The sequence below is a fragment of the Nocardioides pocheonensis genome (genome assembly GCF_003725535.1).
Classification (GTDB): domain Bacteria; phylum Actinomycetota; class Actinomycetes; order Propionibacteriales; family Nocardioidaceae; genus Marmoricola; species Marmoricola pocheonensis.
On sequence record NZ_RJSF01000003.1, the window covers coordinates 1 to 55,453 of the forward strand.

Annotated in this window: 59 protein-coding genes (1 of these 59 cut by a window edge); 33 read left to right on the plus strand and 26 right to left on the minus strand. The window is 71.5% G+C overall.

The window, feature by feature from the left end; all coding sequences use genetic code 11:
* Positions 1–369 precede the first annotated feature (369 nt).
* The 4 genes from EFL26_RS00415 to dtd form a co-directional block, all read right to left on the minus strand.
* Entirely contained in the window at positions 370–1,170 is an 801-nt protein-coding gene (locus EFL26_RS00415; protein ID WP_123220914.1) for an FkbM family methyltransferase, read from the minus strand.
* Complete coding sequence (locus EFL26_RS00420) at positions 1,167–2,495, minus strand: O-antigen ligase family protein (RefSeq protein ID WP_148046583.1); 1,329 nt, start codon at positions 2,493–2,495, stop codon at positions 1,167–1,169. The genes EFL26_RS00415 and EFL26_RS00420 overlap by 4 nt, the downstream gene beginning before the upstream one ends.
* 51 nt (positions 2,496–2,546) lie before the next feature.
* A complete protein-coding gene (locus EFL26_RS00425) occupies positions 2,547–3,914 on the minus strand; it encodes a tyrosine-protein kinase domain-containing protein (protein WP_148046584.1) in 1,368 nt (455 codons plus the stop codon).
* A 152-nt stretch (positions 3,915–4,066) separates the two neighbouring features.
* Positions 4,067–4,501 carry a D-aminoacyl-tRNA deacylase gene (gene dtd, locus EFL26_RS00430; RefSeq protein WP_123220917.1) on the minus strand — a complete coding sequence of 145 codons (435 nt, stop codon included), beginning with the start codon at positions 4,499–4,501 and terminating at the stop codon, positions 4,067–4,069.
* 32 nt (positions 4,502–4,533) lie between these two features.
* Between dtd and EFL26_RS00435 the strand changes: the two genes are divergently transcribed.
* Entirely contained in the window at positions 4,534–5,361 is an 828-nt protein-coding gene (locus tag EFL26_RS00435; protein WP_123220918.1) for a beta-keto acid cleavage family enzyme, read from the plus strand.
* Between the two features lie 28 nt (positions 5,362–5,389).
* Complete coding sequence (locus EFL26_RS00440) at positions 5,390–6,352, plus strand: DUF1707 domain-containing protein (RefSeq protein ID WP_123220919.1); 963 nt, start codon at positions 5,390–5,392, stop codon at positions 6,350–6,352.
* A 7-nt stretch (positions 6,353–6,359) separates the two neighbouring features.
* On the opposite strand, the gene EFL26_RS00445 is transcribed toward EFL26_RS00440, so the two are convergent.
* Positions 6,360–6,719, minus strand: a complete 360-nt coding sequence (locus EFL26_RS00445) for a DsrE family protein (RefSeq protein ID WP_123220920.1) — start codon at positions 6,717–6,719, stop codon at positions 6,360–6,362.
* A gap of 41 nt (positions 6,720–6,760) precedes the next feature.
* Here EFL26_RS00445 and EFL26_RS24865 point away from each other — a divergent pair, with 41 nt between their 5' ends.
* The 9 genes from EFL26_RS24865 to manA all read left to right on the plus strand — a co-directional run bounded on the left by EFL26_RS24865 (position 6,761) and on the right by manA (position 17,075).
* The gene (locus EFL26_RS24865; RefSeq protein ID WP_281273642.1) at positions 6,761–6,892 is read left to right on the plus strand and encodes a hypothetical protein; all 132 of its coding nucleotides are present in this window, start codon (positions 6,761–6,763) and stop codon (positions 6,890–6,892) included.
* Between the two features lies 1 nt (position 6,893).
* Positions 6,894–7,394: a heme-binding beta-barrel domain-containing protein gene (locus EFL26_RS00450; protein ID WP_123220921.1), complete on the plus strand. Its 501-nt coding sequence runs from the start codon at positions 6,894–6,896 to the stop codon at positions 7,392–7,394.
* Between the two features lie 4 nt (positions 7,395–7,398).
* Positions 7,399–7,839: a Fur family transcriptional regulator gene (locus EFL26_RS00455; protein WP_123220922.1), complete on the plus strand. Its 441-nt coding sequence runs from the start codon at positions 7,399–7,401 to the stop codon at positions 7,837–7,839.
* A 155-nt stretch (positions 7,840–7,994) separates the two neighbouring features.
* Positions 7,995–10,037, plus strand: coding sequence for a PKD domain-containing protein (locus tag EFL26_RS00465; RefSeq protein ID WP_183407968.1), 2,043 nt, complete (start codon positions 7,995–7,997; stop codon positions 10,035–10,037).
* 200 nt (positions 10,038–10,237) lie between these two features.
* Positions 10,238–11,197, plus strand: a complete 960-nt coding sequence (gene ygfZ / locus EFL26_RS00470; RefSeq protein WP_123221195.1) for a CAF17-like 4Fe-4S cluster assembly/insertion protein YgfZ — start codon at positions 10,238–10,240, stop codon at positions 11,195–11,197.
* A gap of 389 nt (positions 11,198–11,586) precedes the next feature.
* A complete protein-coding gene (locus tag EFL26_RS00475; RefSeq protein WP_148046585.1) occupies positions 11,587–12,069 on the plus strand; it encodes a hypothetical protein in 483 nt (160 codons plus the stop codon).
* Positions 12,070–12,155: 86 nt separating this feature from the next.
* Entirely contained in the window at positions 12,156–13,376 is a 1,221-nt protein-coding gene (locus EFL26_RS00480; protein ID WP_123220926.1) for an Ig-like domain-containing protein, read from the plus strand.
* A gap of 1 nt (position 13,377) precedes the next feature.
* Positions 13,378–15,762 carry a beta strand repeat-containing protein gene (locus EFL26_RS00485; RefSeq protein ID WP_123220927.1) on the plus strand — a complete coding sequence of 795 codons (2,385 nt, stop codon included), beginning with the start codon at positions 13,378–13,380 and terminating at the stop codon, positions 15,760–15,762.
* Between the two features lie 125 nt (positions 15,763–15,887).
* On the plus strand, positions 15,888–17,075 hold the full coding sequence (gene manA / locus EFL26_RS00490) for a mannose-6-phosphate isomerase, class I (RefSeq protein WP_123220928.1): 1,188 nt from the start codon (positions 15,888–15,890) through the stop codon (positions 17,073–17,075).
* 49 nt (positions 17,076–17,124) lie between these two features.
* Here manA and EFL26_RS00495 read toward each other — a convergent pair whose 3' ends face one another.
* The 5 genes from EFL26_RS00495 to cysC form a co-directional block, all read right to left on the minus strand.
* On the minus strand, positions 17,125–18,402 hold the full coding sequence (locus EFL26_RS00495) for a sulfate adenylyltransferase subunit 1 (protein ID WP_123220929.1): 1,278 nt from the start codon (positions 18,400–18,402) through the stop codon (positions 17,125–17,127).
* On the minus strand, positions 18,402–19,316 hold the full coding sequence (gene cysD, locus EFL26_RS00500) for a sulfate adenylyltransferase subunit CysD (protein ID WP_123220930.1): 915 nt from the start codon (positions 19,314–19,316) through the stop codon (positions 18,402–18,404). Before cysD ends, EFL26_RS00495 begins: the two co-directional genes overlap by 1 nt.
* Positions 19,317–19,427: 111 nt before the next feature.
* Positions 19,428–20,156 carry a histidine phosphatase family protein gene (locus EFL26_RS00505; protein ID WP_123220931.1) on the minus strand — a complete coding sequence of 243 codons (729 nt, stop codon included), beginning with the start codon at positions 20,154–20,156 and terminating at the stop codon, positions 19,428–19,430.
* A gap of 42 nt (positions 20,157–20,198) precedes the next feature.
* Positions 20,199–21,161, minus strand: coding sequence for a sulfite exporter TauE/SafE family protein (locus EFL26_RS00510; protein WP_123220932.1), 963 nt, complete (start codon positions 21,159–21,161; stop codon positions 20,199–20,201).
* Positions 21,161–22,363, minus strand: coding sequence for an adenylyl-sulfate kinase (gene cysC, locus EFL26_RS00515; protein ID WP_123220933.1), 1,203 nt, complete (start codon positions 22,361–22,363; stop codon positions 21,161–21,163). Before cysC ends, EFL26_RS00510 begins: the two co-directional genes overlap by 1 nt.
* Positions 22,364–22,699: 336 nt before the next feature.
* On the opposite strand from cysC, the gene EFL26_RS00520 reads away from it, so the two are divergent.
* Positions 22,700–22,948, plus strand: a complete 249-nt coding sequence (locus tag EFL26_RS00520; RefSeq protein ID WP_123220934.1) for a PspC domain-containing protein — start codon at positions 22,700–22,702, stop codon at positions 22,946–22,948.
* A gap of 108 nt (positions 22,949–23,056) precedes the next feature.
* On the opposite strand, the gene EFL26_RS00525 is transcribed toward EFL26_RS00520, so the two are convergent.
* Entirely contained in the window at positions 23,057–24,013 is a 957-nt protein-coding gene (locus EFL26_RS00525) for an asparaginase (RefSeq protein ID WP_123220935.1), read from the minus strand.
* 153 nt (positions 24,014–24,166) lie between these two features.
* On the opposite strand from EFL26_RS00525, the gene EFL26_RS00530 reads away from it, so the two are divergent.
* The 6 genes from EFL26_RS00530 to rocD all read left to right on the plus strand — a co-directional run bounded on the left by EFL26_RS00530 (position 24,167) and on the right by rocD (position 29,520).
* Entirely contained in the window at positions 24,167–24,649 is a 483-nt protein-coding gene (locus EFL26_RS00530) for a helix-turn-helix domain-containing protein (RefSeq protein ID WP_123220936.1), read from the plus strand.
* A 1-nt stretch (position 24,650) separates the two neighbouring features.
* Entirely contained in the window at positions 24,651–25,220 is a 570-nt protein-coding gene (locus EFL26_RS00535; protein ID WP_123220937.1) for a hypothetical protein, read from the plus strand.
* A 170-nt stretch (positions 25,221–25,390) separates the two neighbouring features.
* Positions 25,391–25,672, plus strand: a complete 282-nt coding sequence (locus tag EFL26_RS00540; RefSeq protein ID WP_245999921.1) for a DUF2516 family protein — start codon at positions 25,391–25,393, stop codon at positions 25,670–25,672.
* A gap of 10 nt (positions 25,673–25,682) precedes the next feature.
* Complete coding sequence (locus EFL26_RS00545; protein ID WP_123220938.1) at positions 25,683–27,167, plus strand: sugar transferase; 1,485 nt, start codon at positions 25,683–25,685, stop codon at positions 27,165–27,167.
* Positions 27,168–27,274: 107 nt separating this feature from the next.
* The gene (locus EFL26_RS00550; protein ID WP_123220939.1) at positions 27,275–28,273 is read left to right on the plus strand and encodes a hypothetical protein; all 999 of its coding nucleotides are present in this window, start codon (positions 27,275–27,277) and stop codon (positions 28,271–28,273) included.
* A gap of 14 nt (positions 28,274–28,287) precedes the next feature.
* On the plus strand, positions 28,288–29,520 hold the full coding sequence (gene rocD, locus EFL26_RS00555; protein ID WP_123220940.1) for an ornithine--oxo-acid transaminase: 1,233 nt from the start codon (positions 28,288–28,290) through the stop codon (positions 29,518–29,520).
* A 16-nt stretch (positions 29,521–29,536) separates the two neighbouring features.
* Here the strand turns inward: rocD and EFL26_RS00560 are convergent, their stop codons facing one another.
* Positions 29,537–30,406, minus strand: coding sequence for an SDR family oxidoreductase (locus tag EFL26_RS00560; RefSeq protein WP_123220941.1), 870 nt, complete (start codon positions 30,404–30,406; stop codon positions 29,537–29,539).
* Between the two features lie 2 nt (positions 30,407–30,408).
* Complete coding sequence (locus EFL26_RS00565) at positions 30,409–30,819, minus strand: nuclear transport factor 2 family protein (protein WP_123220942.1); 411 nt, start codon at positions 30,817–30,819, stop codon at positions 30,409–30,411.
* A 62-nt stretch (positions 30,820–30,881) separates the two neighbouring features.
* Between EFL26_RS00565 and EFL26_RS00570 the strand changes: the two genes are divergently transcribed.
* A complete protein-coding gene (locus EFL26_RS00570; RefSeq protein ID WP_221176783.1) occupies positions 30,882–31,520 on the plus strand; it encodes a TetR/AcrR family transcriptional regulator in 639 nt (212 codons plus the stop codon).
* Between the two features lie 80 nt (positions 31,521–31,600).
* Positions 31,601–32,497 carry a hypothetical protein gene (locus tag EFL26_RS00575; RefSeq protein WP_123220944.1) on the plus strand — a complete coding sequence of 299 codons (897 nt, stop codon included), beginning with the start codon at positions 31,601–31,603 and terminating at the stop codon, positions 32,495–32,497.
* Positions 32,498–32,537: 40 nt separating this feature from the next.
* Here the strand turns inward: EFL26_RS00575 and EFL26_RS23970 are convergent, their stop codons facing one another.
* Positions 32,538–33,017 carry a hypothetical protein gene (locus EFL26_RS23970; protein WP_183407969.1) on the minus strand — a complete coding sequence of 160 codons (480 nt, stop codon included), beginning with the start codon at positions 33,015–33,017 and terminating at the stop codon, positions 32,538–32,540.
* A 132-nt stretch (positions 33,018–33,149) separates the two neighbouring features.
* Here EFL26_RS23970 and EFL26_RS00585 point away from each other — a divergent pair, with 132 nt between their 5' ends.
* Positions 33,150–33,875, plus strand: a complete 726-nt coding sequence (locus tag EFL26_RS00585; protein WP_123220945.1) for an AIM24 family protein — start codon at positions 33,150–33,152, stop codon at positions 33,873–33,875.
* Between the two features lie 17 nt (positions 33,876–33,892).
* On the opposite strand, the gene typA is transcribed toward EFL26_RS00585, so the two are convergent.
* Complete coding sequence (gene typA, locus EFL26_RS00590; RefSeq protein ID WP_123220946.1) at positions 33,893–35,788, minus strand: translational GTPase TypA; 1,896 nt, start codon at positions 35,786–35,788, stop codon at positions 33,893–33,895.
* 105 nt (positions 35,789–35,893) lie between these two features.
* Here typA and EFL26_RS00595 point away from each other — a divergent pair, with 105 nt between their 5' ends.
* Together EFL26_RS00595 and EFL26_RS00600 are read left to right on the plus strand one after the other, a co-directional pair.
* Complete coding sequence (locus EFL26_RS00595; protein WP_183407970.1) at positions 35,894–36,442, plus strand: arsenate reductase/protein-tyrosine-phosphatase family protein; 549 nt, start codon at positions 35,894–35,896, stop codon at positions 36,440–36,442.
* Complete coding sequence (locus tag EFL26_RS00600; protein ID WP_245999922.1) at positions 36,439–37,314, plus strand: N-acetylmuramoyl-L-alanine amidase; 876 nt, start codon at positions 36,439–36,441, stop codon at positions 37,312–37,314. The genes EFL26_RS00595 and EFL26_RS00600 overlap by 4 nt, the downstream gene beginning before the upstream one ends.
* Before the next feature lie 204 nt (positions 37,315–37,518).
* Here the strand turns inward: EFL26_RS00600 and EFL26_RS00605 are convergent, their stop codons facing one another.
* A complete protein-coding gene (locus EFL26_RS00605) occupies positions 37,519–38,280 on the minus strand; it encodes an SDR family oxidoreductase (protein ID WP_245999923.1) in 762 nt (253 codons plus the stop codon).
* A gap of 48 nt (positions 38,281–38,328) precedes the next feature.
* Between EFL26_RS00605 and EFL26_RS00610 the strand changes: the two genes are divergently transcribed.
* From EFL26_RS00610 to EFL26_RS00630, 5 genes are all read left to right on the plus strand, one after another.
* Positions 38,329–38,733 carry a hypothetical protein gene (locus EFL26_RS00610; protein WP_123220948.1) on the plus strand — a complete coding sequence of 135 codons (405 nt, stop codon included), beginning with the start codon at positions 38,329–38,331 and terminating at the stop codon, positions 38,731–38,733.
* Between the two features lie 79 nt (positions 38,734–38,812).
* Positions 38,813–40,117 carry a D-inositol-3-phosphate glycosyltransferase gene (mshA, locus tag EFL26_RS00615; protein WP_425464092.1) on the plus strand — a complete coding sequence of 435 codons (1,305 nt, stop codon included), beginning with the start codon at positions 38,813–38,815 and terminating at the stop codon, positions 40,115–40,117.
* Positions 40,114–40,611 (plus strand): type III secretion system chaperone family protein, encoded by a 498-nt coding sequence (locus tag EFL26_RS00620; RefSeq protein ID WP_123220950.1) that lies wholly within the window; start codon positions 40,114–40,116, stop codon positions 40,609–40,611. Before mshA ends, EFL26_RS00620 begins: the two co-directional genes overlap by 4 nt.
* Before the next feature lie 82 nt (positions 40,612–40,693).
* Entirely contained in the window at positions 40,694–41,632 is a 939-nt protein-coding gene (locus EFL26_RS00625; RefSeq protein ID WP_221176784.1) for a DMT family transporter, read from the plus strand.
* Positions 41,633–41,740: 108 nt separating this feature from the next.
* A complete protein-coding gene (locus EFL26_RS00630) occupies positions 41,741–42,052 on the plus strand; it encodes a hypothetical protein (RefSeq protein ID WP_123220951.1) in 312 nt (103 codons plus the stop codon).
* 23 nt (positions 42,053–42,075) lie between these two features.
* Here the strand turns inward: EFL26_RS00630 and EFL26_RS00635 are convergent, their stop codons facing one another.
* The 3 genes from EFL26_RS00635 to EFL26_RS00645 form a co-directional block, all read right to left on the minus strand.
* Positions 42,076–42,891, minus strand: coding sequence for an NAD-dependent protein deacetylase (locus EFL26_RS00635; protein ID WP_123220952.1), 816 nt, complete (start codon positions 42,889–42,891; stop codon positions 42,076–42,078).
* Positions 42,892–43,178: 287 nt separating this feature from the next.
* A complete protein-coding gene (locus tag EFL26_RS00640; RefSeq protein WP_123220953.1) occupies positions 43,179–43,856 on the minus strand; it encodes a response regulator transcription factor in 678 nt (225 codons plus the stop codon).
* Positions 43,857–43,878: 22 nt separating this feature from the next.
* Complete coding sequence (locus tag EFL26_RS00645; protein ID WP_123220954.1) at positions 43,879–45,015, minus strand: sensor histidine kinase; 1,137 nt, start codon at positions 45,013–45,015, stop codon at positions 43,879–43,881.
* Positions 45,016–45,138: 123 nt separating this feature from the next.
* Here EFL26_RS00645 and phoU point away from each other — a divergent pair, with 123 nt between their 5' ends.
* The gene (phoU, locus tag EFL26_RS00650; RefSeq protein WP_123220955.1) at positions 45,139–45,792 is read left to right on the plus strand and encodes a phosphate signaling complex protein PhoU; all 654 of its coding nucleotides are present in this window, start codon (positions 45,139–45,141) and stop codon (positions 45,790–45,792) included.
* 608 nt (positions 45,793–46,400) lie between these two features.
* Here phoU and EFL26_RS00655 read toward each other — a convergent pair.
* The 4 genes from EFL26_RS00655 to EFL26_RS00670 form a co-directional block, all read right to left on the minus strand.
* The gene (locus tag EFL26_RS00655) at positions 46,401–47,447 is read right to left on the minus strand and encodes a GNAT family N-acetyltransferase (protein WP_123220956.1); all 1,047 of its coding nucleotides are present in this window, start codon (positions 47,445–47,447) and stop codon (positions 46,401–46,403) included.
* Positions 47,448–47,517: 70 nt separating this feature from the next.
* Positions 47,518–48,258, minus strand: a complete 741-nt coding sequence (locus EFL26_RS00660; RefSeq protein WP_123220957.1) for a phosphoglyceromutase — start codon at positions 48,256–48,258, stop codon at positions 47,518–47,520.
* Between the two features lie 13 nt (positions 48,259–48,271).
* A complete protein-coding gene (locus EFL26_RS00665; protein WP_123220958.1) occupies positions 48,272–48,805 on the minus strand; it encodes a hypothetical protein in 534 nt (177 codons plus the stop codon).
* Positions 48,806–48,900: 95 nt separating this feature from the next.
* Positions 48,901–49,626: a UbiA family prenyltransferase gene (locus EFL26_RS00670; RefSeq protein ID WP_123220959.1), complete on the minus strand. Its 726-nt coding sequence runs from the start codon at positions 49,624–49,626 to the stop codon at positions 48,901–48,903.
* A gap of 192 nt (positions 49,627–49,818) precedes the next feature.
* Here EFL26_RS00670 and EFL26_RS00675 point away from each other — a divergent pair, with 192 nt between their 5' ends.
* Entirely contained in the window at positions 49,819–50,304 is a 486-nt protein-coding gene (locus tag EFL26_RS00675; protein WP_123220960.1) for a CarD family transcriptional regulator, read from the plus strand.
* A gap of 71 nt (positions 50,305–50,375) precedes the next feature.
* Positions 50,376–50,942 carry a 2-C-methyl-D-erythritol 4-phosphate cytidylyltransferase gene (locus EFL26_RS00680; RefSeq protein ID WP_245999924.1) on the plus strand — a complete coding sequence of 189 codons (567 nt, stop codon included), beginning with the start codon at positions 50,376–50,378 and terminating at the stop codon, positions 50,940–50,942.
* Here the strand turns inward: EFL26_RS00680 and EFL26_RS00685 are convergent.
* The 3 genes from EFL26_RS00685 to ispF form a co-directional block, all read right to left on the minus strand.
* Positions 50,931–51,629 carry an IspD/TarI family cytidylyltransferase gene (locus tag EFL26_RS00685; protein WP_123220961.1) on the minus strand — a complete coding sequence of 233 codons (699 nt, stop codon included), beginning with the start codon at positions 51,627–51,629 and terminating at the stop codon, positions 50,931–50,933. The genes EFL26_RS00680 and EFL26_RS00685 overlap by 12 nt on opposite strands.
* Positions 51,626–52,495: an alpha/beta fold hydrolase gene (locus tag EFL26_RS00690; RefSeq protein ID WP_123220962.1), complete on the minus strand. Its 870-nt coding sequence runs from the start codon at positions 52,493–52,495 to the stop codon at positions 51,626–51,628. Before EFL26_RS00690 ends, EFL26_RS00685 begins: the two co-directional genes overlap by 4 nt.
* 64 nt (positions 52,496–52,559) lie before the next feature.
* Positions 52,560–53,045: a 2-C-methyl-D-erythritol 2,4-cyclodiphosphate synthase gene (gene ispF, locus EFL26_RS00695; RefSeq protein WP_123220963.1), complete on the minus strand. Its 486-nt coding sequence runs from the start codon at positions 53,043–53,045 to the stop codon at positions 52,560–52,562.
* 102 nt (positions 53,046–53,147) lie between these two features.
* Here ispF and EFL26_RS00700 point away from each other — a divergent pair, with 102 nt between their 5' ends.
* Together EFL26_RS00700 and EFL26_RS00705 are read left to right on the plus strand one after the other, a co-directional pair.
* Positions 53,148–54,698, plus strand: a complete 1,551-nt coding sequence (locus EFL26_RS00700) for a molybdopterin-dependent oxidoreductase (protein ID WP_245999925.1) — start codon at positions 53,148–53,150, stop codon at positions 54,696–54,698.
* A gap of 23 nt (positions 54,699–54,721) precedes the next feature.
* On the plus strand, positions 54,722–55,453 hold the 5' portion of the coding sequence (locus EFL26_RS00705; RefSeq protein ID WP_123220965.1) for an SDR family NAD(P)-dependent oxidoreductase. 42 nt of this gene lie beyond the right edge of the window; 732 of the gene's 774 nt are visible here — the first part of the coding sequence; the start codon lies at positions 54,722–54,724; its stop codon lies off the right edge, out of view.

Here is a 55,453-nt window from a genome sequence, read left to right on the forward strand (position 1 = left end):
CGGCACGGACCGCCACCGGCCGAGAGTGGTTTCGGCAGGCTCAACCCCCGTGGGGCTGGGCTGCCATGCAGCGTGGTTTCGAGGCTCGCTGGCGCTCGCACCTCAACCACCGAGGGACTCGCGCCCGACCGCGAGTCCCAGCCGCGCGTCGTATCCCTTCGTCGCTGCCCGTCCCCCGGCGCCCACCGGCAGCCGAAGACGAGACTCGTCGCGCGCTGTCTCGTCGCTGCCCTTCCGCCGGCACCGACCGCCACCCGACGGAGTGGTTTCGGCAAGCTCAACCAGCGGTGGCTCCTTCCCTGCCAAGCAGCGCGGTTTCGAGGCTCGCTAACGCTCGTACCTCAACCACCAGTGGCAGCAGCCCGACCCTCAGCGCCGTTCGAGCCAGAGGTTGCCCAGGCCCGGCTTCTCGGCGGGCAGGTCGCGGTGCGGGAAGAGGCCGACCGCGGCGAAGAAGGCCTCGAGGTCCTGGCGGGTCCGGCCCGGCACGGGGTGGTACTCCATGACGACCTTCTGCACACCGGCCCACGAGGCCGGCGAGCTGTTGAAGATGGTGTCGTACTCCGCGCCCTCGATGTCGAACTTCACCAGGTCGACGCGTCCGCCCGCCGCTGCGACCGCGGCGTCGAAGGTCGTGCACGGCACGGTCACCTCGCGGCCCGAGCCGGCCGGTGCGGTGAGGCCGTTGTGGCTGCTGGCCGTGCCGCTGTCGACGAGCTGGAAGGTGCCCTCCTCGCCCGAGAGCGCGGTGTTGTGCACGGTGACGCGGCCGTCGAGGTGGTTGGCGGCCACGTTGCGGCTCAGGTACGACGCCGTGGTCGGCGAGGCCTCGTACGTGTGCACCCGCGCGGTCGGGGCTGCGTGCGCCACCGCCAGCGTGAAGCAGCCGATCTGGCCGCCCGCGTCGATCACCACCGGGTCGGCGGGGAGGTCGGCGAGCAGGTAGCCGAGGTCGTAGACGTCGTCGGCGAAGATCTCGTAGACCGGGAAGCGGGCACCGGCGACGTTGGGGCTGGTGATGCTCAACCCGTTGCGCAGCCTGAAGGTGATCTCCGGCGGCGACCAGGGCGCCGCGTTGGTGGCCAGGTCGAACAGCACCCGCACGTGGTTGTCGAAGATCTGGGGGGTCTGACGCACGCGGCGCGAGGCCAGGCCGAGGGAGCGCTTCATCGGGGTCCTCCTAGGTGGTCGGGTGCTGCCCCGACGAGGGTGAGCCGCGGACGCGCGGGCGGCGGTTCCGGCAGAGCGTCGACGGCGGGGCCGGCGCGACGTGACTCCTTCTCGGCGACCACCGCCACGATGCACAGACACATCCCGACCCAGAACGTGCGGTCGTAGAGGCTGGGCGTGGTGGCGCCGAAGACGGCGTACGCGAAGACCGGGTAGCACAGGCGGCGCAGCGGGTGCAGGCTGAACAGCAGCGGCCGGACGAGGGTGTAGAGCACCACGAGGAACGCCACGAACCCGAAGATGCCGACGCCGATCGCCACCTCGAGGTAGTTGTTGTGCACCTCGAGCAGGTCGACGAGGCCGGTACCGGAGAGCGGGTGGTCGGTGAACCGGTGCCAGCCGTAGTTCAAGCCCTGGGTGCGCACGGCGTTCGAGCCGGAGGCCGTGCCGTGCCCGAGCAGACGACCGATCGGTCCCTTGTCCAGCAGCGCGGTGTCGTGGCTGACGTACAGCGCGGCGCCCGCCGCGCCGAGCGCCAGCGCGTACACGCGCAGGGCGGACCGCTCGACCACCGGCATGAGCGCGAGGATCGCGGCGAGGCCGAGGAAGCCGGCGCGGCTGCCGCTGAGGAAGATCGTGTAGACCGAGAGGCCCATCGCGGCCCACACCAGCCACTTGCGCTGCGGGGTGGTCACGGTGGAGATGTGCAGCAGGAGCGCGAAGCACAGCAGTCCGGCCTCGGCGAAGTAGTTCGGGTGGATGGTCATCCCGTAGAAGCGCCCGCCGTACGACGCACCGGTGGCCATGCCGTAGACGAGGCTGAACGCCTGGCCGCCGACGAACAGCCACGCCATCAGCTTGATCTCCGCGGGCGTCGGCCGCCACAGGTGGACGCCGACCAGCAGGAAGAACATGGTCGCCATCCAGAACGCCAGGGCCAGCAGGGCGGCCGCGGTCTGGTCGGAGGCGAACGACCCGATCAGGCCGGTCGCGAAGATGACGCCGCCGGCGAGCACGTACTGCACCGGCAGGTCGAACCGGTTGCGCAGCATGCGCGGCAGGAGCAGCGCGAAGCCGAGCACGAGAGCGAGGTCGGTCGGGGTGATCGCGGAGCCGGCCGGGGCCAGCCGCTTGTACATCGGCGCCGTCGCGAACGCCGCACCCAGCGCGAGGATCCCGACCCGCTCGGGCCCGAGGGCGACGAGGACGATGCACGCCACGATCAGGGCGACGGCGAACAGGGCCCCTTGCATCCCGCCCGTGCTCAGGGCCAGGGCGGCGAGGAGCACGAGCACCGCGCCGGCGTACACGAGAACGCGTGACATCGCGGCCTCAGGACTCCGGGCGGCTGGCCGGCCTCCGCGCCCCCGCGTCGTTCACTTCGCCTTCGCCCGCTTGGGCTCGTAGCTGTACTCGTAGCCGTACCCGTAGGCGTAGCCGTAGGCGCCCTTGCCGCGACGCGGCGCCATGTTGACCGCGACGCCGAACAGGTTCGCGTCGACCTGGTCCAGCCGCAGCCGTGCCTGGCGGAGCTGCTCCTTGGAGGTCTTGCCGTGGCGGACGACCAGGATCGCCCCGTCGACGTCGCGCGCCATGATGGCGGCGTCGGAGACGGGAAGCAGCGGCGGCGCGTCGATGATCACCATGTCGAACATCTGGTTCAGCCGGTCGAACAGCGACTGCGCGGCGTGGGACTGCAGCACCTCGGTCGGGTTCGGCGGGATCGGCCCGCTGGCCAGCAGGTAGATGCCGCTGCCCGCGTGCTTCTGGATGCTCTCCTGCAGCTCGCTGCGGCCGACGAGCACCGTGGTCAGGCCGACGGAGCGCTCGAGGCCGAGCACGCTGGCCACCTTGGGCCGGCGGAGGTCGCCGTCGACGAGCAGCACGCGCTGGCCGGTCTGGGCGAGGGCGATCGCGAGGTTGGTCGCGGTGGAGGTCTTGCCCTCGCCGGGGACGGCGCTGGTGATCACCAGCGAGCGCGGACGGGTGTCGAGGTTGAGGAACTGGAGGTTCGTGCGCAGGAGGCGGAAGGCCTCGACGCGGGGCGCGTGGCTGCCGGCCTCGGTGAGCAGCGGGTGCTTCGGGACGTCGCCGTCGTAGGCGATGCTCGCGAGCACCGGCGCCTCGGCCGCCTGCTCGACGTCCTCGGGAGAGGAGACGGTGTTGTCGAGCAGGTGCCGCAGCAACGCGACACCCAGCCCGACCAGGAGTCCGATCAGTGCGCCGAGCGCGAGGTTGAGCACCGGCTGCGGGCTCACCTGGTTGCCGTTGTACGACGCCGGGTCGACGACCGTCGCCTTGACCGGCGAGGTCTCGATGTCGGAGATGAAGCTGGTCATCACCTCGGACTCGGCCTTCGCGATCTGCTGGGCGACGGCGGGGTCGGGGTCGGTGACCTTGACGACGATGATCACGGTCTCGGTCGCGACGCTCGAGCTGATCTTGCCGGCCAGCTGGTTCGGCGTCAGGTTGAGGTTCAACCGCGAGATGACCTGCTGCATCACCTCGCGGCTGGTCGCCAGCTGTGCGTAGGACTGCACCCGGTTGATGCCGAAGAGGGCGCCCTGCGCGGCTTGGGTGCTGTCACCGGAGGTGTCCACGGAGATGAAGATCCGGGCGTTCGACTCGTACTGCGGCGTCTGCGTGTAGGTGAGCGCGCCGGCACCGGCCAGACCGAGGAGGAAGAACACCACGATGGTCAGCCAACGACGCTGCGCCATGCGCAGCAGTTCCTTGAAATCCACGCTGAACTTTCTGGCTCGGAGCTGGTACCCGTACGACCACCCGGAGTGTAGACGGACCGGCGGGTCTCACCGGCCGGAGTTCCGAACGCGGCTGCCAGTTGAACGATCTGGCGGGCGAAAAGTGACGTGTCGCCCCAAATGGGCCCGTGCCGTCAGGGTTTCGCGGAGTCGAGGACGAGCGTCACCGGACCGTCGTTGACGAGCTCCAGGCTCATCTGCGCCCCGAAGACACCGCGCTGCACGGGCGTGCCGAGACGCTCGAGCTCGGCGCAGAGGGCGTCGTACAGGGGCTCCGAGACAGGCCCGGGCGCGGCGGCCGCCCACGTGGGTCGGCGGCCCTTGCGGGCGTCGCCGTACAGGGTGAACTGGCTGACCACCAGGACGCTCGCGCCGAGCTCGGCGACGGACCGTTCCTCGCGCATGATCCGCAGCTCACGGACCTTGCGCGCGAGCCAGGCGATCTCGTCGGGGCCGTCGTCGTGGGTGATGCCCACCAGGACCACCAGGCCGGGGTCGTCGAGGTGACCGACGACCCGGTCGTCGACCGTGACCGAGGCCCGTGTGACGCGCTGGAGCACCGCTCGCATGGCCCGAGGCTATTCGTGGTTGGCTGTCGCCCATGGGAGACCTGCTGATCACGGTCGCGCCGACGGGAGCGGAGACGACCAAGGACGACTGCCCCCAGCTGCCGACCACGCTGACCGAGCTCGTCGAGACCGCGCAACGCTGCGAGGCGGCGGGCGCCGGGATGATCCACGTGCACATCCGCGACGGCGAGCACCGGCCGACGCTCGACCTCGGCCGGCTCACCGAGACGGTCGCCGCGCTGCGCGAGTCGACCCGCCTGGTGGTCCAGCTCTCGACCGGTGGCTCGGTGCACGACCCGCTCGACGACCGGCTCAAGGTGCTCGACGCCGCGCCGGACTCGTGCAGCCTCACCATGGGCACCACGAACTTCGGTGACGACGTGTTCCTCAACCCGTGGCCGTTCGTGTGCGACCTGTACCAGCTCAGCCAGGAGCGCCAGGTGGTGCCGGAGTTCGAGCTGTTCGACCTCGGGCAGGTGGCGGCGCTCCACCGGCTGCTCCGCCTGCACGGCCTCCCGTACGGCGGCAAGGTGCACGTCGACCTGGTCATGGGCGTGCCCGGCGGGATGCCCGGTACCGCCGACGCCCTCGTCGCCGCGGTCGCCGCCCTGCCGGCCGAGACCACGAGCTGGTCGGCGACCGGCATCGGCCGCAGCACGCTCGCGGTCGCGCTGGCCAGCCTGAGCAAGGGCGGCCACCTGCGCGTCGGCATGGAGGACGTGCTGACCCTGGCCAAGGGCGTCCCGGTCGAGCACAACGACCAGCTCGTGGCCCGGGCCGCCGAGCTCGGCCGCCTCGCGCAGCGCACCCCCATGTCGGGCGACGAGGCGCGCACGCTGCTCGGCCTCACCGCTGGTTGAGACTGCCGGAAGCCCCTACGCTTCGGCCGTGGACGACCCGCACCGCACACCGGGTGCGCGTGACCGGGACCCCCTGGCCGCGCGGGTCAGGCGCGCGGCCGAGCAGGGTCGGATCACCACCGCCGACCGGGACATCCGGCTCGCGAACGTCGCCGCCGCCCAGAGCATGGCGGAGCTCGACCTCATCGGCCGTGACCTCGACCAGCTCGAGGCGGCCCTCCCGGCCTCCACGACCGCCGCGCCACCCTGGGTCACAGCGCCCGCGGGGCCGTCGGGCGAGCCCGTGGCCGAGGAGCTCGCGCAGGCCTCGGTGCAGGCGGCGAGGAGCACGGCCCGCTCCTTCGGCGTCGTGGCCGCGCTGATCGTCGTGCTCGCCTTGGTGGGGCTGGGAGCCAGGTACTTCTCCTCCTCGGGTTCGTCGTCCTCCCCGGGCGGTGAGCTGTTCTCACCGGCCCCCGCACCGACCGGGGACACAGGCCAGCAGCCGGGCCACGACTCGCCGTCGGCGAGTCCCACCGGCGACACCTCGGCTCCGGCGTCGACGTACGGGCTGACCGGGCCGGGCATCCGCGGCTTCCTCGCCGACTACCAGAACCGGTTCGGCACCACGCTCGCGACCGACCTCACCCTCTACGACGACTACGTGGTGGTGCAGGTGCCGCACGGCGGGCCCCACCGGCACGCCGGGTACCTCTTCCGACCCGGTCCGGGCTGGACCGACTTCGGCGGGGTCGGCGCCGACTTCCCCGGCGCCCAGCCGGTCGACCTCACCCGGCTCGACGTCCCCGCGCTGGTCCGCAACGTTGCCCGGGCCCGGCGCACGCTGAAGGTCGAGAACCCCACGACGACGTACGTGATCGTCCGGCAGTACGCACCGTCCGACGCGGTGCCGAGCGTCGACATCCACGTGTCCAACCAGTACGGCGAGTCCGGCTACCTCGCGACGCGGCTCGACGGGACGGTCGAGCGGGCCTTCCCCTACGGCTCCTGACCGCGGGTCAGTAGACCAGCGCCTGCACCCCGTCGGCGAGGATCTCCTCGGCGAACGACGCCGCGCCCGCGACCCGGGCACCCTCGACGAGGTCGGCCTCGGTGATCCCGCGGCGGGCCGCGCACTGGGAGCAGACGGTCAACCGGCCGTGCTCGAGCACCAGGTCGCGGGACTCCGCGAGCGACCCGGCCAGGGGGAGGACGAACTCCTCGGCGCGTCCGGGCATGCCGAACCACGCGGCCTCGCCGGTCAGCCACAGGCTCACGTCGGCACCCGCGGCCACCGCGGCAGCGGCCACGCTGAACGCCTGGTTGCAGCGCTCCGGGTCGTCGCCGCCGGCCGTGCACTTGATCACCAGGCTCCGCATGGCACGACCCTAGTCCGCGGCGCTCCTCCTACACTGACCGCGTGGAGGCCTTCTTCGTGGCCGTGACGGTGGCCGTGCTGCTCGGGTTCGCGCTCTGGGCGCTGCTCGCCGCACGCCACCTGCTCACGCTCACCGCACCCGACCCCACCCAGCGCCGACCCGGAGACGACTGACGTGCCGTTCGAGATCCCGCAGAACATCCACCCGAACTGCGCTCCGCTGGCCTGGCTGATCGGCACCTGGGCCGGCAACGGCCATGGTGAGTACCCCGGCATCGACAGCTTCCAGTTCGGGCAGGAGATCCTCTTCCAGCAGGACGGTCGCCCGTTCATCCACTACATGAGCCGGTCGTGGATCGTCGACGAGCAGGGCAACCACGTGCGCGAGGCGGCCCAGGAGACCGGCTTCCTGAGGCCGCAGGCCGACGGCACCCTCGAGGTCGTGCTCACCCACAACCTCGGGTACGCCGAGATCTGGCACGGCGAGCTGCACCCCGAGCAGCCCCGGTTCGAGATCGTCACCGACGCCGTCGCGCGGACCGCGACCGCCAAGGAGTACACCGGCGGCAAGCGGCTCTACGGCTACGTCAACGGCGACCTGCTGTACGCCTTCGACATGGCGGCGATGGGACACGAGCTCCAACCGCACACGCACGCCCAGCTGAAACGGCAGTGACGTCGTGACGTCGGGCGAGGGCTCACCGCCAGGCGCCGCCTGGCAGGCCCGCCTGCGCGAGAGCGGTCACCGGCTCACCCCGCAGCGCGAGCTGGTCCTCGCGGCGGTCGAGACACTCGGGCACGCCACCCCTGACGAGGTGTACGCCGAGGTGCGCACGCACTCCTCGGCGATCAACCTCTCGACGGTCTACCGCACCCTCGAGCTGCTCGACGAGCTCGGGCTCATCCACCACGCCCACCTCAGCGACCGGGCACCGACGTACCACGCGACCTCGGGCCACGAGCACTCCCACCTCGTCTGTCGCGGCTGCCGACGGGTGATCAGCGTCGAGCGCACGGACATGGAGTCCGCGCTCGGCCCGCTGGCGGCGCGCCACGGATTCTCGCCGGACTACGGACACCTGACCGTCTTCGGCACCTGCGCGGACTGCGCCGGCGGCTGACCCCGGTCCACGACCTAGGCACTGAACGAATGCGGCCCTGAAAAGGGGACGTTCCCGGCAGCGGCGTATCTGCCCACCGGTGCGGTCGCTCCCTGCGGTGTGACACACACCCGCAGGCCGGACTCGTGTCGGCCTGCCTCAACGGAGGTCCACGCATGACACCAACATCCACACGCACGGCCGGGCTCGGCCGTCGCGGGACCGGCCTGACGGCCGTGCTCGCACTCGCCCTCGGCGGGGTCGTCGCGCTCGCGGCGCCCGCGTCCGCGGACACCAGCTCCGTCCCGACCACGCTCCACGGCAGCGGCTCGCTGGGCAGCGTCACCGCGACCGCCAGCAGCGGTGCCCTCTCCGGGTCGCTGACCGCCAGCGCCTCGCTCGACTGGAGCCAGGCCGCCGCGGTGGCGGTCAGCTGGAACCCCGACGACGTCCGTCAGGGCCGGCACCTCGACCCGAGCGACGACTACAACCGCTCCGCGTCCGGGACGATGAGCGTCACCTACTCGGTGAGCGGCACCGGGAGCCTCGACGCCAGCAGCGAGGGGCTCGGTACGCTGAGCATCGGGTTCGGCCCGGTGAGCCTGACCGCGAGCGGCACCTGCGACCTGAAGACCAGCGGGGCGGCGTACACCTGCCACCTCGAGAGCAGCTCGGTCGACCTGTTCGACCTCGGGTCGGCGGCGCTCGGCACGCCGTACGTGCACGGCAAGATGGTCGCGGACGTCACCGTCACCCCCGACCAGCTGGCGACCCTGCGCACCGCCTCGGCCGGCGGTCAGACGCTCGGGACCAACGCCCTGAACCTTCCGGAGGGCGCCGTCGTCGACCCGCTGCTGGTCGGCTGCAAGACCGGGACCGGCGACTCGCTGAGCTACGCGCTCGGCGACTTCTCCGCCTCCCCGGGCCTGCACGTGGTGAGCAGCGTCGAGCTGTCGGCGGGTGTGATCATCCCCAACCCGATCACCGCGATCCCCGGCATCTATGTCGAGCTGGCCTCGGACACGTTCCCGGTCGCGACGACGAACACGTCCGTGACCATGGCCGGTCCGGGTGGCTCCGTCGACATGGGTGCGATCAAGCCCAACAACATCGCGCCCACGCTGGGGGCGGTCTCTGCACCCGACGGCGTCGAGGGCTCGCCGATCCAGTTCTCCACCAGTGCGACCGGGCCGTGCGCGGCCGGCGGCACCTACACCTGGGACTTCGGTGACGGCGGGAACGGCCACACGGCCACCCCGCAGCACACGTACGCCGACAACGGGGTCTACACCGGCCAGGTCGTCTTCACCGACAGCACCGGGCTCACGGACACGGAGGACTTCACGGTCCACGTCTCCAACGCCGCCCCGAACGTGACGGTCGTGCCGGGTGCTCCGGTCACGGTCGCCTGGGGCAAGCCGCTGACCCTGAAGGCCCAGGCCGTCGACCCGGGCGCGGCCGACCAGTCGACCCTCACCTACGACTGGGACTTCGCCGACGGTGACTCCATCGACAACGGCGGGCCGTCGGAGTCGCACTCGTGGACGACCCCCGGTGACCGCGCGCCGACCGTCAACGTGTGCGACAAGGACGGTGCCTGCACGCTGAAGACCTTCACCGTGCACGTCCGGACGCACGCCACCACGCTGGCCTACACGGGTCCGCAAGCGGCGGCGTACAGCAGCACGAGCACGCTGACCGCGTCGCTGCAGGACGAGTTCGGGACGCCGATCAACAACGCCCCGGTCGCGTTCAGCGTCGACGGCACCGTGGTCGGCACCGCGCTCACCAACGGCTCCGGGCACGCCAGCCTGGACTACGTGGTCACGCGCACGGCCGGCAGCCACACCGTGTCGGCGGCGTACGCCGGCTCGTCGCTGTACGACGCCGACACCAGCGCCACCACGCCGTTCACGGTCTCGGCGATGGCCAGCACGATCACCTACACCGGCGGTCTCACCGGTGCGCCGAACAAGGCGACCGCGGTCTCCGCGAAGGTGCTCGACGCACTCGGTCGCCCGCTGGCCGGCTACCCGGTCACGATCGTCATCGGCAGCCAGTCGATGACGGCCACGACCAACAGCAGCGGTGTGGCCTCGGGTCAGATCGTGCTGAACCAGAAGCCCGGCTACTACCCGCTGACGGCCTCGTGGGCCGGCGACGCGGGCAAGTACCTGGGCGCGTCGACCTCGGCGCAGTTCAGCCTGAACAAGAAGTGAGGTAGCACCAGCAGTCGGAGGTCGAGCCTGCCGAGACCGCTCCGGTTTCGGCAGGCTCGACCTCTTGTTGGCCCGACCGCCGACTCGCGTCTGGTTGGTTGAGGTGCGAGCCCTTCGGCAGGCTCAGGAACCCCGCCAGCGAGCCTCGAAACCCCCGAGCGCGCAGGAATGGGCCCGACCGGCACACTGTTGGGATGGACATGAGTGAGAAGGAGCCGGCCAGCCCGCTGCTCGCGCTCCCGGGTGCCGTCGCCGGCGCCGGGATCGACGCGCCGGTCGCGGCGCACTACGGCTCCTTCAACCTCGAGCAGCGAGCCCTCGAGGCCGGCGAGGGATTCGTCGACCTCTCCCACCGCGGCGTCGTCCGGGTCACCGGACCCGACCGCCTCGAGTGGCTGCACAGCCTGACCACGCAGCACCTCACCCACCTGCAGCCGGGCCGGCCGACGGTGGCCCTCGTGCTCTCCCCGCAGGGCCATGTCGAGCACGCCCTGTACGCCGTCGACGACGGCGAGGTCTTCACCGCGCACGTCGAGCCCGGCACCGCGTCGGCGCTGGTCGACTGGCTGGACCGGATGCGGTTCATGATGCGCGTCGAGGTGACCGACGCGACGGCCGACATCGCGGTGGCCTGGCGGCCCGCGAGCGGCTACGACCTGGTGCCGCGCGACCGGCTCGCGGCGTACGCCGAGGCCGCGGGACCCCCGGCCGGCCTGTGGGCCTTCGAGGCCCTGCGGATCGCCCGGGGCGAGCCGCGCTTCGGCATCGACACCGACGCGCGCACGATCCCGAACGAGGTCGGCTGGATCACCGACGAGGCGTGGTCCGCGGTGCACCTCGACAAGGGCTGCTACCGCGGCCAGGAGACCGTGGCCCGCGTGCACACCCTCGGTCGGCCGCCGCGCCGGCTGACGATGCTGCACCTCGACGGTTCGGTCAACCGGCTCCCCGAGGCCGGCACCCCGTTGCGGTACGACGGCCGCGACGTCGGCTTCGTCGGATCCTCCGCCCGCCACCACGAGCTAGGCCCGATCGCGCTGGGCCTGGTCAAGCGCGCCGTACCGGTCGAGGCCGTCCTCGACGTGGACGGCATCCCGGCCGCCCAGGAGGTCGTCGTCGACCCCGAGGTCGGTCTGCACGCGCGCCCCAAGCTCGGCTGAATCGGCCGCACCTGCGCCGGACCCGTGGGTCCACCAACCGCGGAAAGTGCCTGTTTCGTGCGGCATCGAGGCGGTTGGGGGCCGGTCACTGCGCTCCTGGGCCCCCGAGCTGGGCTAGACAGGCAGTCTGCGCGCGTACCTGGTCGGATTGTCCGTTTCGGGAGTCCACGTCCCTTTTGGGTCGGCTGTTACGTCTGTCGGAATCACCAACCGGGTGGGTCCCCTTCTTGGGGACCGTGCCGAATCGGACTGGCCCGAAATGACTACGTCGGAGTGCCGAGGTGACCACCTGCGCACATCACCTTTTTCCGGGCTTTCGTCCGTGTTCTCGTAGTCACCGCGTCACTCCAACGGGGGGTTGACCACTGATCACGAAGGGGGAACTTGCGATGCGTAAGTCCCGTAAATTTGCAGTCGTTGCCGGCAGCACCGTCGGTGCCCTCGCCATCGGTGGCGTGGCGTTCGCGTACTGGACCACCTCCGGCTCGGGCTCCGGCACCGGCAGCACGACCGCCGGCGTGAGCAACCAGCTGTCGTTCAGCACGGCCACGCTCAATTCGATGTACCCGGGTGACTCGTCGCAGCCGCTGACCGTGACCGTGACCAACGACTCCGGTGAGTCGGCCTACGTCAGCACGGTGAAGGCCTACATCACTACGAACAAGTCGGGCTGCACCGGCGCCGACTTCCTGCTGAATGGGTCGGCTGCGCCGAGCATCGCCGACGACGCTGTGGCCCTCACCTGGACGGGCCAGGACCTGGCGGCAGGTACCGACGACGACGCCACGGGCACGATTCAGTTCAACAACACGGGCAGCCCGCAGAACGCCTGCAAGAGCGCCGACGTGACGATCCACTACGTCGCCAGCTGACGCTGACCGGTGGGCGGAGGCGTCGCCTCCGCCCACCGGATCCTTGCTCGACCAACGACCAGCCAACGACCCGGGGGATGACAGCCATGACGAACAAGCGCCTGATCGTGGTGCTCGTCGTGGCTGTCGGCATGCTCGGCGCCCTCGGCGTGACCGCGGCCTTCTCGAAGGCGTCGCTCGCCTCGCCCACCATCACCAGCGGTCCCGCGGCCGCCACCACCAGCCGCACCGCGACCTTCGCCTTCACCGGCCCCTCGGGCGCCACCTTCAAGTGCGGCCTCGACGGCGCGGCCACCGTCACCTGCGCCAGCCCCCAGACCTACTCCTCGCTCGCTGATGGCTCCCACGTGTTCAACGTGGTGTCGGTCAAGGCGGGCGAGACGAGCGCCCCGACCAGCTTCGGCTGGACCGTCGACAACGTCGCACCCGCCCAGCCGACGATCACCTCGGCTCCGGCCGCCCTCGCCAGCTCGAGCTCGGCCTTGTTCTCCTTCTCGGGCCCGGAAGCCGGCCTGCGCTACTCCTGCTCGCTCGACGGCGCGGCGTACGCCCCCTGTACCAGCCCGACGTCGTACTCGAGCCTCGCGCAGGGCAACCACACCTTCGCCGTGCGCGCGACGGACGCCGCCGGCAACGTCGGGAACCCTGCCGCCTCGTCGTGGCGCGTCGACACGATCGCCCCGCCGGCACCGTCGTTGACGACGAAGCCGTCCAACCCCACGACGAACGCCACCAACGACTTCGCGTGGACCGTCGCCGAGTCGGGGGCAACCTCGGAGTGCTCCCTGGAGAACGGCGCCTGGTCGCCCTGCACCAGCCCCTACCGCTGGGTGATCGGCACCAACAACTACGGGCAGCACCAGTTTGCCGTGCGGTCCCGCGACGCCGCCGGCAACACGTCGGCCGCGACCCAGTACACCTTCAAGTACGAGAAGGGGCTGCCCAGCTCGGGCGTCCCGTTCCAGATCAGCGGATCGGTGTCAGCCCTGGTCATCGGGGTCTGGAAGACGATCGCGGTCACGGTGACCAACCCGAACTCGGTGCCGATCTACGTCTCCGCCCTGCAGGTCACCGCGGCACCAGACAGCACCCCGTCGGGGTGTCTCACGGCGCCGAACCTGGAGTTCGAGCAGTCCAACATCTCCGGCAGCAACACGCTGATCGTCCCGGCCAACGGCAGTGTCACGCTGCCGGCGCAGGGCGTGAGTGCCCCCCAGATGCGCCTGAAGGACCTTCCGACGGTGAACCAGGACGTCTGCAAGAACAAGTCCTTCGCCCTGTCGTACTCCGGAACGGCGACGAACTGACATGTCCGATCACATGAAGCGCGACGCGACCCCCGGCCTCCTCGGTCGGCTGATCCGGCGTGGGCGACGGGACGCCAGGCGCACGTCGGTCGCGCTCGCAGTCGTCACCGGATTCGTCGCGCTCACCACGGGCATCGCCTTCGCCTTTTGGAGCTCGACCGGCACCGGGACCGCGACCGCCTCCACCGGAACGCTGTCTGCGCCCACCGGTACGACGGCCTCCACCACGGCCGGGTCCGGCGCCGTGAGCGTCTCCTGGAACGCACCCACCACCGGTGTCGCCCCGTCGGGTTACACGGTCTCCCGGGTGCTGGGTGGGTCGTCGGTCAGCGTCTGCGGCACCGGCACCATCCTCGTGACGGGGACGTCGTGCTCGGACACGTCGGTGCCCGACGGCACCTACACCTACGTGGTGACCTCCATCCGGGGCGGCTGGACCGCAGCCGGGACCGCGTCCGCGCCGGTGACCGTGACCAACACGATCGCCACAACCACGTCAGTCACGTCGTCGGCCAACCCCGCGGTCGTCGGCCAGACGGTGACCTACACCGCAACGGTGACGCAGGCGACGGGTGCGACCAAGCCGACCGGCAGCGTCACCTTCAAGGACGGGTCGTCCACGATCACCTGCACGGGTGGCAACCAGACGCTGAGTGGAGGCACCGCCACGTGCTCCCTGAGCTACCCCGGCGTGGGCACCCACTCGGTGACCGCGGTGTACGGCGGCGCGGGTGTCTTCACCGGTTCCACCTCGCCTGCTCTCTCGCAGGTCATCAACGCGGCCAGCACCACGACCACCCTCGCGTCGTCCACCAACCCGTCGGTGACGGGTCAGTCGGTCACCTTCACCGCAACGGTGGCTGCCGCGGCTCCGGGGTCGGGAACCCCGACGGGCACCGTTGCGTTCCAGGACGGCGCCACCACGCTCAGCTGCACCGGAGGCGCACAAACCCTCAACGGGTCGGGTGTCGCCACCTGCCAGGTGCCGTTCAGCTCCGCCGGGGGGAAGTCGGTGGTCGCCACCTACAGCGGCAGCACCAACTACCTGACCTCGTCCTCGGCGTCCCTGAGCCAGAACGTGAACAGCGCAAGCACGACGACGACGGTGAGCTCCTCCGGACTCTCGTCGGTGACCGGTCAGTCCGTGACCTACACCGCCTCGGTCGCGCCGGTGTCTCCCGGCGCCGGCACCCCCGCGGGCACGGTGGCCTTCAAGGACGGCGGCACCGTCATTTCGGGCTGCGGTGCCCAGACCCTCAGTGCCGGCGCGGCCACCTGCGTGGTCACTCCGTCGGTGGGGTCGCACCCGATCACCGCGGTGTACGCCGGCACGGCTGACTTCACCACCTCGACGTCGTCGTCGATCACGCAGGTGGTCTCGGCTGCGAGCACGACGACCAGCCTCACGTCCGCGCCGAACCCCTCGGTGACCGGCCAGAACGTGACCTTCACGGCCACCGTGACCGCGGTCAACCCCGGAACCGGAACACCGACCGGCACGGTCTCGTTCACGAGCGGGGGATTGGCGATCACCTGCACGGGCGGCTCGCAGACGCTCAACGGATCAGGTGTTGCCACGTGCCAGACGACGTTCAGCACCAGCGGAACGAAGTCGATCGTCGCCACGTACGCCGGCACCACCGACTACCTCGGCTCGGCCTCGACAGCCGTCAGTCAGGTCGTCAATGTCCCAGCAAGCGCCACGCAGTTCACCGTGAGCCCGTCGCCGGCGACGGTTACTGCCGGATCGAACCTCTCGCTCACCATCACCGCCAAGCTCGCCGACGGCACGACGACCGACACGTCGTACACGGGAACGAAGTCCCTCACATGGTCGGGTGCCGCGACTGCGACCTCACCGAGCGGCGTAGCGCCGACGCTGCAGGCATCCGCGACATTCACCAGCGGTGTGGCGACGAACGTTCTGGTCACGCTCACCACTGCCGGCGCCAGTCGGACGCTCACCGTTTCAGACGGCTCCATCAGCGGACAGGCGACGGTCAACGTCAACAACGCCGCGGTGAGCGGACTGGCCTACACGAACATGGTGTTCGGCGGCAGTGGGAGCTCCGTCACGGCCTGCTACACGAACTGCACGATCGCATCGCTAGGCAACAACGGATCAGTCACAGCCAACGTGAGCCTCGTGGACGCGTATGGAAACCTCGGCAGTCTCGGGACAGACACCACGGTCAGCATGAGCAACCCCGACGGTGGAACCTACTCAACGACTGGGACCGCTCCGCTGAAGATCTTGGCAGGCACGAAGACGTCGACGTGGACGGTCAAGCTCGCCGAGGGCACCGCGAGCTACAACGACAGGCTGATAGCGACCTCTTCCCCTCTCTCTTCTTCCCTCACGGTCACGATCAAGAAGGGCGCCTGAACGGTTGGTCGCTCGGGTGGGCTGCCCAACGGGATCCTCAGGTGGGCGCATGCCAGAAGCCCACTCCGCTGACCCTGCGCTGAACGGCAGGCCGCTCGCGACTAGTGCTCCTCTACCCTGACCCCATGCATCGGCTCCGCAACGGCGTTCAGAACTACGACTGGGGATCGGCCGACGCCATCCCGCGGTTCCTCGGCGACAAGGCCTCTGGCGCCCCGGTGGCGGAGATGTGGATCGGCACCCACCCTCTCAAGCCCTCAACGGCGGTCGACGCCGAGGGACGCGAGCGACCGCTCGCCGACCTCACCGGCGAGCTGCCGTTCATGCTGAAGCTGCTCGCTGCCGACCGGCCGCTGTCGTTGCAGGTCCACCCGTCACGCTCGCTTGCGGAAACGGGGTTCGATCGAGAGAACGCGGCGGGCATCCCCCTGGACGCACCGCAGCGGGTCTACCGCGATCGCAACCACAAGCCGGAGATGGTCTACGCACTGAGCACGTTCGACAGCCTGATCGGCTTCCGTCCGACCGCGGAGATCCTCCGCGTCCTGAGCCCCTTGGACACCCCTCTGAGCCAGCGGCTGGCCGACGACCTCCGCGCCGACCCGGGCTTCGCCGGGATCGTGCGCCGCGTCGAGTGGCTGCTGAGCTCGGACATCGACGCCTCCGAGGTGCACCAGATCGTCGGCGCCTGTCGAGCGCTGTCGGCTCTCGGGATGGACATCAAGCGCGCGTACCGCACCGTCGTGGAGATCGCCGAGCACCATCCGGACGACGTCGGCGTGGTGATCTCGCTGATGCTGAACCGGATGACGCTGCAGCCGGGCGAGGCGGCGTACCTGGAGACCGGCGTGATGCACGCCCACCTCAGCGGTCTGTGTCTGGAGGTGATGGCCACGTCCGACAACGTGCTGCGGGCGGGACTGACCTCCAAGCACGTCGACCCCAGCGGTCTGGTCGCCTGCCTCGACATCGGCATGGCGCGCGTGGCCCGAGTCACGCCGGACTTCGTGGAGAGCGACACCGAAGTGTTCTCGCCGGCCGACGTCGAGTTCGCTCTGGCGGTCACCCAGATCTCCCACGCCGCCCCCGAGGGCGTCGAGCTGATCCGCGCCGAGGAGAGTGTGGTGATCTGCACCGGGGGCGAGGTGGTGATCAGCTCCGACGCCGGTGACAAGTTCACCCTGCACCGCGGCGAGTCTGTCTACCTCGGCGCCGAGGACCGCCGCCCGGTGGTGCAGGGACTGGGCGAGGTCGCGCAGGCCTACGTGCCGCGGTCGCGCGCGGTGCACTCGCGGCTCGTCGACGTCCTCTGAGGACTTCGGCAGGCTTCCAGCAACCGAGTGAGGTCTGGGTGCCGACCGATCAGTTGATCATCCCCGCGCCGACGGTGACGCCGGTGGCCTCGTCGATGAGGATGAACGAACCCGTGGTGCGGTTCTTCGAGTAGGAGTCGCACAGCAGCGGCACGGTGGTCCGCAACTGCACGCGCCCGATCTCGTTGAGGCCGAGCTCGCCGGTCTCCTGGTCGCGGTGGAGGCTGTTCACGTCGAGGCGGTACTGGATGTCCTTGATCAGCGCGCGGCCCGTGCGGGTGGTGTGCTTGATCGCGAGCTTCTGGCGCGGACGCAGCGGCTCGTTGGTCATCCAGCAGATCATCGCGTCGATGTCCTGGCTCGGGGTCGGCGCGTTCTTGACTCGGGCGATCATGTCGCCGCGGGAGACGTCGACGTCGTCCTCGAGACGCACGGTGACCGACATCGGCGGGAACGCCTCGGCGATCTCCTTGTCGAACAGGTCGATGGCGGCGATCCGGCTGGTCATGCCCGAGGGGAGCACGACCACCTCGTCGCCGGGCTTGAGGACGCCGCCGGCGAGCTGGCCGGCGTACCCGCGGTAGTCGTGGAAGTCGTCGGACTTCGGCCGGATGACGTACTGCACCGGGAAGCGCGCGTCGACGAGGTCACGGTCCGAGGCGACGTGCACGTGCTCGAGGTGGTGCATGAGGCTGGGCCCGTCGTACCACGGCATGTTCTCCGAGCGCTTGACGACGTTGTCGCCCTTGAGCGCCGAGATCGGGATGACCTCGAGGTCGGGGATGTTCAGCTTGGTCGCGAACGACGTGAAGTCGCGGTAGATCTCCTGGTAGATGGTCTCGTCGTAGTCGACCAGGTCCATCTTGTTGACCGCGAGCACCAGGTGCGGCACGCGCAGCAGCGAGAGGATCACTGCATGCCGGCGGGACTGCTCGGTGAGGCCCTGGCGGGCGTCGACGAGCACGAGGCCCAGGTCGGCGGTCGAGGCGCCGGTCACCATGTTGCGGGTGTACTGCACGTGGCCCGGGGTGTCGGCGATGATGAACTTGCGGTTGGGCGTGGCGAAGTAGCGGTAGGCGACGTCGATCGTGATGCCCTGCTCGCGCTCGGAGCGCAGGCCGTCGGTGAGCAGCGCGAGGTCGGTGTAGTCGTAGCCCTTCGAGAGGCTGGTCGCCTCGACCGCCTCGAGCTGGTCCTCGAAGATGGCCTTGGAGTCCAGCAGCAGCCGGCCGATCAGCGTCGACTTGCCGTCGTCGACGGAGCCGGCCGTGGCGAAGCGCAGGAGGTCCATCGACCGCCCCGGGTGGTTCTCAGGGGTGGCATTCATCAGAAGTAGCCTTCCTTCTTCCGGTCCTCCATGGCTGCTTCGGAGAACCGGTCGTCGCCACGGGTCGCGCCGCGCTCGGTCACGCGCGCCACGGCGATCTCGTCGATGATCTCGTCGATGGTCGAGGCGGTGCTCTCGACGCACCCGGTCAGGGTCAGGTCGCCGACCGTGCGGAACCGCACGGTGCGCTCCTCGACCGTCTCGCCGGACTTGAGCGGGTTGTGCTCGCTCTCGGACAGCAGCATGCCGTCACGCTGGAACACCCGCCGCTGGTGGGAGAAGTAGATCGAGGGGATCTCGATCTGCTCCTGGCCGATGTAGTGCCAGATGTCCAGCTCGGTCCAGTTGCTCAGCGGGAAGATCCGCATGTGCTCGCCGCCGTGGATCCGGCCGTTGTACAGCGACCACAGCTCGGGGCGCTGGTTCTTCGGGTCCCACTGGCCGAAGTCGTCGCGGTGGGAGTAGACGCGCTCCTTGGCGCGGGCCTTCTCCTCGTCGCGGCGTCCGCCACCGAAGGCGGCGGTGAAGCCCTCCTCCTCGATCGCGTTCAGCAGGGTGCCGATCTGCAGCCGGTTGCGCGAGGTCTTGCCGTCGTCGACGACGATGCCCTTGGCGATGGCCTCCTCGACGCTCGCGACCACGAGGCGTACGCCGAGGCGCGCGACCCAGGAGTCGCGGGTGGCCAGCACCTCGGGGAAGTCGAAGCCCGTGTCGACCTGCAGCACGGGGAAGGGGATCTTCGCGGGGTAGAACGCCTTCTCGGCCAGGCGGAGCATCACGATGGAGTCCTTGCCGCCGGAGAACATCAGCACCGGCTTCTCGAACTCCGCGGCGACCTCACGGAAGATGTGGATCGACTCGGCTTCCAGCTGGTCGAGCTGGCTCAGCTGGTAGTCGGGGTGGGTCTGGGTCATGGGGACCTTTCGTGGCTCTGCGCCCTGGGGGGCACCCTCGTAGGGCAGCGGACATCGTATCGAGTGCCGTGGGATGCCCCGTCATCCTCTCACAAAAAACTAGAATAGGTTCTAGTTTCTGGCGTGATCGTCCTCACCCGGGCCCGGCTCGGCGGCCGGGTGGAGGGCCTCGTCGGTGGCCTGGCCGGTGGGGTCGGGAGCCGTGAGGTCGTCGAGGAACGCCCCGCCGACCGGCTCGGAGTGCCACGCGTCGATCTCCCAGCCCTGCACCGGATCACCTACCAGCTCGATGCAGGCGGTGTTGTGCAGCGGGTCGGTCGCGCGGGCGTGCGACTCGACGCCGGGCACCCTGGCCGAGACCCAGGTGCGGATCGCCGCGCCGTGGCTCACGATCAGCGCGCACGCGTGGCCCGCGTCCTCGACGGAGCGGTGGATGGCGGCGACCGCGCCGTCGTACCGGCCGAGGAACTCGTGACCCGACTCGCCGCCGGGCATGCGGGTGTCGTAGCGGCCCTCGAGCCAGTCCGCGACCGTGCCGATGTAGCCGGCGACCGAGTCGTGGTCGGTGGCCATCTCGAAGTCGCCGGCCGCGATCTCCCGGAGGCCCTCGAGCTCGCGCGGCTGGACGCCGAGCACCGAGGCGAGCGGGGCGGCCGTCTCGTGGGTGCGCGCGAGGGTCGACACGTAGATCTGGTCGATGCCGCGGTCGGCGAGCGCGCGGGCCGCTGCCTCCGCCTGCCGGTGGCCGAGCTCGGTCAGCCGCAGGCCGGGCGCGGCGGTGTCCAGCGCACCGGCGGTGTTGCCGTGCGTCTGACCGTGGCGGAGCAGCAGGAGACGCATCACCGTGGGGCTTCCGGTTCGGTGCGCGTCATGGCACGCATGCTACGGAGCGTCGGTGTCGCTGCGAGGGTCGGGCTGCCGGTCGGGCAGGCGCCAGGCGGTGGAGTCGTTGTCGAAGTTGGGCAGCCCGTGCGCCTGGCGGATGAAGCCCCACACCAGCGGGCCGAGCAGGAGCATGCCGGCACCGATGATGCCCACCCAGTGGGGCGGGACGCCGAGCATCTTGAGCCCGGTCAGGAACAGCACGATCACGATGCCGCGCCGGATCACCGACTGCGAGACCCAGCCGGCGAGGCGGGCGCCGAAGAAGGTGCCTGGCGTGCCGCCGACGATCAGCGGGACCAGCACGGCCCAGGTGATGCCCTCGGTGAGGACGTGCCCGGCGGCTGCGGCGAGCACGAGCGGCACCGCCTGGACGAGGTCGGTGCCGACCAGCCGCACCGCCGACATGGTCGGGTAGAGCAGGAGCAGCGCCACCATGATCAGGGAGCCCGAACCGACGCTGGTGATGCCCACGAGCAGGCCGCCGAGGGCGCCGACGGCGATGGTGGTCGCTGCGCGGACGTGCGGCTCCTCGGTGCTGAGCACGTTGCCGCCGGTCACGAACCGGAGCTGGAGGTACATCCGCAACGCGTAGCTGCCGGCGGCCAGCAGCAGCGCCCAGCCGATCGCGGTGGTGAGGAACGCGGCGCGCGCCTCGGCGTCGCCGACGGACTTGACGATGAAGCCGCCGGCGAAGGCGAACGGCACCGAGCCCGTGATCAGGAGACCGGCGAGCCGGAGGTTCGGTGACCCGGTCCGCCAGTGGACGGCCGCGCCGACCGACTTGTTCACGCTCGCCGCCACCAGGTCGTTGGCCACGGCGGCCGCCGGGTTGATGCCGAGGAAGATCAGTGCCGGCGTCATCAGGGCGCCGCCGCCCATGCCGGTCAGGCCGACGACGATCCCGACGCCGAAGGCCACGACCAGCACCGAGAGAGCGTCCGTGGTGAAGAGGTCGTGCATCAGCGGTCCCCGCTCCTGGTGTCTGCCGCCCCGGTCGGGAGCGGTACGTCGAAGGGAAGGACGGCCAGCACGTCGGCGAGCGCGTCCTCGATCGTGCGGCCGGTCGTGTCGACGCGGACAGTCGCGTCCTCGGGCTCCTCGTAGGGGCTCGAGATGCCGGTGAAGTCGGGGATCTCGCCGGCCCGGGCCTTGGCGTAGAGCCCCTTGCGGTCGCGCCGCTCGCACTCCTCCAGCGGCGTGGCGACGTGGACGAGCACGAACTCCCCGCCGGCGGCCTCGACCATCGCGCGCACCTGCTTGCGAGTCTGGTCGAACGGCGCGATCGGCGAGCAGATCGCGATGCCCCGGTGCCGGGAGATCTCCGCGGCCACCCAGCCGATCCGCAGGATGTTGGTCTCCCGGTCCTCACGCGAGAAGGTCAGGCCCGCGCTCAGGTGCCGGCGTACGACGTCGCCGTCGAGGCTCGTGACCGTGCGCTCGCCGCCCTCCAGGACCAGGTCGTTGAGGGCCTGCGCCAGCGTGGACTTGCCGCTGCCCGACAGGCCGGTGAAGAACACGACGACCCCGCGCTCGTCGGGCTGGTCGTGCGCGACGACGTCGGCGACGGGCTCCGGCAGCTCGCCCTCCCCGGTGACCGCCAGCACCTCGCCCGGCGCGTAGTTGCCGACGACCCGGACGCCGAGGTCGTGGTCGACGGCGGCGTCGCCGTGCGAGGGCAGCGGCACGGCCACGACATGGGCGTCACCGAGCAGGGAGGCGGCCGCGAGCGTCGCCCGGACCAGCCCGACGCCGGTCAGGCCCTGCGGTGTGCCGGTGCCGGTCAGGGCGAGCAGCACGACGGGACGGTCTCCCCGTGCCTTGCCGATCGCGTCGAGGTCGTTCTCCGTGAGCGCGCCGGCCACCGGCACCGTCAGCGCCCCGGGGTGCTGCGCGCGCACGGTGGCCGGGTCGAGGTGCAGGCGTCGGAAGGCGCCGTGGGACGGCGTACCGAGTGCGGTCAGGGTCTCGCCGGAGATCCGTGCCAGCGGCAGGCCCTCGGGGTCCACGAGCTCGATCTCACCGGCCCCCGCGAGGTCCGCGGGGAGGTCGAGGGACACGGGCCCGTCGGTCTCGAACGCACGCAGCGGCGCGAGCGCCCCGTTCAGCAGCAGCTCGAGGTCGTCGAGCTCGCGGGGCGACGGGCAGTACTGAGGGCCTGGCACCGGGACATCGTGCCAGAGCCCGCGCGTGCCGCAGGTGGTTGAGGGGCGGTTGCGCCGGCAACCGCCTCGAAACCTGGAGACGCCTGCGCGGTGCGGACTCCGCGCACGTCCGGAGGTTTAGAGGCTCGCCGGCGTGGTTCCTGAGCCTGCCGAAGGGCTCGCACCTCAACCACCGGCCGCTCGCACCTCAACCACCGGGCCGTGCGCGACCCCGAGACCGGGCTCGTCAGGTTCAGGGTCAGGGCGGGGCATCACCCGATGTGGCGGGCGGCCCGGAAGGTGCACAGTGGAGGTGTCGGGAGAACCCGGCACGGAAACCGAGGAAGTGCACCAACCATGAACGACATCCACCAGAGCTTCGCCCGCAACGGCCTGGTCCGGCCCCAGCAGGGGCGGGTCCTGGGCGGCGTCTGCGCCGGTCTCGGCCAGCGCTTCGGCCTCACGCCCTGGACCGCGCGCATCCTGTTCGTGCTGCTGCTGATGGTGATCCCGGGCAGCCAGATCCTGATCTACCCGGTGCTGTGGATCCTGATGCCGGCGGAGGAGACCCTGACCGTCCCGCCGACCTACACCCCCAGCGCCTGAGGTCAGCCGGTTTCGAGGCGGTTGCTGCGCAACCGCACCTCGACCACCTGGGGTGAGGTCGCCGGGTTTCGAGGCGGTTGCTGCGCAACCGCACCTCAACCATCGGGGTCAGGCGACGAGCCCGCGGATCTCGCCCACGACGGCGCCGCCGCCGGTCAGCGGCGCCGCCCCCGTACGCCGGACCGCGTCGGTGTCGACGCCGGGCTCGGTGTCGACACCGAGGTGGCGCAGCAGGGCGGCCATCACGACCGGCCGTGCCCGCGGCGCCCCGTCGTCGGTCTTGAGGGCGAAGGCCCGGCCGTCGGCCAGCGCGACCGCGTAGCACGACTCCGCGCCGGCCTTCGCGACGGCGCCCGGGATCGCCCGCAGGAGCGCGCACTCGTCCCGGTTCGTGCCGGACACGAACTCGGGATGGCGGCGGATCGCATCCGCGACCCGTGCCTCCTCCGGGGCCGCTCCGGTCGCGAGCACCGAGAAGGCCCGGGCCAGCCCGGTCAGCGACGTGCCGAGCAGGGGAGCCCCGCACCCGTCGACGGCGACGTGGCCGATCGGCTCCCCGGTGAGCTCGCTGAAGGTCGTCGCGATCGCCTGCTGGAGCGGGTGGTCGGGCGCAAGGTAGCTGTCGGTCGGCCAGCCGTTGGTGACACAGGTGAGCAGCATCGCGGCGTGCTTGCCCGAGCAGTTCATGTGCACCGGGCTCGCCGCGCCCCCGCTGCGCACCAGCTCGTCGCGGACGGAGTCGTCCAGGGGCCACCCGGGCGGTGTCTGGAGGGCCGACTCGTCGAGGCTCGCACGCGCGAGGATCCGGCGTACCCCCTCGACGTGGAACGGCTCGCCGGAGTGCGACGCGCAGGCGAGCGCGAGCAGCTCGCCGTCCAGGTCGAGGCCGGCGCGCACCATGCCGACCGCCTGGATCGGCTTGTTGCACGACCGCGGGAGGATCGTGGTCGCCACCTCGCCGCGCGCGTGCACGACCTCGTGGCTCGGGTCGAGCGCCACGAGCGACCCGTAGTGGTGACCCTCGACGAAGCCGGAGCGGACGATCTCGGCGATGGCGGGCAGCATGCCGTTCAGCGTAGGTGACCCTCCACGACCGGCCATGAGGGTCTGCTTGCTAGCACGGCATTTGGTTGAAGATCGCCGTACTGCAAGGGTTTTGTGACTGTCGTCACCGGTGTCCGACTTGCATGTGCTAGCAAGAGTTAGCAGGATGGAGTCGTGAGCAAAAAGTCCAAGGTCGGCCTCACGGTCGAGTCTCTCGGGAGCTACCTGCGTGAGCAGCGGGTCGCGGCCGAGCTCTCCCTGCGCCAGCTCGCGGAGCAGGCGGGAGTGTCCAATCCCTACCTCAGCCAGATCGAGCGGGGCCTGCGCCGGCCTTCGGCGGAAGTCCTCCAGGCGCTGGCCAAGGCGCTGCGGATCTCTGCCGAGCAGGTGTACGTGCAGGCAGGAATCCTCAACCCCGACGACGACGAGGTGCGCTCGGTCGAGCTCGCCGTCCTCGCCGACCCCGTGCTCTCCGAGCGGCAGAAGCAGTCGCTGCTCGAGGTGTACAAGGCCTTCCGCTCCGTGTCCGTCCTGGCCGACGCCCACGAGGCGCTCGATCCGGGCACTGAAGTTGCGCGTTCCGAGGACGGGACGCCTGCCCCCACCGACGTCCAGGCCGGATCACCCGGCCAGACGACACCAACAGAAGGAATCTGAGATGGCCAAGACCCAGTTCAACGTCGAGCAGTTCAAGACCGAGGCGAAGAAGCCGCTGTTCGCGGTCGCCGGAGCCACCGAGCTGGCCGTCGAGCTTGCTCGCGGCTACGCCACCGAGGCGCAGAAGGCCACGCAGGAGCGGATCACCGACGTCCAGTCGCGCGTGTCCGACGTGCAGGCCCGCGTGTCGAAGGTCGAGCTCGAGCCCAAGACCCTGCAGGCGCAGGCCCGCACCCGCGTCGAGGAGCTGAAGGCGGAGGCCAAGGAGGCCCAGGCCCGCTTCGAGGCGCGCGTGACCGAGCTGCAGAAGGACGCCAAGGAGTTCCCGGGTCGGTTCGAGGCCCGCCTCAACGAGGCCCTCGACGAGCTCAACAGCACCTACGCCGAGCTCCAGACGCGCGGCGAGAAGTTCGTCGCGGCGCTCCGCAAGGACGGCGTCCGTGCGGTCGCCAACGTGAAGCCCGCCGTGCGCAAGGCGACCAAGGCCCCCGCCACGAAGCGGACCACCGCCAAGAAGACCACCACCAAGAAGACCACCGCCAAGAAGGCCACCGCCAAGAAGGCCTCCTGACCCTGGTCTGACGTCACCGGTACCTCCCTACCGCGACGCCAGCGCACGACCCCCGGGCCCCCGGCCCGGGGGTCTTCGCGTTCCCGGCCCAGGATCCGGGCCCGGATCGGGCGAAACCGACAAGTGCGATTACGGGGGCCGGGTCGGGCGCCGGGTCCTAGGGTTGGTCCGTGCACGTGTTCCAGTTCGAGTCGACGGTCATGGGTTGGATCTCGATCGCGCTCCTCCTCGTGAAGCTCTGGGCGCTCGTCGACGCGGTCCTGCGTCCGGCCGCGGCCTTCCCTGCCGCGGACAAGCTGACCAAGGCCGCCTGGCTGTGGATCCTCGGGCTCGCCTTCGTGGTCGACCTGGTGCTCGCGAGCATGTTCCTGATGCTGGCCGGCACGATCGCCGCCTTCGTCTACCTGCTCGACGTACGCCCTGCCGTTGCCTCCTTGACCCGTCGTCGTTGATCACTCCGCGATGAGTGCGATGCCGGCGACCCAGCCACAGGCTTCGTCCCCCGGGGACGAGCCTGTCGCGCCGTCGCGCACGCACCTCCAGCGCCGGATCCGACAGATGGTGCTCGGCATCTTCTTCCTCGACGCCGGTGTGCTCTTCGTGACCTCGGTGATCGCCTGGTGGTACCAGGCGAGGGTCGACAACCTGTGGTTCGAGCGGCCCTATCCCTACCACTGGTCGCCGATCCTCGGCCCCGGCATGATCGCCCTCTGGCTGCTCCTGCTGGTGCTGTTCGGCGCCTACCGCGTGCGCAACTACGGCGCCGGCTTCGAGGAGTTCCGCGCGATCGCGGTCGCCTCCCTGGTGACCTTCGGGGTCGCGTGCACCTTCGGCTTCCTCGCCGCCCACCACCCCACGCGCGGCTACCCGATCCTCTTCTTCGTGATCGGCACGCCGCTGCTGGTGCTGGCGCGCTACATCGACCGGCGGACCCTGCACCTCGCGCGCCAGCAGGGGCGCCTCTCGATCCGGATGATCGCGCTCGGGTCGCCGCAGGCCGTGCGCGAGATCGTCGACGTCCTCGCCCGGGCGCCCTGGATGGGGTACCGCGTGATCGGGATGTGCGCACCGAGCGGTCAGCAGGCCGACGACGTCGGCGTACCGGTGCTCGGCGAGATCGACGACGTACGCCGGCTGGCCACCGACCACAACGTCGACGGCGTGATCGTCGCGGGCGGCTCCTACTCCTCCGCCGCCGACCTGCGCCGCCTCGGCTGGGCGCTGCAGGGGCTCGAGCTCGACATGCTGGTCGTGCCGTCCCTCACCGACATCGCCGGCCCGCGGGTGCACATGCGGCACGTCGCCGGGCTGCCGTTCGTGCAGGTGGAGGAACCGCAGAGCGACCGCGCGGGCGGCTGGGCCAAGCGGTCCTTCGACCTGGTGGTCGCCGCCGTGCTGGTCGCCGTGCTCTCCCCGCTGCTGTTGCTCGTCGCCCTGATGGTCCGCCTCCAGGACGGCGGCCCGGTGCTCTACCGGCAGCGCCGCGTCGGCGCCGACGGCGCCGAGTTCGACATGATCAAGTTCCGCTCGATGGTGGTCGACGCCGAGGCCCGCCTCGCCGACCTCGCGCACGCGAACGAGCAGGACGGCGTGCTCTTCAAGATCCGCGAGGATCCGCGGGTCACGACCGTGGGGCGGTTCATCCGCAAGTTCTCGATCGACGAGCTGCCGCAGCTGTTCAACGTGCTGCGCGGCGAGATGAGCCTGGTGGGACCCCGGCCCCCGCTGGTCAACGAGTACGAGCAGTACGAGCAGGACACCCATCGCCGCCTGCTCGTACGACCCGGCATGACAGGTCTCTGGCAGGTGTCCGGCCGGTCCGACCTGCCCTGGTCGGAGGCGGTCCGCCTCGACCTCTACTACGTGGACAACTGGTCGATGGTGATCGACCTGGTGATCATGGTGAAGACCGTCAAGGCCGTGCTGGTCACGCGCGGGGCCTACTGACGCCGCCGGGCCGCCGGTCCCGGCCGGCCCCGAGACGACTCGGTCAGGCTCCCGGTGCCGTTGCCTACGATGACCGCACCGGACCCCTACCCAGGAAGGTCGCCCGGATGTCGCTGCGCCTGCTCGCCGCACTGGTCGTGCTGCTGGTGCTCGCCGCCGGGTGCTCGCAGGGCACGCTGCCGGGCGCGGGCGGCGCGGGCGGCGCGTCGGGCAACGGCGACGGGCCGGCCGACTTCGCCGAGGGGACCTGCTGGACCGCCGACCTGCTCGGCGCGGACCCGCAGGACGTGCTGAAGATGTCGGCCCGGTACGACGTCCCGTACCTCGTCGCGGCGCGGGCGGTCGCCGCCTGGCCGGCGTTCGCGCACGGCGTCTCGTGCGGGGACGACCATGCCGTCGAGGTCTACAAGGTGGTGCGCCTGCCCGAGCTGGACGGGCAGCTCGGCGACTACGCCGCCCTGCTGCGGCGGCAGACCCCGCTCTACGACACCGTCGCGCGGAGCGTCGCGCGAGGCTGCATGACCGATGGGCTCGCGAAGGCGGTCGCGAAGAGCGGTCTCCCGGGCGCGGTGATGCGGCCGGCTCTGCCTGCCGGTGCCTCATTGGGGTGGGCGCCGGCGCCCCCGCAGCTGTGGAGCAAGGGCGTCCGCGAGTTCGGGTGCACGCTGACCTGGTCGCAGCCCCGGTCCACGCGCTACCAGGAGGTCTTCACGAAGGCGCTCCCGACGGGCCTGCGCACCTGCATCGACAGCCACGCCCTGCTGTTCGTCGACTGCGCCCGCGGCCACGACCGCGAGCGGATCGCGGTGATCGAGGCGGTCGACGCGGTCGCGGCCGGGGCCTTCCCCGGCGCCAAGGCCGTCCGCCCCGGCGTGGGTGGCCGCTACCTCGACATCGGCGACGCGGCGTACGCCGGGCTCGACGCGGCCTGCACGGCGTACCTGCGGGGGATCTCCAGCACGCGGAGGCTCACCGGCATCGCGAACGTCGACGTCGACGAGTGGCCGACCCCCGAGGGGTCGTACCCGATCTACTGCGACGCCGACCGCCGGCCCGACCAGAAGTCGCTGGTCACGAGGGGCTCCGTCTACGACCGCAGCGGGTAGGGCACGATCGTGGCATGACCACGTCCACGGACGGCAGCCTGCCGCACACCGCCACCGAGGCCCACATCGAGCTCACCGAGGCCTACGCCGCGCACAACTACCACCCGCTCCGGGTGGTGCTGGAGAGCGGCGAGGGCGCCTGGGTGACCGACGTCGAGGGCCGTCGCTACCTCGACTGCCTCGCCGGTTACAGCGCCCTGAACTTCGGCCACTCCCACCCCCGGCTGGTGAAGCGGGCGCAGGAGCAGCTCGGGCGGCTGACCCTGACGTCGCGGGCGTTCTACCACGACCAGCTGGGGCCGTTCGCCCGCGACCTCGCGCGGCTCACCGGCAAGGAGATGATCCTGCCGATGAACTCGGGCGCCGAGGCGGTCGAGACCGCGATCAAGGTCGCCCGCAAGTGGGGCTACCTGGTCAAGGGCGTGCCGGAGAACCAGGCGACGATCGTCGCGATGGAGGGCAACTTCCACGGCCGCACCACCACCATCGTGTCGTTCTCGACCGACCCGGTCGCCACGGCGCACTACGCGCCGTACACCCCCGGCTTCCGGCTCGTCCCGTACGGCGACATCGCCGCCCTCGAGGCCGCGATCGACGACTCGACCGTCGCCGTGCTGCTCGAGCCGATCCAGGGTGAGGGCGGTGTGGTCATCCCGCCGGACGGCTACCTCCAGCAGGTGCGCACGCTGTGCAACGCCACCCGCGTGCTGATGATGGCCGACGAGATCCAGTCGGGCCTCGCCCGGACCGGGCGCACCTTCGCCTGCGACCATGAGCAGGTCGTGCCCGACGTCTACATCCTCGGCAAGGCGCTCGGTGGCGGGGTCCTCCCGGTGTCGGCGATCACGGCCGACGGAGACGTGCTCGAGGTGATCACCCCGGGATCCCACGGGTCGACGTTCGGCGGCAACCCGCTGGCGGCGGCGATCGGCCGGGAGGTCGTCGCGATGCTGAACACGGGGGAGTTCCAGGAGCGCGCCGAGACGCTGGGCCGCCGGCTGGCGGACGGTCTCGGCGGCCTCGTGGGCCACGGGGTCACCGAGGTGCGCGCCCGAGGCCTCTGGGCAGGCGTGGACATCGACCCGGAGCTGAGCACGGGGCGTGACGTCTGCGAGCGGCTGCTGGACCACGGCGTGCTCGCCAAGGAGGCGCACGGCCAGACGGTCCGGCTGGCGCCTCCCCTGGTCGCCTCCGAGGACGACGTCGACCTGCTGGTCGAGGCCTTCCGGCAGGTCTGCTCCGGCTGACCGGGGCGGCCTCGGGTCAGGCCCCGGAGCCGGCGCGGAACCCGTGCGCGATCTCTGCCGCGTGGTGCCAGCTGAGGTCGGGGAACGCTTCCCGGACCGCGGTGGCGTCCGCCGTCATGTCGGTGGTGTCCATGACCACGGCAGCGCGCGCCTGGCGGGCGAAGGCCGGCGCGAACGGCGGGAGCACGGTGGACAGGACCCGCAGGGCAGCGCGCGGGACGTGCTTGACGCTGGTCGCGCCGAGGTGCTCGGCCAGCTCGGTCATCGTCAGGTTGTCGGGCCCCGGTACGTCGACGGCCCGGTTGCGCAGTCCCGGATCGGCGGCTGCCCGCTCGACGAGGGCCGCGACGTCCTGGGCGGAGACGAAGTTGATCGGGTTGTCGGCCCGGCCGAAGACGAGCGCAGGCCCGCCCGACGCCAGCTTGGCCCCGACGATCCGCACCCACGTCTCGACGTACGACGACGGACGCAGGACGGTCCAGGGGAGACCGCTGCTGCGCAGGCGCTGCTCCGCGGCGTACTTCGCGCGATGGAGCGACATCGGGTGGTCGGGCCCCGCGTCGAGCACGGACAGCAGGACGAACTGCCGCACGCCGGCGTCGACGGCCGCCTGCACCAGGTGTCGGTTGCCCTCGTCGTCGACCTCGCGCGGACCCGCGCCGCGACCGCCGACGAACCCGTGGACCGCCGAGATCACCGCGGAGCACCCCCGTACCGCCGCGGGTAGCGTCGACGGGTCCCGCACGTCGCCGATCGCGACCTCGGCGTCGAGCCCCTCGGCGTGGGCCGCGGACCGGGTCAGCACGCGCACGTCCTGGCCCGAGGCGCGGAGCCGGGTGACGACCTCGCGGCCCAGCGTGCCGGTGCCGCCGGCGACGAGGATCACGGCTACGTCGTCCTGAGCGCGTCGGCGACCGCGGTGTTCACGTCACCGCCGGCCTGCTCGACGGGCTCCAGGTAGAACCGGGCCGAGGTCACCCGGTCGTCGCGGACGCCGAAGATGATCACCCCTGCCATGGCGTGCGGTGCGCCGTCCCGCCGCGTGCCGCTCATCTCCCACTCGGTCCAGGCGCGGTCGCCGTCGACGACGCTCGCGGTCACGTGCGTCGTGATGTCCGGGACCCCGCCGAAGATCGAGGTCCAGTTGCGGCGGACCTGGTCACGTCCGGTGAAGCCGCGCGGAGGATGCGCCGGCGTCTCGTTGACGTAGTCCGGTGCGAAGCACTCCACCAGGGCCTCGATGTCGTGGGCGTTCGTGGCGGCGACCAGCCGGTCGATCACCTGCATCGGGTCGGACATGGACCTCACCACTAACTGATACAGTTGTCAGTATTCGATCCACCACCATGGAACGGAATGTCGTGGAAGTCAAGAGCAAGCGACGGTACGACGCCAGCCGCCGGCGGGCCCAGGCGGAGCGCACCCGCGCGTCGATCCTCGACGTCGCGCGCCGTGAGTTCCTCGAGCGCGGCTACGCCACGACCACGGTGGCTCGGATCGCAGCCGAGGCGGGGACGTCCGTGGAGACCGTCTACAAGGCGTTCGGAGGCAAGTCGGGCATCGTCCGGGCGCTGTGGGAGCGCGGTCTGGGCGGCCGTGGCCCCGTGCCCGCGCCGCAGCGCTCCGACCTGCTCAGCTCGACCGAGACCGACCCTCGCCGGGTCCTGCGCGGGTGGGGACAGTTCACGACCGAGGTCGCGCCCGAGCTGGCCCCGGTGCTGCTGCTCGTGCGAGGTGCGGCCGCAACCGACCCGGAGATGACCGCGCTCCTCGAGGAGGTCGAGACGCAGCAGCGCACACGGATGCGCCACAACGCCCGTCGCCTGCAGCGCCGCGGGTGGCTGCGACCGGGCATCGGACTCAGCCGGGCGACCGACATCCTGTGCGTCTACAGCTCCGCGGAGCTCTACGAGCAGCTGGTCCTCAAGTCCGGCTGGTCCCTCAAGCAGTACGGCGAGTTCGTCGGCGACGCACTGATCGCGGCTCTGCTTCCCGGGTGAGGGCGCAGGCTCGGGTCTGCGCTGGGCGGGGCTGTGGACGGCGCAAGCGGGGATCGCGGCCGAGAGGTCAGCATGGCCGGGTGCAGGTCGCCCAAGCGCTCGAGAGGCTCGGCGGCGTCAGCGACCGGAAGGGCCTGTTGGGCCTCTGCTCGCGGCGCGCCCTGGACGCGGCGGTTGCGAACGGCTCGGTGGCACGGATCGCCCGCGACCGCTACGCGCTTCCGGCGGCGAACGAGGGCCGTGTGGCCGCAGCACGCCTGCGCGGCGTCGTCTCCCACCTCAGTGCCGCACTCGCCCACGGCTGGAAGGTGAAGTCACCACCGGCCGCTCCGTCGGTGACGGTGCGTCGGAGCCGCAGTCGCGTCGACGCACAGGGCGTCGATCTGCACTGGTCGATGCTGACGGACGTCGAGCTCGCGGCCGGTGTCACCGATCCCGTGCGCACCGTGCTCGACTGCGCCCGTGTGCTGCCGTTCGACGAGGCGCTGGCGGTGGCGGACTCGGCGTTGCGATCGGGCGCGGTGTCCCGATCTCGCCTGCTGGTGGCCGCGTCTCAATCCGCGCGCACCGGCAGGGCCTCCGCCGTCCGGGTTGCACGGGCGGCCGACGGGCGCGCCTCGAACCCGTTCGAGTCGGTGCTCCGCGCGATCGCGCTCGACGTGCCCGGCCTCGAGGTCGTGCCGCAGGGGGCGGTCGGCGTGATCGGTCACGCTGACCTGACCGACGCCAGGCTGCGCATCGCGGTGGAGGCCGAGTCCTTCGAGTTCCACGCGCTGCCGGAGGCATTCCGCGACGACGTTCGCCGCTACACCGCGATGACTCGACGCGGCTGGTTGGTGGTGCGCTTCGTCTGGGACGACGCGATGCACCGGCCGGCGTACGTGCGGGACGCTCTGGCGGACGTGGTGGCCCTGCGGTCCGCTGAACAGGCAGTTCGCCGACACAGGTGCGGTGCGGCGGCGCGACGGCCTGGGTGAGGTTCCGACCTGCCTGTCGGCAGTGCTCGCTCCTTCGTCGTCAGCCCTGGTCGTCGTCGCCCTTCGCCCACGACGGCGGCGGGGGCGGCGGCGCAGTGGCCGGGTGCTCCTCGGCGGCGGGAGCGTCGGCCGGCGTAGGGGGCGGCGAAGAGGCCGGCGGAGGCGGGGGCACAGCGCTTCCCGGCGGAGGCGGGGGCACGGGGCTTCCCGGCGGAGGCGGGGGCACAGCGCTTCCGGGCGGCGGCGGTGGCGGCGGGGCCGCGGCCGTCTGCAGCGTGAAGCTCGCGATCGCGCCCCGGGCGTCCATCTCACGCAGTGCGGCCATCACCCGCTCGCGGTCCTCGGCCGAGGCGGGGCGGCCGTTCTCGGCCAGGAAGGTGAGGACGCCGAGGTCGTGGAAGTACCTGTTGGCCTCGCCGGCGCCCGGGGCTCCGAGTCCGGAGTTCGCCAGGGCCGTGTCCGCCTTCGCTGCCAGGTCGCTCGCCGCGGCGCGCGCCTTGTCCATGAAGCCCATGCTCATCCCTCCAGGAAGGTCACTCCGCGACTGCCGCGGATTCTCCAGGAAGCCTACGGACGGGGTGCCGCCGTCGTTAGAGTCGAGAGACCCGGCCGCCGGGCCGGGATCACGACGTACGGAGGGGCGGCACCAGGCATGGCCATCCACGGATCCCTGTTCACCGACTTCAAGGAGAACGCGTCCCAGGACCCGTTCTCGCTCCAGAACAAGAAGCTGCTGAAGATCCAGATGGGCTTCGGGCCGGTGTGGGCGCGGACCGGGTCGATGGTGGCGTACCAGGGCGACGTCCGCTTCCAGAACAAGGGCGCGGGAGGCCTCGGCAAGATGCTGAAGTCCGCGGTGACCGGCGAGGGCGTCGACATGATGCAGTGCACCGGCCAGGGCGAGCTGTTCGTGGCCGACCAGGCCTCGGAGATCCAGGTCATCTACCTGGAGAACGACTCGCTCTCCGTCAACGGCGCCAACGTGCTCGCCTTCTCGTCCTCCATCGAGTGGGACATCCACCGGATCCAGGCGCGCGGCGCCGCGATGACCGGTGGCCTCTACAACGTCGCCCTGCGGGGCACCGGGTACGTCGCGATCACCACGAGGGGCGAACCGGTCGCCCTCGACGTCGCGAGCGCTCCGACCTTCGGCGACGCGCAGGCGGTCGTCCTGTGGACCTCCGGCGTCACCATGGACATCCGTGTCGACACCGGGGGCCTGAAGTCACTCGTGCGCGGAGGCACCGGCGAGACCTTCCAGATGGCGTTCGGTGGCCAGGGCTACGTGCTGGTCCAGCCGAGCGAGTCCGTCGTGCAGGGCGGTGGCCAGCAGACCAGCGGCGGCGGGGGAGGCCTCGGCGGGCTCCTCGGAGGCTGATCCGGGGAGTCCTCGCGTCAGCCGCGCCGGGCGCGTGCCGCCGACTTGGCGCGCTCCTGCGCGCTCAGGTGCACCTTGCGGATCCGCACGGCGTCCGGGGTCACCTCGACGCACTCGTCCTCGCGGCAGAACTCCAGGCACTGCTCGAGGCTGAGCTTCTTCGGCGGGATGAGCTTCTCGAAGTTGTCCGACGTGGAGGAGCGGACGTTGGTCTGCTGCTTCTCCTTGGTGATGTTCACGTCCATGTCGTCGGCGCGGGAGTTCTCGCCGACGATCATGCCCTCGTAGACCTCGGTGGTCGGCTCGACGAACAGCACGCCGCGCTCCTGCAGGTTCGTCATCGCGTACGCCGTGGCGGCACCCGAGCGGTCCGCGACCAGGGAGCCCTGCGAGCGGGACTTGATCTCGCCGGCCCACGGCTCGTAGCCCTCGGAGATGTGGTGCGCGATGCCGGTGCCGCGGGTCTGGGTGAGGAACTCGGTGCGGAAGCCGATCAGGCCGCGCGACGGGACGAGGAACTCCATCCGCACCCAGCCCGTGCCGTGGTTGGTCATCTGCTCCATCCGGCCCTTGCGCTGGGCCAGCAGCTGCGTGATCGCGCCGAGGTGCTCCTCCGGTGCGTCGATGGTGAGCCGCTCGGTCGGCTCGTGCAGCTTGCCGTCGATCGTCTTGGTGACCACCTGCGGCTTGCCGACGGTGAGCTCGAAGCCCTCGCGCCGCATCTGCTCGACGAGGATCGCCAGCGCCAGCTCGCCGCGACCCTGCACCTCCCAGGCGTCGGGACGCTCGGTCGGCAGGATCCGCAGCGACACGTTGCCGACCAGCTCGCTGTCGAGGCGGTCCTTGACCAGGCGGGCTGTGACCTTGGTGTTCTTGGTCTGCCCCTTGCCGGCCAGCGGGGAGGTGTTCGTGCCGATCGTCATCGAGATCGCGGGCTCGTCGACGTGGATCAGCGGCAGCGCGACGGGGTTCTCCGGGTCGGCCAGGGTCTCGCCGATGGTGATGTCGGGGATGCCGGCGATCGCGACGATGTCGCCCGGCCCGGCCGTCGTACCGGGCTTGCGCTCGAGGCCCTCGGTGACCAGCAGCTCGGTGATCTTGACGGTCTTGGTGGTGCCGTCGCGCTTCATCCACGCGACGTTCTGGCCCTTGCGCAGCGTGCCCTCGTGCACCCGGACCAGGGCGAGCCGGCCGAGGAACGGGCTCGCGTCGAGGTTGGTGACGTGCGCCTGCAGCGGCGCGCCCTCGGTGTACGTCGGGGCGGGGATCGTCTCGAGGATCGTGCGGAACAGCGGCTCGAGGTCCTTGGAGTCGGCCGGCAGCGTGCCGTTCTCCGGCTGGGTCAGCGAGGCGATGCCCGCCTTGCCGGAGGCGTAGACCACCGGGAAGTCGAGGGCGTCCTGGCTGTGCGAGTCGTCGAGCAGGTCCATGAACAGCTCGTAGGTCTCGTCGACGACCTCGGCGATCCGCGCGTCGCCGCGGTCGGTCTTGTTCACGACCAGGATCACGGGCATGTCGGCGTTGAGCGCCTTGCGGAGGACGAACCGGGTCTGGGGCAGCGGGCCCTCGCTGGCGTCGACCAGGAGCACGATGCCGTCGACCATCGACAGGCCGCGCTCCACCTCGCCGCCGAAGTCGGCGTGGCCGGGGGTGTCGATGATGTTGATCGTCATCGGCTTGCCGTCGGCCGCGGGCCCGGCGTAGTGCACCGCGGTGTTCTTCGCGAGGATCGTGATGCCCTTCTCGCGCTCGAGCTCACCGGTGTCCATCGCGCGCTCGGCGACCCCTTCGGCCTGGTGCGCCGAGAACGCGCCCGCCTGGAGGAGCATGGCGTCGACCAGGGTGGTCTTGCCGTGGTCGACGTGCGCCACGATCGCCACGTTGCGCAGGTCGGAGCGGGTGCTGAGGGACATGAGGTACTGATGCCTTCCGGGCAGGGGTGAGACCGGTCACGGTCCGCGGTGTGCGTCGGACGCAGAATGCGTCGGACGATGGCACCCGAGTCTATCGTGAGTGTCGTGTCCACCCCTGCCCGTGCATCCGCAGCGCCCTTCCGGGTGCTCTTCGTGTGCATCGGCAACGTGTGCCGCTCGCCGGTCGGGGAGCGGCTGCTCGCCTCGAGACTGCCCCCCGACCGCTTCGAGGTCTCCAGCGCCGGGGTCGGCGCGATGATCGGCTACGCGATGAGCAAGTACGCCGCCGAGGAGCTCCGGACCTACGGTGGCGACCCGACCGGCTTTGCCGCCCGCCAGCTGACCCCGCACATCGTCGAGGCCAGCGACCTCGTGCTCACCGCGACCCGCGAGCTGCGGTCGCAGGTGCTCGCCGAGCTCCCGACCGCGCTGCGGCGCACCTTCACGATCCTGGAGTTCGCCGCGCTCGTGGAGCAGGCCGAGGGAAGCACGCCCCACGAGCTGGTGAAGTGGGCCGGCGCCCACCGGTCGCTGGTCGCCCACCTCGAGCAGGACGTGCCCGACCCCTACCGCCGCGGTCCGGAGGCGCACGCGCACGCGGCGGCGACCATCGACGTCGCGGTGCAGCAGATCGCGAAGGGGCTCGACGGGTGACCGGTCTCCGCGCGACGGGCCACGCCCTCGGGGTGGTCGTGGCGACCGTCGGCCTGCTGGCGTCCCTGGCCGCGACGCCGCCGCTGCTCGAGGGCACGCGGCCGCCGGGAGCCGTCGGGGCCGCGGCGCCCGCGTCGCCTCCTGCCTCTTCGGCGGCCTCGTCATCGACGCCGTCTCCGGCGTCCCGGGCGGCTGCCGCGGCGCTGCCGCTGTCCGGCGTACGGATCGCGCTGGACCCGGGCCACCAGCTCGGCAACCACAACTTCCCGGCCCAGATCAACCGGCTGGTGCCGGCCGGTGGTTTCAGCAAGCCGTGCAACACGACCGGCACGTCGACCAACGGCGGCTACGCGGAGGCCACCTTGAACTTCCGGGTCGCGCGGCTGGTGCAGGCGCGGCTGCAGGCGCTCGGCGCCGAGGTGGCGATGACCCGCACACGGAACAGCGAGGCGCTGTGGGGGCCGTGCGTCGACGCGCGCGGCGAGTTCGGTGCCCGGGTCGGCGCGACGCTCATGGTCAGCCTGCACGCCGACGGTGCTCCGTCGGCCGACCACGGCTTCCACGTGATCGCCCCCACAGCCCGCAGCCCCTGGACCACCGACATCGCGGCGCCGTCGCTGCGGCTCGCCAAGGCGCTGCGCTCCGGCTTCGACGCGCTGGGCATCCCGCGCTCGACGTACGTCGGCCACGGCTCGGCGCTGTCGATCCGCTCCGACCTCGGCACGCTGAACATGTCCGACGTCCCGGCCGCCATGCTCGAGGTCGGCAACATGCGCAACCGCTCCGACGCCCACCGGATGACCACCCTCACCGGACGCGTCCTCTACGCCCGCGCCGTCGTCCGCGGCATCCGCGCCTACCTCTCCCGTTGAGTTGGGGGAAACCGCCCGCCGAGTTGGGGGTTACCGCCCGTCGAATTGCGTGATACGGCCCCTCGACTTGGGGGGAAACCGACCCTGGGCGCGGCACGGCCTGGGAGAGTCATCGGCGCGCCGGGTGGAAGTCCCGGACTGGTAGGCGGTACTCCCCAACTCAGGGGGCGGTTTCCCACAACTCAAGGGGCGGTCTTCCCCAACTCAACGGTCGAAGAGGGGGCCCCGGTGCAGCTGGTGCTGGGCGGCCTGGGCGACGGGGCGGATGACCAGCTCGTCGATGTTGACGTGGCGGGGGAGGGTGGCGACCCAGCGGACCGCCTCGGCGACGTCCTCGGCGACCAGCGGCTCGTCGACGTCGGCGTAGATCGCGTCGGCCCGCTCCGGGTCGCCGAGCCGGTTCAGGGAGAACTCCTCGGTGCGCACCATGCCGGGCGCGATCTCGGTGACCCGAATCGGCTCACCGTTCAGCTCCTGGCGCAGCGTCTCGCTGAGCGCGCGCAGGCCGTGCTTGGCCACGACGTATCCGCCGCCGCCGGGGTAGACGCCGCGGCCGGCGGTCGAGCCCATGTTGACGATCACCGCGTCCGCCGCAGCCCGGAGCGCCGGGAGCAGCGCGCGGGTGACGCGGAGCGCGCCGAGCACGTTGACGTCGTACATCTGCTGCCAGTCGGCGACCGCGGCGTCCTCGACCCGGTCGAGGCCGACCGCGCCGCCTGCGTTGTTGACCAGCACCTCGACGCGCGGTCCGGCGGCGGCCGCGAGCGCCTGCACCGACTCGTCGGAGGTCACGTCGCAGGTCACGGCGACGCCGCCGATCTCCGCGGCCAGCGCCTCGACCCGATCGGTACGCCGAGCCGCGCAGACCACGCGGAAGCCCTCGCCCGCCAGGGCGCGCGCCGTGGCGGCGCCGATGCCGCTGCTGGCCCCGGTGACCACGGCGAGGCGGCTCGGCGGGGTCGGCACGAGGGGCCTCCTGTGGCGCTGGATCGGTTGGGCGGCCATCATCCTGTCATGAGCCCGAGACTCCTGGCCGCCGCCCTGGGCGGCCTCGGCGGACTGCTGCTCGCTCTCGCCGGCGGCTTGTCGTTCCTCGCCCACCGGTCGCCGAGCTGGCACGGCGCGCTGGCGGTCGCCGGCTACGCGGGCGTGCTCGCGGCGCTGTGCCTGATGGGCTACGCGATTGTCGCGCACGCCCCGGTCTGGCTGCGGCTCATCGTGTCGGTCGCCTTCCCCCTGCTGGCCGCCTCGGTGTGGCAGGTCGTGGACCAGGCCATCGACGACCGCGCCGACGGCTGGAAGGGCCCCGCCACCACCCACCTCCTCGGCGGCCTGATCGTGCTGGTCGTCGTGCTCGTGATGTCCCGGCGGCCCGGTGCCGACCGGGCGGGGGCCTACGCGCCCACGCACCACCGGTGAGTCCGGCGGCCCGATCCGGGTACACACCGCCGGGAATGGGACGGTCGCGGTCATGGTTCTGTTGGGCGGAGGTATGCGCGTGAGTTCACTGGAGTACGCCGCCCGGCCCGGGGCGCTGAGCACGCCGTCGTTGCGGCGGCTGGCCATGATCTCGCTGCACACGTCCCCGCTCGACCAGCCCGGCACCGGTGACGCCGGCGGCATGAACGTCTACGTCACCGAGCTCGCCCGCCGCCTCGCGCAGCGCGACATCGAGGTCGACATCTACACCCGCGCGACGGCGTCCAGCCAGCCGGCGGACGTCCCGATCGCCCCGGGAGTACAGGTCCGGCACATCGTGGCCGGCCCGTTCGAGGGCCTGGCCAAGAACGACCTGCCCGGCCAGCTGTGCGTGTTCGCCCGTGAGGTGCTGCGCACCGAGGCGCAGTTCGACGTGGGCCACTACGACGCCGTGCACAGCCACTACTGGCTGTCCGGCCAGGTCGGCGCCCTGGCCCGCGACCGCTGGGGCGTGCCGCTGGTGCACACGATGCACACGATGGCCAAGGTCAAGAACGGCCTGCTCGCCGACGGCGACACCCCCGAGCCGCAGGCGCGCGTGATCGGCGAGGAGCAGGTGGTCGCCGCGGCCGACATGCTGATCGCGAACACCGACGACGAGGCGAAGGACCTGATCAACAGCTACGCCGCCGATCCCACCCGGGTCGAGGTGGTCCATCCCGGTGTCGACCTCGACGCCTTCCGCCCGGTGCCGATGGCCGACGCGCGGGCGCGTCTCGGCCTTCCCGCCGACGCCGACGTGCTGCTGTTCGTCGGCCGGATCCAGCCGCTGAAGGCCCCCGACGTGCTGCTGCGTGCTGCCGACGCGCTCCTGCGGCGCGACCCCAGCCGCCGTTCCCGTCTCGTGGTCGCGGTGGTCGGCGGTCCGTCGGGCAGCGGTCTCGAGCACCCGACCGCGCTGGCCGACCTGGCCGACGCGCTCGGGCTGTCCGACGTCGTCCGGTTCGTGCCGCCGGTGCACCGCGACGAGCTCGCCGACTGGTACGCCGCGGCGACGCTGGTGTGCGTGCCGTCGTACAACGAGAGCTTCGGGCTGGTCGCCGTCGAGGCGCAGGCCGTCGGCACGCCGGTCGTCGCCGCCGCGGTCGGTGGCCTGACCACCGCCGTCGCGGACGGGATCTCCGGCGTCCTCGTGGACGGCCACGACCCGGAGGACTACGCGCGCGTCTTCGAGCGGATCATCGATTCACCCGGGCTGCGCGCGGCTCTGTCCGTGGGTGCCGTCGCCCAGGCCGCCGACTTCAGCTGGGACCGGACGGCGGACGCCACCCTCGGCGTCTACGGGCGCGCGGTCGAGCTGATGGCCGCCGAGGTCGTGCGGTGACGCGGCCCGACGGGGCCGCCGAGACGATCCGCTCCACGCTCGCCGACAGCGAGCTGGACTGGGAGGAGACCGCCGAGGGCGTCTTCGACGTCGTCCTGCCCGGCCAGCGCAAGCTGCAGACGCCCGTGCGCCTCGAGGTCGGGCCGCACGCCCTGAGCGTGCACGCGTTCGTCTGCCGGCGCCCCGACGAGAACTTCGAGGCCGTCTACCGCTGGCTGCTCGAGCGCAACCTCCGCATGTTCGGGGTCGCCTTCGCCCTCGACCCGCTCGGCGACATCTTCCTCGACGCGCGCCTGCCCCTGTCCGTGGTGACCCCCGAGGAGATCGACCGGCTGCTCGGCTCGGTGCTCACCTACGCCGACGAGTCGTTCAACCAGATCCTCGAGCTCGGGTTCGCCAGCTCGATCCGCAAGGAATGGGAGTGGCGGATCGCGAAGGGCGAGTCCACGGCGAACCTCGAGGCGTTCCGCGGCTGGCTGGAGAGCGAGGCCTGACGGCGCGCACGTGGCCGGATCTGGCGGTACGACGGCCGAAAACCGCGTGTCACCGGACCCGGCGCTCGACTACGTTCCAGCAGTGACCAGCACCAGCAGCACCGAGAAGTCCCCCGTCGTCGTCGCGTCGGAGCGCCCGGCCGCCTGGCTGCCCGTCACCGCCCTGGGCGTGACCCTGCTGCTGTGGGCCTCGGCGTTCGTGGCCATCCGGCACCTCGGCCACGACGTCACACCGGGGGCACTGTCGCTGGGCCGGCTGCTGGTCGGCTCCGTCGCGCTCTCCTTCCTGCTGCTGCGCGGGCGCCGCGCCCGGCTCACCCGCAACGAGGTGCTGCTCCTGCTGCTGTGCGGCATCGCGTGGTTCGGGATCTACAACATCGCCCTCAACGACAGCGAGCGCCGGATCGACGCGGCAACCGCGGCGATGCTGGTGCAGATCGGCCCGATCGTCGTCGCGCTCCTCGCCGCTGTGTTCCTCGGCGAGCGCCTCACCCCCTGGCTGCTGGGCGGCATCGCGGTCGCGTTCGCGGGCGTGGTGGTGATCGGCCTGGCGATGCGTGGGCACGGCGGCTCGGACGTCAGCGGCGTGCTGCTGGCGCTCCTGGCGGCCGTGACGTACGCCGTCGGCGTGGTGTCGCAGAAGGTCCTGCTGCGCCGGCTCTCGGGCCTGGAGGTGGTCTGCTACGCCTGCTGGATCGGCGTCGTGGTGTGCCTGCCGTGGTCCGGTGACCTCGTCGGCGTGGTCCGGCACGGGAGCGGGGCCGACCTCGCCTGGATCGCCTACCTCGGGACCTTCCCGACCGCGCTCGCGTTCAGCCTGTGGGCCTACGCCTTGCGCCACACCGACGCCGGCAAGCAGGCGATCACGACGTTCCTGGTGCCGGGGATCACCGCGGTGCTGGCCTGGGTGCTGCTCGACGAGGTGCCACCCGCGCTCGCCTTCGCCGGCGGCCTGCTGTGCATCTTCGGGGTGCTGCTGACCCGACGCAAGCCGCGGGCGGTCTCCACCGTTCGGGTCTGACCCCATCGGCCGTTCGGTCAGGTTTCCGCGGTTTCGACCCGATTTGCCTGACATCGGCACAGACTGGTGGAAGCCGTCACGGGGGCGGACCACAAGGGGGAGACGGCCATGGCCACGTTCAGCTCGATCGTCTACACGATCGGTACCGCGCTCGACCGCGCTCGCGAAGGCGGGATGCGCGTCGACGTGCTCGTCGAGGGACAGTGGCTCGAGGGACACGTGGCGGCCAGCGACGGCCACGGCGTGGTCCTCGAGAACGGCACCGACGACCACGTCGTCGTGCGCCTCGAGAGGGTCTCGGCGGTCCGGGTCGCGGCCCGCGCGCCGATGCTCGGCGTCATCGACTCGTCGCCCCGCGTGGACGACTCCCGCTTCGAGGGCGCGATGCCCATGCCCGGGCCCCGGGCCGCAGCCGTCTGACCGCAGCCTCCGGCCGCAGCGGCTCAGCCCGCTGAGACCAGGGCCCCGAGAGTCTCGGCACACCCCTCGTCGACCTTGACGGTCGCGTAGCCGTCACCACGCGTCTGGCCACGGTTGACGATCACGACGGGGATCCCGCGCAGGTGCGCCTGCTTGACGAACCGGCGCCCGCTGAAGACGTGCAGCGACGAGCCCAGCACCACCAGGGCCTCGGCCTGCTCGACGAGCGCCGTGCACCGACTCACGCGGGTCGGCGGGACGCTCTCGCCGAAGAACACCACGTCGGGCTTGAGCACGCCGCCGCACCGGTCGCACGCGGCGACCACGAAGCCGCCGGTCGACTCGAGGTCGACGTCACCGTCGGGCAGCGTGCGGAGCCCGGTCGCGACGAAGGTGCGGTTCAGGGCCGTCAGCCGGTCCTGCAGCGCCGCACGGCTCGAGCCGGTGCCGCAGTCGAGGCAGGTCACGCGGTCGATGCGGCCGTGCAGCTCGACCAGGTCGCGGTGGCCCGCGGCGGTGTGCAGCCCGTCGACGTTCTGCGTGATCAGACCCGTCAGGCGATCCTCGGCCTCGAGCCGCGCCAGGATGCGGTGGGTCGCGTTGGGCAGCGCCGTGCCCATCGAGCGCCAGCCCAGGAAGCTGCGCGCCCAGTAGCGCTGACGAGCGGGATGGCCGGACCGGAACTGCTGGATCGTCATCGGCGCCCGCACCGGCGCCCCGGCCCCGCGGTAGTCGGGGATGCCGGAGTCGGTGGAGACCCCCGCCCCGGTGAGGACCAGCCACCGACGGTCACCCAGGACCTCGGTCAGCCCGGTCGCCGCGACCTCCTGCACGCTCACGGGTCAAGTATGTCCAGTTGGCGGAAAGGACCCGTTGAGTTGGGGGAAACGGCCCGTTGAGTTGGGGGAAACCGCCCGTCGAATGGGGAGAAACGGCCCCGTCGAGCTCACCGCCGCGGACCGGTCGACCGACGGGAGCTCAGGTTTCGGCCCGCGGTCGCGGGTTCGCGAGCTCACCCGCGCGCTCGCTCAGGGTTCGGCCTGCGGTCGCGGGTTCGCGAGCTCACTCGCGCGCTCGCTCAACCTCTTCGCGTCGACACCCTGCTCGTGCCTCGCAGGGTGTCGGCTCAGAGATCGAGCTTGTAGCCCAGGCCTCGCACGGTCGTGAGCAGGTGCGGCTCGGCCGGGTTCGGCTCGATCTTCGCGCGCAGGCGCTTGACGTGCACGTCGAGCGTCTTGGTGTCGCCGACGTAGTCCGACCCCCACACGCGGTCGATCAGCTGGCCGCGGGTGAGCACCCGCCCGGGGTTGCGCAGGAACATCTCGAGCAGCTCGAACTCCTTCAGCGGCAGCCGTACGTCGGTGCCGTTGATCGTGACCACGTGGCGCTCGACGTCCATCCGGACCGGCCCGGCCTCGAGCGTGGCCGGGCTGAGGTCCGGCTCGGTGCCGCGCCGGAGCACGGCCCGGATGCGGGCGACCAGCTCGCGCGGGGAGTACGGCTTGGTGACGTAGTCGTCGGCGCCGAGCTCGAGCCCGACGACCTTGTCGACCTCGTCGTCCTTCGCGCTGACCATGATCACGGGCACGTTCGAGGTCTGCCGGATCTGGCGGCAGACCTCGGTGCCGGGCATGCCGGGAAGCATGAGGTCGAGCAGCACGATGTCCGCGCCGGCCCGGTCGAACTCCGTCAGCGCGTCCGGTCCGGTCGCGGCGACGGCGACCTCGAAGCCCTCCTTGCGCAGCATGTAGGACAAGGCGTCGCTGTAGCTCTCCTCGTCCTCGACGACGAGCACGCGGGTCATCGTGGTGCCTTCGGGCGAGCGGTCACTGGGGTGCCTCCATCGTGGGAACCTTCCTCGGAAGGGTGAGCGTGAACGTCGAGCCCTGGCCCTCGACCGACCACACGCGTACGTCGCCGCCGTGCGACGCCGCCACGTGCTTGACGATGGACAGGCCGAGGCCGGTGCCGCCGGTGGAGCGGTGCCGGGCCGGGTCGACGCGGTAGAACCGCTCGAAGATGCGGTCGATCTCGTGGGCCGGGATGCCGATGCCCTGGTCGGTGACGGTGATGTCGACGGTGGTGTCGCCCGGCTTCGCGGCCACGACGACGGTGGAGCCGGCCGGCGAGTAGGCGACGGCATTGGCCACCAGGTTGCCGACCGCGACCGCCACCTGCTCGCGGTTGCCCAGCAGGACCAGCCCCTCGGTGCCGTCGCGGACCAGGTCGATGCCGCTCGCGGCCGCGTCGGTGGAGTTCTCGTCGATCGCGCGCTTGAGGATGTCGTCGACGTCCACCGGCAGCGGCTCGTCGAGGGGGTCGTCGCCCTGCAGGCGCGAGAGCTCGATGATCTGCTGCACGAGCCGGGCGAGCCGCTCGCTCTCGGTGTGCATCCGGCCCGCGAACCGCTGCACGGCCTCGGGGTCGTCGGCGGCGTCGATCACCGCGTCGGACAGCAGCCGGATCGCCCCGACCGGCGTCTTCAGCTCGTGGCTGACGTTGGCGACGAAGTCGCGGCGGATCGACTCGACCCGGTGCTCCCGCGTGCGGTCCTCGACGAGCGCGAGCACCAGCTGCGAGCTCAGCGGCGCGACCCGGGCGGAGACGTGGCGGGGCGGCGTACCGGGCGCGCGCTGCATCACGATCTCGGTCTCGCGGATCTGGCCGTCCCGGCGTACCTGGCGCACCAGGTCGGCCAGCTCGCGCACCGCGATCCGCCGGTCACGGACCAGGCCCATGGCGATCGCCGGTGCGGAGGCCTTGAGGACCTGCTCGCTGCTGTCCACGACCAGGGCGCTGCTGCGCAGCACGGAGAGGACGGCGGCGATACCGGGCGGCAGCGTCGGCACGGGCCCCACCTCGGGCCGGGTCTGGGCCTCGCTGATCCGCCACGCGAGCACGACACCTGCTCCCAGGACCGCCCCGAGCAGGGCGAAGAGCAGCGCTTGCGTCGTCGAGCTCACGGCCCTGATCGTACGCAGCCCTTCACCTGGTGTTCGGCGTCCGGGACCGCCCTTCAAGGACTGTTCGCCGCCCGTTCACGCTTCGTCGCCCTCCGTTCACCTCGCGGAACTAACCTCGACGTCATGCGCGATGCCTACACCGACCAACTCGACGCGATCAGGGACGACCTGCTCACCATGACCAGGCTCGTCGGCGAGGCCGTGTCGAAGGCGACCCAGGCGCTCCTCGACGGGAACGCCCAGCTCGCCGAGCAGGTGATCTCCGAGGACGAGGCCGTCGACGTGCTGCGCGTGCGTATCGAGGAGGAGAGCTTCGACCTGCTGGCGCTGCAGAACCCGGTGGCCGGCGACCTGCGGATGCTGGTCGCCTCGCTGCGCATGGTCGGGGAGTTCGAGCGCATGGGCGACCTCTCGGTGCACATCGCGAAGATCGCGCGCCTGCGGGTGCCCGAGGTGGCTGTGCCCGACGAGCTGGTGCCGACCATCGCACGGATGTCGGCCGTCGCCGAGGTGATGGTCGCCAAGGTCGGCCACATCATCGCCGACTCCGACGTCGCCGCCGCCGAGGAGCTCGAGCAGGTCGACGAGGAGATGGACCGGCTGCGTCGCTCGTCGTTCCGCGAGCTGCTCGGCTCGGACTGGAAGCACGGCGTCGAGCCGGCTGTCGACATCGCCCTCCTGGGCCGCTACTACGAGCGGATCGCCGACCACGCCGTCTCCATCGCTCGGCGGGTTGTGTTCCTGGTGACCGGCGAGCAGCCCACATATTTGGACTAGCTGTACTGATTGCCCTCGCTCCGCTCGGGCGTGCTGCGCTGTCTCGACTGGCCCTCGCTCCGCTCGGGCTGCTACGCCGCCCTTGAAGGGTTCGTCTTCCCTCCTCGCTCTGCTCGCTGGCGCTCGCAGGTCGCTCGTCAGTCCAGACGAACCCGGGCGGCGCAGCGTTGTGGGTGCGGGAGTTGCTGCGCTCGCCGTGGTTCGTCAGTCCAGACGGACCCGGCGGCGCAGCGCTGTGGTTCGGGGCCGCGCAGCGCTCGCCGTGGTTCGTCAGTCCGGACGGACCCGGCGGCGCAGCGCTGTGGTTCGGGGCCGCGCAGCGCTCGCCGTGGTTCGGCAGTCCGGACGGGCCCGGCGGCGCAGCGTTGTGGTTCGGGGCCGCGCAGCGTTGTGGGTGCGGGAGTTGCTGCGCTCGCCGTGGTTCGTCAGTCCGGACGGACCCGGCGGCGCAGCGTTGTGGTTCGGGGCCGCGCAGCGTTGTGGGTGCGGGAGTTGCTGCGCTCGCCGTGGTTCGTCAGTCCGGACGGACCCGGCGGCGCAGCGCTGTGGTTCGGGGGCGGCGTCGCGCTGGTGCCGGTCGGCCCTGGCGGCGCAGCGTCGTGGTCCGATCAGCTGGTGAGTGCTTCGACCGCGACGTCCTTGTGCCACGACTCGGTGGCGTACGACGTCCGCCAGCCGAGCGAGCGGTAGAGGTCGGCCGCGCCGGTCGGTGAGTCTGCGTCCACCTTGAGGCAGACCCGGTCGCGTCCCCGTCTGGCGGCGTCGGCCACGACGGTCGAGAGCAGGGCCTTGGCGACTCCGCGCCCACGGGCGCGGCGGTGGACGCCGATGTAGTCGACGTACGTGCCCGGTACGCCGTCTCCGCGCGCCGGGAGCACCGAGCTGACCAGGGCTCCGCCCGGTACGGGGACCCCGTCCTCCTCGACGAGGGCCAGCCACCAGTGGTCCCAGCGGTGGCCGGGGTCCTCGCGGAGTCGCTGGGCGAACTCCGGGAAGCTCTCGCGGTAGGAGTTGAAGTGGTCCTCGAAGGACTCCTCGAGCATCCGGTGCACGGCCTGGAGGTCCTCGGCGACCGGCATCGTCGTGCCGTCGCCGAGCTCCTGCACGCCGACGCGGCGGATCGTCACGCCTGCGCGGAGCGGCGGCATCGGCTCGGGTGCGGACACGGGGCGCCGCTTGTGCAGCCACCGGCGCACGGGTGCGAAGCCGGCGGCCCGGAGCCACTCCTGCGACGCGTGGTCGCCCTCCTCGACGACCGCGTCGATGCGGGTCTCCGGCACGGCCCTGGCCTCACCGAGGGCGACGACCACCCGCTCCTGCCACTCCAGCAGCGCCGAGGCGAGCGGACCCGCTTCCGGGCACGCCGGGTCGACCACGAGCCGGAGGTCGGCGCGGCCGGCGGCGCGGTCGTGCACGGACGCCCAGGCCCTGATCTCGTCCTGCCCGTCGGTCGCGACCAGCTGGCGCCGCGTCCACGAGCCCGGACCCACGGCGGCGACGAGCACGGCGTCCTCGTCCACACCGCCGCTGCCCCGCGTCGCCGCCACGTGCGCGTCGCTCAGCTCCACCAGCCGGGGCACGTCCTCGACGGTCGGCACGCGGGCCGACCACCCCTCGGGAAGCGTCGGTGCAGGATCGAGCGGGAGGGAGCTCATGGCCCCAGTGTTCCAGCAGCGCCCGGTCGCCCCAGCGGGCCCGTCGCGCCGGGCCCACCGCCCGCCGGAGTCAGCGCCCCTGGTTGGCGACGGCCGCAGCCGCGGCAGCGGCGGCCTCGGGGTCGAGGTAGCGGCCGCCGGCGACGGTCGGCACGTGCTGCTCGTCGAGCTCGTAGACCAGCGGCATGCCGGTCGGGATGTTCAGCCCGGCGATGTCGGCGTCGGAGACCTGGTCGAGGTGCTTGACGATCGCGCGCAGGCTGTTGCCGTGGGCCGCGATCAGCACGGTCAGCCCGGACTCGAGGTCGGGCACGATCGCGGAGTCCCAGTAGGGGAGCATCCGAGCGACGACGTCCTTGAGGCACTCGCTGCGCGGCATCTCGTCGCCGAGGTCGGCGTAGCGCGGGTCGCCGAACTGCGACCACGGGTCGTCGTCGTCGATCGGCGGCGGCGGGACGTCGTACGAGCGACGCCAGAGCATGAACTGCTCCTCGCCGTACTCGTCGCGGATCTGCTTCTTGTCCTTGCCCTGAAGGGCGCCGTAGTGGCGCTCGTTGAGCCGCCAGGACCGGCGCACCGGGATCCAGTGCCGGTCGGCGGCATCCAGCGCGAGGTGCGCGGTGGTGATCGCGCGGCGCTGCAGCGAGGTGTGCACGACGTCGGGGAGCAGGCCGGCCTCGACCAGCTGCTCGCCGCCGCGGGTCGCCTCGGCCCGGCCCTTGTCGGTGAGGGCCACGTCGACCCAGCCGGTGAAGAGGTTCTTCGCGTTCCACTCGCTCTCGCCGTGGCGGAGCAGGATCAGGGTCGCCATCGTCAGGCCCCGATCACTGGGTGGCGGTCGCCGACGGCGACGACGACGGCGAGGACTTCGGCGACTTCGAGGACGTCGGAGACGCGCTCGGCAGCGGGACGTCCTGGTAGTCGCCGGTCGCCTCGACGACCGGGACTTTCATCGTGGTGGTCTGGCCGTTGCTGAACGAGAAGGTCAGCTCGACGAACGTGCCCGGCTTGATCGACGACCCCTCGAGCGTGAGGTCGCCGGACTCCGCGAGCCGCGCGTTGCCGGCGGCAGGGACGTCGACGGTCGTGCGCGACGCCGTGATGCCGGGGCCGCTGACGGTGTCGAGGGTGGCGTCCTGGGTCGTGTCCTTGTTGACCAGAGTGCCGGCGAACGTGCCCGAGCCGTCCTCGCCGCTGACGATCAGCGCGTTGAGGATGTCGACGTCGCCGGAGCGGTCGTTGACCCCGACGGCCGGCTGGTAGACCTGATCGGTCTGGGCACTGAACCCGCAGGCGGTGAGGGCAGGAGCCAGCAGCAGGGCGGCGATCGCGGTGCGACGCCGGAGCGGGGACTTCACGGGACCTCGGGTCCTCTCGGTGTGGCGGACAGACAGGCGTGGCAGGCCGTCGACCGGCCCGGACGCGGCTGCAGCCTATCGCTTCACCGACGGCGTCACTGGCGCAGACCGAGGGTGAGACTGGCAACAGCCAGGCCCGCCACGGCCGCCGTGGTGAACAGGATCGTGAGCACCAGCAGCCGGGGTGCGCCGATGCGCAGCGCGATCCGCAGCGGCAGGTTCCGGGCGCCGGACTTGTTGTCGTCGACGAGGTCGCCCAGCGTGGTGACGAAGTGCAGGCAGAAGCCGACCGCGGCGGCCGCACCAGTGACGGCGTACGTCGGCGGGTTGCCGTGCATGCCGCCCGCCCAGCCGCCGTACGCGAGGAACGCGGGGAGCAGCGCGGCCGAGAGGGTCCAGCCCAGCCAGGAGAACGCGGTGCGGTGCAGCCAGCGGTTGTGCGCCCAGCCGATCGGCAGGGTGAGCAGAAGGGCGACGCCGGCGACGCTGCCGTTCTGCACCGACAGCGGCACGGCGAGCAGGATCAGCACCATCATCCAGTAGCTCGCGCGGCTCGCCGGCAGCAGTCCCTGCGCGATCGGCTTGCCCACGGTCTGGGCCCGGTAGTCGTGGTGCTGGTCGCACAGGTCGTTGGACAGACCGAGCGAGAGCTGGACGGCGAGCACGGCCGCCGCGGTCGAGAGGTACTCCCGCCCGGGGCGTCCGTCGACGGCCGCGAGCACGCCCAGCACGGCGGCCAGGAACACCGCCTGCTTCGGGTGGGCGCTGCGGACCAGGTCCCTCACCTGGCCCGAGCGGGTGGTGGAGACCGCTTCGCTCATGGGCGAAAACTACCGGCACGGACGCCGCGTCCGTGGGCAGAACCGGCAGGAGGGGGTGTGTCGTGGCGTCGGCAGACGCACATGAATCGGCACCTTGTCAAGCCTCGATAGCGGCTCTGACCTGCGCAAACGCGAAAGGGATCGCTGGCGGCGCGTGTTAGACTGGTCACCTTGAAAGGGGTTCACACGCATATGACTTTCACCGTCGGCGAAACGGTTGTCTATCCAAATCACGGGGCTGCGGTCATCGAGGACATCGAGATGCGGGCCATCAAGGGCGAGGAGAAGCAGTACCTCGTTCTGCGCATCGTGGCTCAGCAGGATCTCGTCGTCCGGGTGCCCGCGTGCAACCTGGACCTCGTCGGGGTTCGCGATGTGGTCGACAAGGAGGGTCTCGACCGGGTCTTCGACGTACTTCGTGCGATCGTGCCCGACGAGCCGACCAACTGGTCGCGCCGCTACAAGGCCAACCTCGAGAAGCTCCACTCCGGTGACGTGATGAAGGTGGCCGAGGTCGTCCGCGACCTGTGGCGCCGCGAGCGTGACCGGGGCCTCTCGGCAGGCGAGAAGCGGATGCTGGCCAAGGCGCGCCAGATCCTGGTCTCCGAGCTGGCGCTGGCCGAGCACACCAACGAGGACAAGGCCGAGGCCATCCTCGACGAGGTGCTCGCGTCCTGACCTACCCAGGTCCTTCAGCACCAGAACGCCCCCGATCCTCGTGATCGGGGGCGTTCTGCTTTGCTGGTCCGGTGACGCACGAGGACGAGCCGCTGGGCTGGGTGCCGGTCGAGGGCCGCGGCTCGCTGCCGTTCGCACTCGTCCACGGCGAGTCGCTGGTCGCCGCGGCGTCGTGGGCGGTCGGCGAGGCGGGCATCGTCCTCTTCGACGCCTCGGTCACCTTCGACCAGGTACGCCGCTCCGGGCGCGCACTGCTCCTGCACGACCCGTTGTGCCCGCTGACGCCGGTGGACTTCCTGGCCGAGGCCGCCGCGACGTGCGAGGAGACCGGCGCGGTCGTCGTGGGCTTCCGGCCCGTGACCGACACCGTCAAGCGGTCGAGCAAGGACAGCCTCGGCGAGACCGTCGACCGCTCCGGGCTGCGCGCGATCACCTCGCCCGTGGTGGTGCCGCCCGCAGTGCTGGCCGGGCTCGAACGACTCGACACCAGCGACTTCCCCGCCCTGGTCGCCGACCTGGCGACGCGGGCGGAGGTCGTCTGGCTGGAGGCCCCGCCGCTGTCGCGTCGCGTGCGTGACGAGCACGACCTCGCCGACCTCGAGGCGCTCAGCCGGGCCGAGGGCGCCTCAGCGACCTGACGCCTCGAGCGCGAGGAGCTCCTCGGCCAGGCGCAGGTCCTCGGCGAAGGTGATCTTCAGGTTGCGGCGCTCGCCGGGGACGGAATGCACCGTCGTCTCGGCGTACTGCTCGAGGCAGGCCGCGGTGTCGGTGCCCCGGAAGCCGTCGGCCGCCGCGTCGTCGTACGCCGCCAGCAGTGCGCGGGCCTCGAACGCCTGCGGGGTCTGCACGGCGACGAGGTCGTCGGGGGCCAGCGATCCGTCGGCGTTGCTGAGTCGCCCGGCGGGGACGGCCGGGACCGCGGCGCCCTGCGTGGCCGCGACGTCGACCACCGCACGGAAGAGTGCGGCCGTCGCGAGCGGTCGGGCGGCGTCGTGGATCGCGACCACGTCGATCTCGCCGGACTCGATGTCGGGGCGCAGCGCCCTGAGCGCCTGGTACTCCGAGTCGTGCCGCTCCTCGCCGCCGACCACGAGCCACACGTCGTGCGGGCCCAGGTAGGGCGCGAGGGCCTCGCTCACCTCGGCGTGGTCCTCCTCACGCACGACCACGACGACGCGGTGCGCGCCGTCCACGGCGAGGGCGGTGCGGACGCTGTGCGCCAGCACCGGCACGCCGTCGAGCGGCAGCAGCACCTTGTTGCGCTCGGCCCCGACCCGGCGTCCGGAGCCGGCGGCGAGCAGCACGATCGCGGAGCGGGCGGTCACAGGTGCGGCCTGAGCAACCGGATCAGGACGCCCGAGACGAGCTCGTCGCGCTCGAGCGGGAGCATGTGCCCGGCGTCCGGTACGACGGTCAGCACGGCGCCCTCGACGCTCTCCGCGATCCGGCGGGCGTGCGACGGGGGAGTCAGCACGTCGCGGGTGCCGACGAGCACTTGGGTGGGGATCCCGTCGAGGACCTTGAGCCCCTCGGCGCGGTCGTGGTGCATGCAGTCCTGGTAGAAGCCGACCATGGTCGCGGCCGACGAGTTGATGATCCCCTCGACGGTCAGGGCGGCGTCGACGAGGCGCATCGGGTGGCCGAACAGGAACCGGTGCACGACTTGGCGCTCGATGATCGGCGCGCGCCGGCGGGCCTTCTTGGTCAGGGTGCGCGAACGGAGGGCCAGCATGCGGGGGATCTGCGAGCGCAGCAGCGGCCCCATCTCCGGCAGGCCGAGCGTCACGGTGTTCAGCTGCCCCGACGAGGTGGCGACGAACGCGGTCCCGACCACGCGGTCGAACAGCTCGGGCCGCTGCGCGGCCAGCGCCATCACGGTCATGCCGCCGATCGAGTGGCCGGCCAGGACGAGCTTGCCCTCCGGCGCGTAGGTGTCGATCACGTCGGACATGTCCCGCGCGAGGTTGTCGATCGTGCAGCTGGCCTTGTGCGCCTCCTGCGAACGACCGTGCCCGCGGTGGTCCCACGTGACGATCCGGATCGCGTGGCCGAACTCCCGCTGCAGCGCGCGGACCTGGTAGTGCCAGCCCTCCTGGTTCAGGGTCCAGCAGTGCGCGAGCAGGATCGTGACCGGAACCTGCTCGGGGCCGTACGTGCGCACGTCCAGGTCCAGGCCGTCGAAGGTCCTCATGAGTTGAGTGTGCCTTCCGGTAACAGGAAACTGGCGGAACTGTGGTCCATCCGACAGTCGCGGGTCAGCCCAGGTGCCCGGGTCGGGTCACCAACGCGGTGGCGACCGCCGCGAGGCCCTCACCCCGGCCGGTCAGCCCGAGTCCGTCGGTGGTGGTGGCCGAGATCGAGACGGTCAGCCCGTGGCGGTCGGCCAGCGCCGCCTCGGCGTCCGCGCGGCGCGCGCCGAGCCGCGGCCGGTTGCCGATCAGCTGCACGGCGACGTTGCCGACCGACCAGCCGGCGTCGCCCACGCGGCGGAGGGTCTCGGCGAGGAGGTCGTTGCTGTCGGCGCCGGCCCACTCCGGGTCGGAGCTGCCGAAGTTGCTCCCCAGGTCGCCCAGGCCGGCTGCGGAGAGCAGCGCGTCGCAGACGGCGTGCAGGACGACGTCGCCGTCCGAGTGACCCTCCGGCCCGGAGGTCTCCTCGGGCCAGTCCAGGCCGGCGATCCGCATCGGGCGGCCCTCGACGAGGCGGTGCACGTCGGTGCCGATGCCGATCCGCAGGTCCACGCGACGATCATGCCGCACGGCAGGACCACGCGCGGGGAGCCCGTCAGCGGATCGTAAGCACGCGTCGCGCGGTCACGGGCGCCGATGCGCCACGATGGTCGGGTGACGGGAGATCGGAGGTCAGCGTACCTGGCCCTGGCCGGCGTGCTGACCGGTGCCGCCGGCATCGTCACCAGCCAGGCGACGGTGTGGGCGCTGCGGGCGACGAACTCCCCGGTGGTCGCCGTCGCCAGCGCCGTCCGCGACCTCACGCCGGGGCCGCTGGCGGTGCGGCTGGTGCACCTCGTCGGCCACCTCGACAAGCCGTTGCTGGTCGCCGGAACCCTGGTGGTGCTGATCGTGCTGTGCGGCTGGGCCGGGCTGCTCACCCGGCGACACCCGCTGGTGCCGGACCTGCTGTTCGCCGGGCTCGCGCTGGTCGGGCTGCTCGCGGTGATCCGGCTGAAGGACTCGGGCATCGCGTCCGGACTGGCCGTGGTGGTGGGCCTGGTCACATGGATCGTGACCCTGCGGCTGCTCACCGCGCCGCTCTTGGCCGAGCCGGCAGGAGCCACCGGCGCTGCCGCCGGCCCCGTCTCGGGCGCCCTCTCCGCGGAGTCGCGACGGGCCTTCGTCCTGCGCGCCGGCGGAGCCGCCGCCGTGGTGCTGCTGGCCGGGGCGGCCGGCCGCGTCGCGAGCGGCAGCCGGCGCAAGGTGGAGCAGGCGCGCAGGCTGCTGCGGCTCCCCGTGCACCACGGCGCCCTGCCCGAGGGCGCGAACGTCGACGTGGCCGGCATCGCCCCGTGGCGGACGCCGAACAGCGACTTCTACCTGATCCACACGGTGCTGTCGGCGCCCTCGATCTCGCCCAAGGACTGGCAGCTGCGGATCCATGGCATGGTGGAGCGGGAGCGCACCTACACCTACGACGACCTGATCCGGCGGCAGCTGACCGAGGCCTGGGTGACGCTGTGCTGCGTGTCGAACGAGGTCGGAGGCGACCTGATCGGCAATGCGTTCTGGTCCGGCGTGCTGGTGCGCGACCTGCTCCAGGAGGTCGGCGTGCAGTCCGGCGCGGACGCGGTGCTGCAGACGTCGCACGACGGGTGGACCTGCGGTACGCCGCTCGCCGCCCTCACCGACGACCGCAACGCGATGCTCGCGGTCGCGATGAACGGCCTGCCGCTGCCGATCGACCACGGCTTCCCGGTGCGCACGGTCGTGCCCGGCCTCTACGGCTACGTGTCGGCGACCAAGTGGCTGGTCGACCTCGAGGTCACCCGCTTCGACCGGTTCACCGCCTACTGGACCCGTCGCGGCTGGTCGGCGAAGGGACCGGTCAAGACGGAGTCGCGCATCGATGTCCCGCGCGGGGGCGACAACGTGAAGGCCGGGATGATCCGGGTCGGCGGCAGCGCGTGGGCGCAGCACACCGGCATCGAGCGCGTGGAGTACCAGCTCGACGGCGGTCCGTGGCGCACGGCCGACCTCGGCGGCGTACCGGACCTGGACACGTGGGTGCAGTGGACCGACCTCGTCGAGGTCGCGGCCGGTGACCATGTGCTGGTGGTCCGGGCGACCGACCGCTCCGGCGCGACCCAGACGTCCGCGCGTCGCGACGTGGTGCCCGACGGTGCGACCGGGTGGCACACGGTGTCGTTCAGCGCGACCTGAGCGCACGCCCTACGCTGCGGACCATGGACCAGGACTTCGCGGACCGGACCGGCGCGGCGCTGGTCGTCGGGGGCAGCGGCGGCATCGGCCGCGCGATCGTCCGGATGCTCGGCGAGCGCGGCAGCGCCGTCGTGGCCACCTACCGGGGGTCGCGGGAGCGGGCGCAGCTGGCGGTCGACGAGGCCACGGCGTACGGGGTCCGCGGCGAGGCCGTCGCCCTGGACCTGCTCGACGACGCGGCGTGCGCGGCGGTGGTCGAGCACGTGGTCGCGGCGTACGGCGGTCTCCACACGCTCGTGTACGCCGCCGGGCCGCACGTCCCGATGCGGCACCTCAGCCAGGTCGCGCCGGCCGAGCTGGCCGGGCAGCTCGACGGCGACGCCGCCGCGTTCTTCCGGGTCGTCGCCCCGGCCCTGCCGGCCCTGCGGGCGAGCGGCGGCAACGTCGTCGCGGTCACGACCGCCGCGACCGCCCGCTTCCCGGTCCGCGACGGCCTGTCCTCGGTGCCCAAGGCGGCGGTCGAAGCGCTGGTGCGGGGGCTCGCCGTCGAGGAGGGCCGCTTCGGTGTGCGCGTGAACTGCGTGGGCCCGGGCATGCTCACCGACGGCATGGCCGAGCGGCTGATCTCCTCCGGTGAGCTCGACGAGCGCGCCCTCGAGGCGGCCCGCACGAACATCCCGCTGCGGCGGTTCGGCCAGGCCGTCGACATCGCCGAGGCGGTCTGCTTCCTCGCATCGGACCGGGCCGGGTTCGTC

Bases quoted from the DNA above. Each gene is read 5' to 3' on its own strand.
- EFL26_RS00415 (WP_123220914.1), bottom strand. From the start codon at position 1,170: ATGAAGCGCTCCCTCGGCCTGGCCTCGCGCCGCGTGCGTCAGACCCCC.
- EFL26_RS00420 (WP_148046583.1), bottom strand. From the start codon at position 2,495: ATGTCACGCGTTCTCGTGTACGCCGGCGCGGTGCTCGTGCTCCTCGCC.
- dtd (WP_123220917.1), bottom strand. From the start codon at position 4,501: ATGCGAGCGGTGCTCCAGCGCGTCACACGGGCCTCGGTCACGGTCGAC.
- EFL26_RS00435 (WP_123220918.1), top strand. From the start codon at position 4,534: ATGGGAGACCTGCTGATCACGGTCGCGCCGACGGGAGCGGAGACGACC.
- EFL26_RS00445 (WP_123220920.1), bottom strand. From the start codon at position 6,719: ATGCGGAGCCTGGTGATCAAGTGCACGGCCGGCGGCGACGACCCGGAG.
- EFL26_RS00465 (WP_183407968.1), top strand. From the start codon at position 7,995: ATGACACCAACATCCACACGCACGGCCGGGCTCGGCCGTCGCGGGACC.
- ygfZ (WP_123221195.1), top strand. From the start codon at position 10,238: ATGAGTGAGAAGGAGCCGGCCAGCCCGCTGCTCGCGCTCCCGGGTGCC.
- EFL26_RS00475 (WP_148046585.1), top strand. From the start codon at position 11,587: ATGCGTAAGTCCCGTAAATTTGCAGTCGTTGCCGGCAGCACCGTCGGT.
- EFL26_RS00480 (WP_123220926.1), top strand. From the start codon at position 12,156: ATGACGAACAAGCGCCTGATCGTGGTGCTCGTCGTGGCTGTCGGCATG.
- EFL26_RS00485 (WP_123220927.1), top strand. From the start codon at position 13,378: ATGTCCGATCACATGAAGCGCGACGCGACCCCCGGCCTCCTCGGTCGG.
- manA (WP_123220928.1), top strand. From the start codon at position 15,888: ATGCATCGGCTCCGCAACGGCGTTCAGAACTACGACTGGGGATCGGCC.
- EFL26_RS00495 (WP_123220929.1), bottom strand. From the start codon at position 18,402: ATGAATGCCACCCCTGAGAACCACCCGGGGCGGTCGATGGACCTCCTG.
- cysD (WP_123220930.1), bottom strand. From the start codon at position 19,316: ATGACCCAGACCCACCCCGACTACCAGCTGAGCCAGCTCGACCAGCTG.
- EFL26_RS00505 (WP_123220931.1), bottom strand. From the start codon at position 20,156: ATGCGTCTCCTGCTGCTCCGCCACGGTCAGACGCACGGCAACACCGCC.
- EFL26_RS00510 (WP_123220932.1), bottom strand. From the start codon at position 21,161: ATGCACGACCTCTTCACCACGGACGCTCTCTCGGTGCTGGTCGTGGCC.
- EFL26_RS00520 (WP_123220934.1), top strand. From the start codon at position 22,700: ATGAACGACATCCACCAGAGCTTCGCCCGCAACGGCCTGGTCCGGCCC.
- EFL26_RS00525 (WP_123220935.1), bottom strand. From the start codon at position 24,013: ATGCTGCCCGCCATCGCCGAGATCGTCCGCTCCGGCTTCGTCGAGGGT.
- EFL26_RS00535 (WP_123220937.1), top strand. From the start codon at position 24,651: ATGGCCAAGACCCAGTTCAACGTCGAGCAGTTCAAGACCGAGGCGAAG.
- EFL26_RS00545 (WP_123220938.1), top strand. From the start codon at position 25,683: ATGAGTGCGATGCCGGCGACCCAGCCACAGGCTTCGTCCCCCGGGGAC.
- EFL26_RS00550 (WP_123220939.1), top strand. From the start codon at position 27,275: ATGTCGCTGCGCCTGCTCGCCGCACTGGTCGTGCTGCTGGTGCTCGCC.
- rocD (WP_123220940.1), top strand. From the start codon at position 28,288: ATGACCACGTCCACGGACGGCAGCCTGCCGCACACCGCCACCGAGGCC.
- EFL26_RS00565 (WP_123220942.1), bottom strand. From the start codon at position 30,819: ATGTCCGACCCGATGCAGGTGATCGACCGGCTGGTCGCCGCCACGAAC.
- EFL26_RS23970 (WP_183407969.1), bottom strand. From the start codon at position 33,017: ATGAGCATGGGCTTCATGGACAAGGCGCGCGCCGCGGCGAGCGACCTG.
- EFL26_RS00585 (WP_123220945.1), top strand. From the start codon at position 33,150: ATGGCCATCCACGGATCCCTGTTCACCGACTTCAAGGAGAACGCGTCC.
- typA (WP_123220946.1), bottom strand. From the start codon at position 35,788: ATGTCCCTCAGCACCCGCTCCGACCTGCGCAACGTGGCGATCGTGGCG.
- EFL26_RS00610 (WP_123220948.1), top strand. From the start codon at position 38,329: ATGAGCCCGAGACTCCTGGCCGCCGCCCTGGGCGGCCTCGGCGGACTG.
- EFL26_RS00630 (WP_123220951.1), top strand. From the start codon at position 41,741: ATGGCCACGTTCAGCTCGATCGTCTACACGATCGGTACCGCGCTCGAC.
- EFL26_RS00640 (WP_123220953.1), bottom strand. From the start codon at position 43,856: ATGACCCGCGTGCTCGTCGTCGAGGACGAGGAGAGCTACAGCGACGCC.
- phoU (WP_123220955.1), top strand. From the start codon at position 45,139: ATGCGCGATGCCTACACCGACCAACTCGACGCGATCAGGGACGACCTG.
- EFL26_RS00655 (WP_123220956.1), bottom strand. From the start codon at position 47,447: ATGAGCTCCCTCCCGCTCGATCCTGCACCGACGCTTCCCGAGGGGTGG.
- EFL26_RS00660 (WP_123220957.1), bottom strand. From the start codon at position 48,258: ATGGCGACCCTGATCCTGCTCCGCCACGGCGAGAGCGAGTGGAACGCG.
- EFL26_RS00670 (WP_123220959.1), bottom strand. From the start codon at position 49,626: ATGAGCGAAGCGGTCTCCACCACCCGCTCGGGCCAGGTGAGGGACCTG.
- EFL26_RS00675 (WP_123220960.1), top strand. From the start codon at position 49,819: ATGACTTTCACCGTCGGCGAAACGGTTGTCTATCCAAATCACGGGGCT.
- EFL26_RS00690 (WP_123220962.1), bottom strand. From the start codon at position 52,495: ATGAGGACCTTCGACGGCCTGGACCTGGACGTGCGCACGTACGGCCCC.